The sequence below is a fragment of the Microvirga sp. P4_A5 genome (assembly GCF_056402495.1).
In genome coordinates, this window is sequence record NZ_JBFUHH010000004.1 from 57,252 (window position 1) to 103,023 (window position 45,772).

The window sequence follows — 45,772 nt, forward strand, 5'->3', positions numbered from 1 at the left end:
TCCGACCGGCCATCGCCGAGGCTTGGAGAGCATACTGACGAAATATTGAACGATCCCGCCTGGATGGGCTAAGCCGCCCTATTGGGCGATGCCTCTTTCGAGAAGCCGCGTGATGGAAGATGCGATCTGTTCGCGGTCGTCCTCGGAGAACGGGCTCAAATCGTGCATCTCGAAGCTGTTCAAGCCCTCGACGGCGAGCCACGCGATCAGGCAGGCGTCCAGATCGTCGGCAGTCGCCTTCATGTCCTCGAGGTTTTTCTGAATCACCTGGCGAACCGGCTCCAGGAGTGCCGGATTTTCCGACGAGGCGGCCAGCATTCCGTTGGCGACGTCCTTCATCTTGCCGGCTCGCATCTTCAGCAGCGCCGTGGTGCAGAGCCTGGCTTCCAGGTTTCTGCCTGCGGGCACATGCCCCCGAAGCGCCTCTTTCTCCGCCGACACTTCCTCGATCATGCGCTGGATCATGCCCTGCAGCAGAGCTTCCTTGTTGGGGAAATTGTAGAGCAATCCGCCTTTGCTCAGTCCTGCCCGTTCGGCCACGGCCTCGAGCGTAAGCCTGCCGGAGCCGATCGAGCCGACTAATTCGGCAGCGGCGTCGAGAATCTTCTCGCGGGAGCTTTTGCGCCCACGGACACAATTGAACATTCGCACCTCATATACACTCTTGCGCTGAACCGTCCAGACGGTATATAAAACGATCTCGTTGCCTTGGCGTCAAGTGAAACTTGAGGTATGGCAGCGCCTCCAGAACATTCAATCGTCGGCTGCAATCCGACGTCGGAACACGGATAAGCTCCCTATGAAACGGCGCATCGTAGTCACTCTCGTATTTGTCCTCGCGATCGGACTTTGCGCCGGACTGATCTGGTTCAACTTCTTCAAGGAGCGGATGATCAAGGACTTTTTTGCCAACATGAAGCCGCCCGCTCAGGTGGTCTCTTCGGCCAAGGTCGAGGCGAAAACATGGAATCCCGGGATCAGCGCCATCGGCACCGCACGCGCCGCCAACGGCGTCGAACTGGCGTTCGAAACCGCCGGCATCGTCAAGGAAATCAAGTTCAAGGCGAACCAGAACATCGCCAAGGGTGAGGTGCTGGTTCAGCTCGACGACACGGTGGAACGTGCCGACCTGCAGGACGTGCAGGCCAATGTCAAAACCGCCGAGAGCAATTTCGAGCGCGCCAAGACGCTTTCCACGCGTGGCTACGGCACGGAGGCGAATTTCGATCAGGCGAGCGCGCTTCTCGCGGCCGCTCGCTCCCGCCTCGCGCGCTTGCAGGCCACCATCGAGCAGAAAGCGCTGAAGGCGCCGTTCTCAGGAACGATCGGCATTCCGCGGATCGACGTCGGCCAGTACCTCCAGCCCGGTACCGTCATCGCCAGCTTCCAGGATCTCGATTCGATGAAGGTCGATTTCACGGTTCCGGAGCAGGTCGCGGCGGAGGTCAAGCTTGGTCGCGAAATTCGCGTCGGGGTGAGCGAGACAAAACTTCCCTTTACCGGAAAGGTGACGGGTAGGGACCCGCGCGTCGACCCCAAGACCCGGCTCGTTTCCGTGCAGGCGCTCGTGGAGGAAAACAAGGACGGAACGGTTCTGCCGGGCCAGTTCCTGCACGTCGAAGTCGTGCTGCCACCTGAGCCGAATGTCGTCACCGTGCCGCAGACCGCCGTCATCGCATCCCTGTATGGCGACTATGTCTTCACGATCGACGAAGAAGAGAAGGCCGGCGAAAAGGTGCTGGTCACCAAGCAGGTCTTCGTGAAAACCGGCCGCCGCCGGGGCGGCGTCATCGAGGTGGTGTCGGGCGTGAGCCCAGGCCAGCTCGTGGTCGCATCGGGACAGAACAAACTTCAGGCCGGTTCCACGGTCAAGATCAACAACAGCATCGATGTCACCAAGATCGATGCCACCAAACTTGCCAACGGGCAGTAGGCACACGTCATGAGTTTCACAGAACTCTTTATCCGCCGCCCCGTCTTGTCGATGGTGGTGAGCCTTCTCATTCTTCTGCTTGGCGCGCAGGGATTGATGAGCCTTCAGGTCCGTCAGTACCCGGAGGTCGAAGAAACCACCATCACCATCACCACGACCTATGTGGGCGCCAGCGCGGATCTGATGCAGGGCTTCATCAGCACGCCCATCGCCAAATCCGTGTCGAGCGCCGAAGGCGTCGATTACGTGACCTCGCAGAGCCGTCTCGGCGTCAGCACGGTCTCGGTCCGCATGCGTCTCAACACTGACCCGAACGCGGCGCTCACGGAAGTCACGTCAAAGGTTCAACAGGTGAGGGCGCAATTGCCGGCCGACGCCGAAGATCCCGTCATCATGAAGGGTACCGGCCAAACTTTCGCGCTGATGTACCTGACATTCGCCAGTTCGGAGATGAATTCCGAGCAGGTTTCGGAATTTCTAACCCGCGTGATCCAGCCTCGGTTCGCGACGCTTGAAGGTGTCGGCGGTGCCGAGATACTCGGTGGTCGCGAATTCTCGATGCGAATCTGGATGGATCCGCAGCGTCTTGCCGCGCGCGGCGTGACCGCGAGCGACGTGGTCACGGCCATCCGCGCGAGCAACTTCCTCGCGGCTCCCGGAAAGACCAAGAACGAGTTCGTCGCCTATGCGATCGAGATGCAGACGACGTTCCAGACGCCCGAGACCTTTGCCACGCTGCCGATTCGTTCGGACGGCGATCAACTGGTGCGCCTGCGCGACGTGGCCGACGTTGAGCTGGGCCCGAAGAGCACGGACACGAAGGTCAGCTTCAACGGCAAGGAAGGCACCTTCATCGGCATCACGCCGACACCGGCGGCCAATCCCTTGAGTGTCGCTGCCGAGGTGACAAAGGCCATCGACGACATCAGGCCGACCCTGCCAAAGGGCATGACGGTGCAGATCGTCTATGACGCCTCGAACTTCATTTCCGCGTCCATCGAAGAGGTGTTCAAGACAATCGGCGAGGCCGCACTGATCGTCATCGTGGTGATCCTGCTGTTCCTGGGCTCGTTCCGCTCGGTGCTGATCCCCATCGTGACAATCCCGCTCTCGCTCGTCGGTGTCTGCTTTGTGCTGTTCGTTCTCGGATACTCGATCAACCTGCTGACCCTGCTGGCCATGGTTCTCGCCATTGGTCTGGTGGTCGACGACGCCATCGTGGTGCTGGAGAACATTCACCGGCATATCGAGGAAGGGTTGAAACCCATCGACGCGGCCATTGTGGGCATGAAGGAGATCTTCGGCCCCATCGTGTCGATGACCATCACGCTGGCTGCCGTCTATGCGCCCATCGGTTTCACCCAGGGCCTGACCGGGACGCTGTTCCGCGAATTCGCCTTCACGCTCGCGGGCGCGGTGGTGATTTCAGGAATCATCGCCGTGACGTTGTCTCCGATGATGTCCGCCATGTTGCTGAAACCTCATGGCCACGGCGGCCAGAAGGGCTTCGCGGGCTTTGTGGATCGGACATTCTCCAAACTGGAGAACTGGTACGCTCGGCGCCTCTCGGGTTCGCTTGATTTCCGGCCCATCACGCTTCTCATCGTCGCGGCGCTCCTTGGCACGACCGCCTTCCTCTTCATGAAGACGCCGTCCGAATTGGCTCCTGAGGAAGATCAGGGCGCCTATTTGGGCCTCGTCAACACGCCCCAATACGCGACGGTCGATTATACCCAGGCGTTCGCCGCCGGCTTCACACGAGCCGGGGAGAAGATCCCTGAGATCGACGATACGTTCCTGATCGCCGGCATCGACGGCGGCGGCAGCGGCTTCGTGGGATTCAAGCTGAAGGAGTGGTCGCAGCGTTCGAAGAAGGGTGCTCAGACGAAGCAGGAGATTCAAAATCTCCTGAACGAGAACGCGGGCGTCCAGGCGTTCGTCTTCTCGCCGCCGTCACTTCCGGGTGCCGGTGGCGGACTTCCGATCCAGTACGTTCTGCGCACCATCGGCGATCCTGCGCAGGCGTACGAAGTGAGTGAGGAGGTGAAGCGGAAAGCGACCGCGTCGGGCAAGTTCATCGTCGTTGCAAACTCCGTCTCGTATCAAACTCCTCGCGCGCGCATCATCGTGGACCGGGACAGAGCGGCATCGTTGGGTGTTCCGGTGAGCGAGATCGGGACGACCCTCGGCGCGCTGGTCGGCGGTGCGTCGATCTCCAAGTTCGACCGCGACAACCGCAGCTATGATGTGGTCAGCCAGGTCCGGCAGGCCGACCGTCTCAATCCCGAGCGCCTCAGCGAGTACTTCGTGCGTGCTGCCGACGGATCCATGGTGGCCCTCTCTGCCCTGGTGCGAATCGAAACCGATGCCGCTCCCGCGGCCATCGAGCAGTTCAACCAGTTGAACTCCGCGACCCTGTCGGCGCTTCCCCTGCCAGGCGTCACCACATCCGAGGGGCTGGCGACGCTCCGGCAAATCGCTCGGGAAGTGATGCCGCAGGGCTTCTACGAGGATTATGCCGGACAATCCCGGCTCGAGGTACAGGAAGGAAGTTCGATCGCGCTCGCGTTCGGCCTCGCCATCATCGTGATCTATCTGGTGCTGGCGGCGCAGTTCGAGAGTTTCAGGGACCCCTTCATCATCATGATGTCGGTGCCGCTCTCGATGTTCGGGGCGATGATCTTCCTTAATATGGGGCTTGCCACGCTGAACATCTACACGGAGGTGGGGCTCATAACCCTCGTGGGTCTGATCACCAAGCACGGCATTCTGATGGTGGAGTTCGCCAACGACTACAAGGAGAAACACGGCGTCGACAATCGCCGGGCCATCGAAGAGGCGGCTCGGGTTCGCCTGCGTCCGATTCTCATGACGACAGCCGCCATGGTGCTGGGCGTCGCCCCCTTGCTTTACGCGAGCGGCGCGGGCGCGGCGGCGCGTTTCTCCATGGGTCTGGTGATCGCGTCCGGCATGTCGATCGGGACGATCTTTACGCTCTTCGTGGTGCCGATGTTCTACACCTACATCGCCCGACAGCCGAAGGTCGTCGAGAAAGCCGTGAAAGAACCCCTCGCTCCACCGCGGGCTTGGGCCGCCGAATAAACAAAAAGGCCGGGCATTGCCCGGCCTTTTTTAAGGCGTGACTTCGGGGAGATCAGCGAGCGCTCTCGCCCTCGACCTCAATGAAAGCCGACAGAGACTTGAATCCCGCTTGCTCGGCCGCGTGCTTCACCGCCTCCGCGACCTCCGCCGAATGAACCTCGACGGTCTTGCCAGTCTTGGTGCAAACGAACATCACCTTCATGGCGTTCACTTCCGGCTGTCCATGAGACACGATGTAGGAATTCTGCGTCGCGAGGCGGTGTACGAGACCGGCATCCCGAAGGAAGTCCAGCGCCCGGTAGATGGTCACCGGCGCAAGACGCTTCTTGTCGCTGCTGAGCCTGTCTACGAGATCATAGGCCCCCACCGGACCGCCGGTCTGGACCAGCTCGCGATAAACGCGCTCGCGAATCGGAGTGAGCCGGAGGTTGTTGGCTCTGCAGAGATCGTCGGCGCGCTGGAGGAGGGTCTCTTCTTCGTCTTTCCTAATGGCCCGGGCGTTCATGAAAATGGCTCCTGTAATAACAAATCCTATCCATTTATATAGGTAAAGGATCGACGGCACAATGTGGTATCGTTGCAATTTATGCTTGCATTATTGCCAATTGCAAAACTGACGGTGACATTTTTTGCAAGATCTCTACGCGCCTTCGGGGATGAAGCAGCCACCCCGATAATTTCAGCAATCGACTCCGCTCGCAACGCCAGCGCACGATTCGCAAAGGCCTCGCACCTCGATCGTGACCTTTTTCGGCGCGAATGCATTTGAGTCGCTCCAGCGCTCGAGCCGCTCGCCGATATGCGGGTCTGTAAACTCCGTCACCGCGCCGCACGCATCGCAGATGGCAAACGCCGCCATCTCGTGGTGATGCGAATGCCCGTGCTGGCAGGCCACATAGGCATTGAGGCTTTCCAGCCTGTGCGCGAGCCCCTTTTCGATCAGCTTGTCGAGCGAACGATAGATCGTCGGCGGCGTGACCGCGCCCTTAGAGCGCATTTTGTCGAGCACATCATAGGCCGAGAGAGGATTGCGCGCGGCTGTGAGAATGCGATGCACACGCTTCTGTGTGTCATTCAATTCCTCGATCGCATGGCTGTGCTGTTTCGAACTCATCAGATCCTGTCCGCGAAGCGTTTCCCACACAGAGAACGTGTCGGAATTGCGCTTTTCCATTCAATGACCTAGCGGGTCGCCAATCTCCTGTCACGCCCCGTCGACGCACCGGGACAATTGGGTCCCTCACGCTATTTTTTAACCTCTCCCCCGTCCGAGACGATCTGGCTCGCACGTGGCACCCGCGTGACCTTCGGCGGGTCGCTGGCGGGAAACGTGTCCTACAATTCCCGATCCAGTTCCCGGTCGAGATCCTCCGCTGTCCGCTCGTCAGGGTGAGGTTTGCGCGGCTCTTTGGGCATCGGACCTCTCCTTGGTTCGCGTCCGGCTTGACCGCCAGGTGTCAAAGGATGCCGTCACACCGAAGGCTCGTCAGCTTACGCCCTCAATGTAGCGACGATTTCAGCAGAGCCAAGGTTACCGACTGCCGACCGGCCCCCCGCCTTATGTTTGGGCACGCGCTTCATTTGTGAGCGGTCGCGCCCTCGCTCGCCGAGATGCCCCGGCGAGCGCCCCTCGGGAGCTTTCATGACGGCCAGTTGGCACGGTTGTTGCTTATCCATTCAAGGCTGCTCGGGGGCAGCGGGACAAGGAGACACCGATGTCGATTGCGAAGTGGACGAGAAGCAAACGGATCATGGCCGCGGCGCTGGCCGTATCGGCTGGCCTGATCAGCACAGCCGATGCGCAGGAGACGATCAAGGTCGGCGTGTTGCATTCCCTGTCGGGGACAATGGCGATCAGCGAGACGACGCTGAAGGACGCCATGCTTATGYTCATCGACGAGCAGAACAAGAAAGGCGGGGTGCTGGGCAAAAAACTCGAAGCGGTCGTGGTCGATCCTGCGTCGAACTGGCCGCTCTTCGCCGAGAAGGCGCGCGAACTCATCGCGAAGGACAAGGTCGCGGCGGTGTTCGGCTGCTGGACCTCCGTGTCGCGCAAATCCGTGCTGCCGGTGTTCAAGGAACTCAACAGCGTCTTGTTCTATCCCGTTCAGTACGAGGGAGAGGAAAGCGAGCGCAACGTCTTCTATACCGGCGCTGCGCCCAACCAGCAGGCGATCCCGGCCGTCGATTATCTGGCGAAGGAAGAGAAAGTCGATCGCTGGGTCCTGGCCGGCACCGATTACGTCTATCCCCGCACCACCAACAAGATCCTCGAAGCTTATCTGAAGTCGAAAGGCGTCAAATCCGAAGACATCATGATCAGCTACACGCCGTTCGGGCACGCGGACTGGCAGACCATCGTCGCGGATATCAAGAAATTCGGATCCGCCGGCAAGAAGACCGCTGTGGTGTCCACCATCAACGGTGATGCCAACGTACCGTTCTATAAAGAGCTCGCCAACCAGGGCGTGAAGGCGACCGATATTCCGGTCGTGGCCTTCTCGGTCGGCGAAGAAGAACTCGCCGGCATCGACACCAAGCCGCTGGTTGGACACCTGGCTGCGTGGAATTACTTCGAGTCCATCGACACCCCCGAGAACAAGGCCTTCATCGAAAAGTGGAAGGCGTTCACCAAGAACGAAAAGCGCGTCACCAACGATCCGATGGAAGCCCATGTGGTCGGCTTCAACATGTGGATCAAGGCCGTCGAGAAAGCCGGCAGCACGGAGGCCGACAAGGTGATCCCGGCCATCGTCGGCGTCCAAGTGCCCAACCTGACGGGTGGTATCTCCGAGATGCTTCCGAACCACCACATCTCGAAACCCGTCTTCATCGGCGAGATCAAGGACGACGGTCAGTTCGACGTCGTGTGGAAGACGGAGGGCCTCGTCCCTGGCGATGCCTGGTCGAAGCATCTCGATGGTTCGAAAGACCTGATCGCAGATTGGAAATCGCTCAATTGCGGCAACTACAACACCGTCACGAAAAAGTGCGGCGCCTGAGCATTCGACGAGGGGCGGCCAAGCGCCGCCCCTCCGTGTCATTCTACTCCGAGGCTCCGGCATGGTGAATCTCCGTAGCGGATTAGTGGCGCTGTTCGCGGTTCTCCTGATGGCTTTGCCAACGGCGACCCGGGCCGGGCAGTTGGACGACGCGTTGCTGAAATTCACCCACGACACCTACTCGGATACCGAGGCGGCCGTTGCGGGCGTCGCGGAAAGCGGGCAGCCCCGCGCCGAAGCGATCATCGGGGCATTGCAGGCCGGCCTTTTGTTCGCCGGGAACGGGAAGGTCGTCATTCGCGACCCATCGGGCGCCTTCTTCGATGCGGCGAGTGGTGAGGCTATGCGCGCCACCTCGTTCAAGCCGGTACGCGTCAACAATCGCGTGCGGCGCGCCATCGAGGCGGCCCTTGGCGGATTGACCCTCCTGAATCCCGATCCCCGCAAACGGATGGATGCTTCAGCGGCCGTCTTTCGCGCCCGCGACAGCGCCGTATTGCCTTTGCTCGACAAGGCTCTGGCGCAAGAGAGCGACCAGCGCGTGAAGGTGGCGATGATCGAGGCGCGCGCAGCGATCATCCTCAACCAGCCCGATTCATCTCCCGCCGATCGCCTTGCGGCGGTTGCGACGCTTCGCAATCTTGGAAACCAGAACGCACTCGCTCTTCTGACGACGATGCCCGTCGGTGCCACGCCGGAATTGAATGAGGCGGCGCGAACGGCGGCTGAGGCGATCTCGGCAAACCTGACACTCTGGAGCGCCGCGCAGAACGTCTGGTACGGACTGTCCCTCGGTTCCGTCCTGTTGCTCGCGGCGATCGGGCTGTCGATTACCTTCGGCACCATGGGTATCATCAACATGGCGCATGGCGAAATGGTGATGATCGGCGCCTACACGACTTTCGTGGTTCAGGAGTTGATCCGAACTCACGCACCCGGCCTATTCGGCGCTTCGCTGTTCATCGCCCTGCCGTTGGCTTTCCTGATTGCCGGATTGATCGGCGTTGCCATCGAACGGTTGGTCATCCGGTTTCTCTATGGCAGGCCGCTGGAGACTCTGCTTGCCACCTGGGGTCTGTCACTCATGCTGCAGCAGGCTGTCAGGACCATCTTTGGGCCCAGCAACCGGGAGGTGGGTACACCCGATTGGATGAGCGGCGCCGCGCAGATCGGCGGGCTCAGCCTGACCTATAACCGGATCGCCATCGTGATCTTCGCGTTCGCTGTCTTTGCGGCGCTGCTCCTGGTCCTGCGCTTCACGACGCTCGGTCTCCATATGCGCGCGGTGACGCAGAACCGGCGCATGGCGGGATCCGTGGGCATTCGCACGAATCGCGTCGACGCGCTGGCGTTCGGTCTCGGCTCGGGAGTCGCCGGCATAGCCGGCGTAGCGCTTTCCCAGATCGACAATGTCAGCCCAAACCTTGGTCAAGGCTATATCATCGACAGCTTTCTGGTGGTGGTTTTCGGAGGTGTGGGGAATCTTTGGGGTACGTTGGTCGGCGCGATGACGCTGGGCGTCGCCAATAAGCTGCTGGAGCCTTATGCCGGCGCGGTGCTGGGCAAGATCCTGCTGCTGGCGGCCATCATTCTCTTCATCCAGCGGCGCCCGCGCGGATTGTTTGCCCTCAAAGGGAGGGCCGCGGAAGCATGAATGCCGGGCCCTTGTTCAACCGTCAGGCCAGAATCGTTCTCTCACTGCTGGCACTCGCCGCCATCCTCGTTCCAATATTCAATCTCGTGCCGGGGCCGGGCTCCGCATGGCATTTGTCGGATCACCTGATTCCGTTGTTCGGCAAATATCTATGCTTTGCGCTGCTGGCTCTCTCGGTCGATCTGGTTTGGGGTTTCTGCGGCATTCTCTCGCTTGGCCACGGTGCATTTTTTGCACTCGGCGGATATGCGATGGGAATGTATCTCATGCGACAGGTCGGCTCGCGCGGGGTCTATGCCAATCCCACCTTGCCTGACTTCATGGTATTCCTGAACTGGACCGAGCTTCCGTGGTTCTGGCAGGGCTTCAATCACTTTCCGTACGCAGCTCTCATGATGCTGGCCGTGCCAGGCATCATCGCGCTGGTTTTCGGATGGTTCGCCTTCCGCTCCCGTGTCACCGGCGTCTACCTTTCGATCATGACGCAGGCCATGACCTTCGCGCTGATGCTCGCCTTCTTTCGAAACGACATGGGCTTTGGCGGCAATAACGGCCTCACCGATTTCAAGGAAATTCTCGGGTTTTCCGTTCAGGAGAGATCGACGCGCGTTGCGCTCTTCGTTCTGTCCGCATGCGCGCTTGCGTCGGGCTATGTGATCTGCAGGTGGGTCGTGGTCTCCAAATTCGGCAAGGTTCTGGTGGCTGTGCGCGACGCGGAGAGCCGGACACGGTTTCTCGGGTACCATGTGGAGCAATACAAACTCGCGGCCTTCACCCTCTCGGCCATGCTGGCCGGTCTCGCCGGTGCGCTCTATGTGCCCCAGGTCGGCATCATCAATCCTGGCGAGTTCGCGCCTGCCAATTCCATCGAGGCGGTGATCTGGGTCGCGGTCGGCGGTCGCGGCACGCTTGCGGGCGCAATCCTGGGCGCTCTGGCTGTCAACGCGGGCAAGACATGGTTCACGGGAGCCCTGCCCGAATACTGGCTCTTCGCGCTCGGCGGATTGTTCGTTTTCGTCACGCTCTTCATGCCCAAGGGATTGCTCGGCGTCGTCGGTGACGTTCGGCGGCGAACGCGATCCAGCGACGCAGTCGTGCCGGCAGAAGTCGCATCCCAGGCGGCGGAATAGTCATGGCCGCACCGACAACTCCCACGCTGCTCTACCTCGACAATGTCACGGTCTCGTTTGACGGCTTCCGCGCATTGAATGCCCTGTCTCTCGCCATCGATCATCGGGAGATGCGCGCCATCATCGGCCCGAATGGCGCCGGCAAGACCACGATGATGGATGTCATTACCGGCAAGACCAGGCCCGACGATGGCCAAGCGGTCTTCGACGGGTCGCATGACCTGACGCGCCTCGATGAGGCGACAATCGCCGAGCTGGGAATCGGCCGCAAATTTCAGACGCCGACGGTCTTCGAACATCACAGCGTCGAGGATAACATCCTCCTGGCGCTGAAGTCGGATCGCAGGCCGTTCGCCGCATTGCTGTCGAACCGAAACTCGGCCGAGATCGAGCGGATCGACGCCCTCCTGGATCGCGTACGTCTCAGCGCCCACCGTCGGCGCCCGGCAGCCGAGCTGTCACATGGCCAGAAGCAGTGGCTCGAGATTGGAATGCTGTTGGCCCAGGAGCCAAAGCTCTTGCTGGTGGACGAGCCCGCTGCCGGCATGACCGACCAGGAAACGGCCGATACCGCCGATCTGTTGCGGGAAATCGCCGAGACCCGAGCGGTTGTCGTGGTTGAGCACGACATGACCTTCGTTCGGGATCTCGGCGTGAAGGTGACCTGCCTGCACGAGGGATCGGTCCTGGCTGAAGGGCCGCTCGACGTGGTCAGCGCGAACGAGCGCGTTATCGAAGTCTATCTGGGACGATGAGCATGCTGACGATTGATAATCTTTCGCTAAGATATGGCGCTTCCCAGGCTCTGCGAAACGTGTCGCTTTCGGCCCCGATGGGAGAAGTCACATGCGTTCTGGGGCGAAATGGCGTGGGCAAGACGTCGCTCTTGCGGGCCGTGTCGGGACAGAAGCCTATTTCGGCGGGAACCATCAGAGTTGACGGTCATGACATTTCGAGACTTCGGACGTTCGAACGCGCAGCCATGGGAATTGCCTACGTGCCTCAGGGCCGCGAGATCTTTCCGTTCTTGACCGTCAAGGAGAATCTGGAGACCGCCTTCGCGCCCGTGAGACACGCTTCTCATACAATTCCCGACGAGGTCTTCGAGCTCTTCCCGATCCTCGCTTCCATGCTTGGCCGCCGGGGAGGCGACCTGTCGGGCGGCCAACAGCAGCAGCTCGCAATCGGCAGAGCCCTCGTCATGCGGCCTCGTGTCCTGCTGCTCGACGAGCCGACAGAAGGGATCCAGCCGTCCATCATCAAGGATATCGGGCGCGCGATTGCCTTCCTGCGGGCGCGCGGCAACATGGCGATCCTGCTCGTGGAGCAGTACTTTGACTTTGCGCGCGAGTTGGCCGACCGTTTCGTCATCATGGAGCGCGGCGCCATTGTTCATCAGGGCGATCGGGCGGCTCTCGCGGGGAACGATGTTCGTCAACGTCTTGCCATCTGACGATCTGCCTGTCGTTCGCGCTGCCTCGCGCCAGCGGGCTTTTGGAAAGGTCGCGTTCTCTGCGGAAAAGATCGACGGTCTCACGCGGCCCCTCCGCATCGCCGAAAGCGGTTCCCTGCGCATCCGCCTCCCTCGCCGCAGAGATCGCCAGATCGAAGCGGTTCTGGTCAACACCGCCGGAGGGATCGCCTGCGGTGACAGGTTCGAAGTCGATATCGCTGCGAGCGCGGGGGCCTTCGTCACCGCAGCCACACCCGCGGCTGAGAAGGTCTACCGATCCGATGGTCCCGTCGCCACGATGAGCGTCAAGCTCGAAGTGGGAGAGAATGCGCGGATCGATTGGCTGCCTCAGGAAACCATTCTGTTCGATCGGGCACGCCTTGATCGAAGCCTGGAGGCAAACATGGCAGAGAATGCGAGCCTCAGCATGTTCGAGGCTGTCGTATTCGGCCGCGCAGCCCGGCAGGAGAACGTCACAGAGGGTTATTTCTCGGATCGATGGCGCATCCGGCGTGGCGGCAAGCTTGTCTACGCCGACAATTTCAAGCTTGACGGCCCCATCGACGCGCTCTTGCGGAAGCGTTCCGTCGCAAACGGCCACCGTGCCATTGCGACCTTCGTCCATGTGGCGCCCGACGCAGTTTCGCGCCTCGAGGCCGCGCGCGCGTTGCTTGAGCACGCCTTCGATTGCGAGATGGCTGCCAGTGCGTGGAACGGTCTCTTGGCAGTCCGGTTCTGTGCCGTCACAATCGACGCGCTCCGCAGGGCCGCGAGCCCCTTTCTCATCGGCTTTCGTGGCGCCCCTCTGCCGCGTGTCTGGTTAAGCTGAGGACGGATCATGAATCTGACACCGCGTGAAAAAGACAAGCTTCTTGTGGCGATGGCAGCCTTGGTGGCGCGTCGGCGTCTCGAGCGAGGGGTGAAACTCAATCACCCAGAAGCGATCGCCCTGATTACCGACACGGTGGTGGAGGGCGCCCGCGATGGACGGACGGTGGCCGACCTCATGGAGGCCGGTGCGCACGTGATCGCCGCCCATCAGGTGATGGAGGGCGTCGCCGAGATGATCCACGACATCCAGGTCGAAGCGACATTTCCCGATGGAACGAAGCTCGTCACGGTTCATCATCCCATTCGCGGCGCTGCCGCCGCTCGTGCACCCGGCGAGGTCATGACGCCCGAGGGCGAGATCATTTTCAACGAGGGCGCCGAGCGCGTCATGATGGTCGTGGCGAATACGGGCGATCGACCTATCCAGGTCGGGAGTCACTACCACTTCTTCGAGACCAATCCGGCCTTGTCGTTCGACAGGGATTCTGCGCGCGGGATGCGGCTCGACATAGCGCCCGGCACGGCAATCCGTTTCGAACCGGGAGCGACCCGTGAAGTCGCGCTTGTGCCGTTTTCGGGCCGGCGCGAGGTGCATGGCTTTCGTGGTGATGTCATGGGAAGCCTGTCATGAGCAACACGCGGAAACCTGCCTCGCTCGCGCGCGATGCCTATGCGCACATGTTCGGACCCACGAAAGGCGATCGCATACGCCTCGCCGACACGGCACTCTACATCGAAGTGGAGAGAGACCTCACCACCTATGGCGAGGAGGTGAAGTTTGGCGGCGGCAAGGTGATCCGCGATGGAATGGGGCAGAGCCAGGCGACGCGACGCGCCGGCGCGGTCGACACGGTCATCACGAACGCGGTCATTCTGGACCATTGGGGGATTGTCAAAGCCGATATCGGATTGCGCGACGGGCGCATTGCGAAGATCGGCAAAGCCGGAAATCCGGACGTGCAGCCCAATGTCGATATCGTCATCGGCCCGGGCACCGAAATCATCGCGGCCGAGGGAAAGATCGTTACAGCCGGCGGGTTCGATTCTCACATTCATTTCATCTGCCCGCAGCAGATCGACGAAGCGCTGATGTCGGGCATCACGACGATGCTGGGTGGCGGCACCGGTCCCGCAACCGGGACTTTCGCCACCACATGTACGCCCGGTCCGTGGCACCTCGCACGCATGATCGAAGCCGCCGATGCGTTTCCGATGAATCTCGCCTTCACGGGAAAGGGCAATGCCTCGAAACCAGGGGCGCTGGAGGAGATGATTCTTGGCGGCGCATGTGCGCTGAAGCTTCACGAAGATTGGGGAACGACACCCGCCGCCATCGATTGCTGCCTATCCGTTGCCGATGCCTTCGACGTTCAGGTGATGATCCACACCGACACGTTGAATGAGTCCGGATTTGTCGAGGATACGATCGCGGCCTTCAAAGGCCGCACGATCCACGCTTTTCACACGGAAGGCGCCGGCGGCGGACATGCGCCAGACATTATCAAAGTCGCGGGATTGCCGAACGTGCTTCCTTCGTCCACCAACCCGACCCGCCCCTATACGATCAACACCATCGACGAACATCTCGACATGCTGATGGTGTGCCATCATCTCGATCCCAGCATTCCTGAGGATCTGGCTTTTGCCGAAAGCCGCATCCGAAAAGAGACGATCGCGGCCGAGGACATTCTGCACGACCTCGGAGCGCTCTCGATGATGTCGTCAGACAGCCAAGCCATGGGCCGCGTCGGCGAGGTGATCATCCGCACGTGGCAGACAGCGCACAAGATGAAGATGCAGCGGGGCGCGCTGCCGGGGGATAGCAGCGGCAACGACAATCTGCGTGCGCGGCGCTACATCGCCAAATACACCATCAACCCGGCCATAGCACACGGCGTCTCGAAACATGTGGGATCGGTCGAGGCCGGGAAACTCGCGGATCTCGTGATCTGGACGCCGGCTTTCTTCGGCGTGAAGCCTGATCTGATTGTCAAGGGCGGGGCGATCGCAGCCGCCGCGATGGGCGATCCCAATGCCTCGATCCCGACACCGCAGCCGGTGCACTACCGCCCCATGTTCGGGGCGTTCGGGCGAGCCGTGACGACCACATCGCTCACCTTTGTATCCAAGGCGTCGATCGAGGCTGGGCTCGGCGAACGCCTCGGAGTCAGCAAGCAGCTCGTGGCTGTCGAGAACGTCCGAGGCGGTATCGGCAAGAAGGATATGATCCTGAACGACGCCACTCCGTTCATCGAAGTCGATCCCGAAACCTATGACGTCCACGCGGATGGCGAGTTGCTGGTTTGTGAGCCGGCAGCCATTCTGCCCATGGCGCAACGCTACTTCCTGTTCTGACATGATCCGCGCGTCCCAAATCATCCGCCGCGAGCACGTCTCTTCGGACCGCGTCGTCGACGTGATTACGCTCGATCACGGCGATCGGCATCGGAGGCGCGTCGCTCTGCGCGCAGATGGAGGCACTGATTTCTTGCTCGATCTCGAGAAGGCGAATGTACTCTGTGACGGGGACGCGATTGAACTCGAGACGGGATGGCTCGTGGAGGTGCGCGCGGCTGTCGAGCGTCTCGTGGAAATCCGGGCGTCGACAGGCCTTGATCTGCTCACGCTCGCCTGGCACATCGGCAACCGCCACGTGCCGGCCGAGATCACGGCGGACGCGCTCTACATTCTGTACGATCACGTACTGGTGGACATGCTGAATGCGCAAGGTGCTTCCACGACGATCGTCGAGCGCCCGTTCAGCCCCGCCAGAGGCGCTTATCACCATCACGGCACGCACGGGGCCATGCATCATGGCCATTCTCATGGTTGAGGAACGAGAAGCGTCGCTCCTTCCACTTTTTGCCTGGCTGTCGCCCGCCTACCCGGTCGGCTCCTATGCCTATTCCCATGGGCTCGAATGGGCAGTCGAAGCCGGGGACGTGTCGGATGAGGCATCCCTCGTCGTGTGGCTGCGGGACCTTCTGCATCTGGGGATAGGCGCGAGTGACGCCATCCTGCTTTCCCATGCTTACCAAGCCATCGAGGCGCAGGACATCGCGGCCTTCGACAGCGTGAACGCGCTCGCGCTGGCGCTCGCTCCTTCGGCCGAGTTCTATCTTGAAACGTCCCAGCAAGGCCGAAGTTTTTTGGACGCGACGCAATCCGCGTGGCCGGCACGGCATTTGCCGCACGTTGAAGGTGTCATTGCCTATCCGATCGCGGTCGGAGCCGCCGCAGCAGCCCACGGGATTGCGCTGGCGCTGACGCTCGACGCGTTTCTGTTTGCATTCGTCCAGAACATGGTCTCAGCCGCGATCCGGCTCGCGCCGATCGGCCAAACGTCGGGCACCAGGGTCTGCGCGGCCTTGCGGAGCGACGTTGGCGGCGTGGCGCGCATATCGGAAGCGGCCGCGCTTGATGACATCTCCGCCGCAACCTTTCGTTCCGATCTCGGCTCCTTCCATCACGAAACCCAGTATACGAGGATATTTCGGTCATGACCTCTTCGACTGGACCTCTTCGCGTCGGTATCGGCGGACCCGTAGGCTCCGGCAAGACCGCGCTCATGGAGACGCTCTGCGGAGCGTTTCGAACACGCTACGATATTTGCGCCATCACAAACGACATCTACACCAAAGAGGATGCGCGCCTCTTGACGGTGGCCGGCGCGCTTCCCGAAGAGCGCATCATGGGTGTGGAGACGGGTGGTTGCCCGCACACCGCGATCCGCGAAGATGCGTCGATCAACCTGGCGGCGATCGCCACGATGCGAAGTCGGTTTCCCGATCTTGATATAGTGCTGGTGGAATCGGGAGGCGACAACCTGTCGGCAACATTCTCTCCCGAACTCGCGGATCTCACGATCTACGTCATCGATGTCGCCGGAGGTGAGAAGATCCCGCGGAAAGGCGGACCCGGAATCACCCGTTCGGATCTTCTCGTCGTCAACAAGATCGATCTTGCGCCTTATGTGGGGGCCGACCTGGCGGTGATGGAAGACGATACCAAGCGGATGCGTGGCCATCGCCCTTACGTCTTCGGCTCGATCCGTCATGGCGTCGGCGTGGACCTGATCGCGCAGTTCATCGAGCAGGCGGGCGGCCTCTCTCAATCAAAGGTGAGATAACAGTATGATTTTTCATCGCAGCATTCCGGCGCTTGTCGGTGCGTTCGTCTCCGGCCCCGCGCTGGCTCATGCTGGCGACGGTTCGCCATCCGCCTTCGCGGCGGGTTTCCTTCACCCCTTCGGTGGAATCGACCATCTCCTGGTGATGATGGCTGTCGGATTATTGGCGACGCTGCTTGGCGGTCGCGCTCGATGGGCGCTGCCGGCTTCGTTCCTCGCCATGATGCTGGCGGGCGGCGTTCTGGGGCTATCGGGAATCGATCTCCCCGGCGCGGAGTTCGGTATCACCCTCTCGGTGATCGTCCTCGGGCTCCTTGTCCTGTGCGAGGGACGGTTATCCGGAAGAACCCTGCCGGTCGGCGCAGTCATCGGTTTGGTGGGCGCCTTCGCGATCTTTCACGGCTATACGCATGGTGCCGAAATGCCGATGCCGGGCGGGGCCGTCGCTTACTCGCTGGGGTTCCTGATCGCCACAGGAGTGTTGCATGGCGCCGGAATCGTGGCGGGATCGATCGCCGCCTCGTCTCCGGTAAGCAGGTTCGTAGGAGCAACCGTGGCGTTCGCGGGCCTTGCGTCGACGTTAACGTGTGCAATACTAAATAGTATTAATGTTAAATCGACAAATAGTTGGTAGTGCAGCCGGCAAAGTAAAAAAGTATATTCCAATGAATATCTAGTTTATAACAATTCTAATCTCTGTTTGTAGCCGTTCTAATTCCGGTAACATCTTTGCTCTTCCTGCGGATTTTGCGGGGGCGGGGATTGCGAACGTTTGAGCGATGGTGCAGTAGCGCTCGGGTCGGCAACGGAGCCGGCTGCTCAAGAGTTCGACGGAGATTGACCGATGAAGCCGACCATCTCGCTGCGCCGCGGCATCCATATCGCTATGCTTGCCGGTGCGCTGGCATTGCCGTCCGGAGTGGCTTTCGCGCAGGAGATCAATCTCTACACGACACGGGAGCCCGGCCTCATCAAGACACTGATCGAATCCTTCGCGAAGGCGAAGGGCGTGAAGGTCAACACGATTTTCGTGAAGGACGGATTGGCCGAGCGTGTCGAAGCCGAGGGCGACAAGTCGCCGGCGGACGTGCTCATGACGGTCGATATCGGAAACTTGATCGACCTGGTCGACAAGAAGCTGACGCAGCCGGTGAAGTCGCCAACCCTCGACGCTGCGATTCCGGCCAATCTTCGCGGCTCCAGCGGCGAATGGTTCTCGCTCTCCATGCGCGCCCGGGTTCTTTATGCGGCGAAGGATCTGGACCTGTCGAGCTTCACATACGAGAACCTGGCCGATCCGAAGTGGAAAGGCAAAGTCTGCATAAGGTCTGGTCAGCACCCTTATAACACGGCGATGATCGCCGCTTATATTGCCCATCACGGCGCGGAGAAAACCGAGGAATGGCTGAAGGGACTGAAGGCGAACCTTGCCCGCAAGGCTGGCGGTGGCGACCGCGAGGTGGCGCGCGACATTCTCGGTGGCATCTGTGAAATCGGCATCGGCAATTCCTACTATGTCGGTCTGATGCGCAGCGGCGCGGGCGGGCCGGACCAGCGGACATGGGGCGAGGCCATCAAGGTTGTGCTCCCGACCTTCGAGGGCGGCGGAACGCAGGTCAACGTGTCGGGTGCGGCGATTGCCAAGAACGCTCCCAACAAGGCAGCGGCGATCAGCTTCCTCGAATATCTGGTGTCGGACGAAGCACAGAAGATTTACGCGGAAGCGAACTACGAGTATCCGGTGAAGGCTGGCGTTGCGGCCGATCCGCTGATTGCGGCCCTGGGTACGCTGAAAGTGGACAACATCAACCTCGTCGAAATCGCCAAGAGCCGCAAAGACGCGAGCGTGCTTGCGGAGAAGGTGGGCTTCGACAACTGACGTGCTTCGAGGGCGGTCCCGGCCGCCCTTTCAGCCTACGTCCGGCAGAGACCGATTGACCCTGTGTACCTCGTGAAGCCCAAGGGGCGCCCGCTCAGGAAACGGCCGTGGCTCATCGCCGCCGTCGCGGTCGGCTGCTTTGTCGTGTCGCCGATCATGGTTCTGGCGTTCCTGGCAGCGCAGGGCTCCGAAGGGCTCTGGACGCATCTCGCCGCCAATGTGCTGCCTGTCGCCCTTCATGACACGCTGATCCTCATGTTGGGAGTAGGCGTTCTCGTCAGCATCATCGGCACCGGCACCGCATGGCTCGTGACCGCGTACGATTTTCCTGCACGCCGCGCCTTGTCCTGGGCGCTGCTGCTTCCACTGTCGGTGCCGACCTACATCATCGCCTACGCATATCTGGACATCCTTCATCCCATCGGGCCGGTGCAGACCGTCTTGCGCATGGCGCTCGGGATTGCCAGTCCGCGGGATTTCCGCCTGCCCGATATACGCTCGATGGCGGGCTGCATCCTGTTGCTGGGATTCGTCCTCTATCCCTATGTGTATCTGACCACGCGCGCGATGTTTCAGACACAGGCCGCCGGCTTGATAGAGGCAGCGCGGGTTCTCGGAACGCGCAAGGCCTCATTATTTTTCCGCGTGGCGCTGCCGCTGGCGCATCCGGCCATCGCCATCGGCGTGAGTCTTGCCCTGATGGAAGCTCTCAACGATATCGGCGCTTCGGAATTTCTGGGCGTCCGAACCCTTTCCGTGTCAATCTATACCAGTTGGGTCACGCGATCGGATCTGCCGGGCGCCGCTCAGATCGCCCTTGTGATGCTCCTGGTCATCGTATCCCTGGTCATGGCCGAAAGATGGGCGCGGCGGCATCGCCGATATGCAGCCTCGTCGAAGCGTCCGCATCCCCTCAAGCGCGTTCCCTTGAAGGGGGGCGTCGCGGCGGCGGCCTTTGTCCTGTGTGCCACGCCCATTCTGGTCGGTTTTGTCGCGCCCRCCCTTTACCTCGTGGCCGAGAGCATCAAGCGCATCCGTTTCGGGGGCATCTCGACCGCCATCATCCGTGAACTGGTCAACACCATTTCGGTGTCCCTCGCGGCGACATTCGCCGTCATCGGACTCGGATTGGTTGTCGCCTACGCGGCCCGGCTGGGTCGCGGCGGGTTTCTTGCGACCGCCGCCGTGCGCCTGGCGTCTCTGGGTTACGCCATTCCCGGAACCGTTCTCGCCATCGGCATCCTTCCGCTGATCACGGGCGTTGACGCAATTCTGGATGACGCGCTGCAATCCGTTGCCGACATGCCGGCGCGCCTCTGGATATTGGGATCGGGCCTGGGCCTCGTGATCGCCTACACGGCACGTTTCCTCGCCATCTCGGTCGGGGGCATCGAGGCCGGGTTCACGCGCGTGTCGTCGTCTCTCGACGACGCGTCGCGCACGCTCGGCAAATCGGCCGGTTCGACCCTCTGGCGGGTTCATCTTCCGCTGATACGGCCTGCTGTGTCGGCCGCAGCCCTGCTGGTATTCGTGGACGTGATGAAGGAGCTTCCCATCACTCTCCTGCTCCRTCCGTTGAACTTTGAGACTCTCGCAACCCACCTTTACGGCGAGGCGGCGCGGGGCACCTATGAGGAGGCCGCGATCGCCGCGTTGGTCATCGTCGCGGCGGGGATCATTCCGGTCATCGTCCTCGGCCGTGCTGACCGCACGAGCTGAAAAGACCCGCCTCGGCCCTCAACGCTTCTCGTCCTCCGCCATGGATTGGGCGATGAGCCGTTCGATCTCAGCGCGGTCGGTGATGCCGGATGGGTTCGCGCGAGACGGCAAGAACTTGCGGTAATGGAGAAAGCGGTCCCGGCTCACCGCTTCGAGGCGGGTCAGTTCCGCCAGCGGGTCCGTATGATCGTCGACACGAATATCCAGCAGCGGATATTCCTCGGAATCGTGAATGAGAATAGCGGCCGATTGCTTTCCCCGCTTGTCGCCACCCGCTGCCTCCCCGGCTCGCAGGGCGGCAAGCAGCCGGCGGGACATCGGCTGGTCGCTTGTGGCCTCGAACACCCGCGCGGTCTCGGCGATGACCTGCTCGCCCGCCAGCATGTTACCCGCCACCGAGAAGGTGTCGCGGATGAGATGTCCGCACCACGGCACGCATTCGGAGCCCGTATAAGCCGCGAAGCTGCCCTTTCCATCGACCAAATGAACCTGTCTCTGCGAGCGTCCGTCATCCGCTACCGTCAACTCGTTCAAGACTTGCGTCGCTGCGATTCCTTTTCGAAGGAGTTCCAGCCCGCGATACCCATAGAATGGATTGACAAATGCCTGGGAGGCGATGGCGCCGACGCCGGTTTCTATGAAGGGCACCCGTGCGCCAACTGCGAACGCGCAGGTCGAAACCGCGATCGCGAGAACGCCCGTCGCTTCGTCACGGGCTACGATGGACCAAGTCATCTGTCTGCCTTCCGATCAGTGTCGGAGCGCATTCGAACCGGTGGGTCGGCGAAATGCAACATCGAAGTCCGAGGCTCCTTCGAGCGCGGCGTCCTGGGTAAAAACGGGCGCGGCCGTGAGCGACTCGGTTGCGAGGGGACGATATTCCTGCTCGGACGATCTCAGGCAGCACGATGCTTGCGCCCGCCCTGATGGCTCGGTCGCATCCGGGGAAAAGCCGGTAAAAGCTGCCTGACCAGGCCAAAAGTTCCGAAGGTCGCCCAGTTTGCACCCGCCGAAGATGCTTATCCGAAAAAACCGTTGCTCACAGCGCCCCTTCTTAACTGTCGGTTAACCATAAAACGACGAGATCAAAGCATAACAGGAATCTGACCGCTCGTGACCATCGCCGTGCGCCCCCGACCCTCCCTTCGCTTCCGTGGAAGATCGTTCATGGCGCTTGTTCTTGCGCCCACGGATCCCCTCGATGCGTGGTTCTCGGACCTCGATGAAGTCGCACGTCGCTCTCCGGGTTTTTTCGGCGGGCGGGCCATCATTGTGGATCTCTCGGCGATCAAACTTTCAAAGGGTGAACTGAAGAAGTTCATGGCCTCCCTTCACGAGAGGGAAATTCGCGTGATGGGGATCGAAGGCGTCGATCCGTCGATGCTTGATGTTGGAATGCCCCCCAGCGTCAATGGTGGACGCGCGGCCGGCGCGGTCGAAGTCCCAAACGTCGCCACCAGCGTCCCTCTGCCGGCTGTCGCGCCAGCAAAGACACTTCTCGTCGAAACGTCGGTCCGCTCCGGCCAATCCATTCTCCATGCCGACGGCGATGTGACGATCCTTGGCTCGGTCGCATCCGGCGCGGAGGTCGTTGCAGGTGGTTCGATCCATATCTACGGAGCGCTGAGAGGGCGAGCGATCGCCGGCTGTACCGGTGATGCGCGCGCGAGAATTTTTTGTAGCAAGTTCGAGGCCGAGCTCATCAGCATCGATGGGCTCTACAAAACCGCTGACGATCTTGGCCCCGCGTTCCGGGGCCTTGCCGTCCAGGTCAACCTGGATGGCGATTCAATAATCCTGAAAACTTTCGACTGATTTAAACAGAAAGAGGGACATTATGGCCAAAGTCTTGGTCGTGACATCTGGAAAAGGCGGGGTTGGCAAGACCACCTCGACGGCGGCGCTCGGGGCCGCGCTCGCGCGGACCGGCGACAAGGTCGTGGTGGTCGATTTCGACGTCGGCCTTCGCAACCTCGACCTCGTCATGGGGGCCGAGCGACGCGTCGTTTTTGATCTCATCAACGTCGTGCAGGGAGACGCGAAACTCGCGCAGGCGCTCATCCGCGACAAGCGCCTGGAAAATCTCTCGATCCTGCCGGCATCCCAGACCCGGGACAAGGATGCCCTGACCGATGAGGGCGTTGCCCGCGTGCTGGCGGAGCTCCGCGAGAAGTTCGACTGGGTGATTTGCGACAGCCCGGCAGGCATCGAACGCGGTGCAACACTTGCCATGCGTCACGCCGACCTTGCCGTCGTCGTCACGAACCCCGAGGTTTCGTCGGTTCGCGATTCCGACCGCATCATCGGATTGCTGGATTCGAAAACCGAAAGGGCTGAGCGCGGAGAGCGGATGGAGAAGCATTTGCTCCTCACACGCTACGATCCCAGCCGCGCCGAGCGCGGCGAGATGCTCAAGACCGACGACATTCTCGAGATCCTCTCGATTCCGCTCCTCGGCATCATTCCCGAAAGCGAAGAGGTCCTGCGCGCGTCCAACGTCGGCACGCCCGTCACCTTGAACAATCCCGATAGCGCGCCCGGACGCGCCTATTTCGACGCCGCCCGCAGACTTAAGGGCGAAATCGTCGAGATGAGCATCCCCAGCGATCGGAAGAGCTTGCTGGGCAAGATTTTCGGAAGGAGGGCCGCATGAATCTCCTGAACTTCTTCAACCGCCGGAGCTCGGCTCCCGTCGCGCGCGAGCGCCTTCAGATTCTCCTGGCCCACGAACGCGGAATGGTGGGCGGCGAAAGCGATCTCGTCTCGCTCCTGCGAGAAGAAATCGTCGCCCTCGTTCGCCGGCATGTCAGCGTCGAGCGCGACAGCATCCAGGTCAAGATGAATCGAGGCGGCGACGTGTCGACGCTGGAAATCGAAGTCGAGATCCCCTCGGCGACGCCAGAGCCGATCGCCGCCCGCGCCTGACATGAGAACCAAACCCATCTCGCACCCGTTATAGGGTGCGAGACGGGCTTCGCGATCAGCGATCACAATGTAGGATCGTAAGGAAGAGCGCCGACTTCATGTCTTTCGAAGGGTGAGCCGCTCTTGCGGGTTACGCCTTCCTCGCCGTCGACAATTTGCCGTGGCTGCCTCATGAAAAGAGTCCTTGTGAGTATGCGCAGCCATGGACTTTGATTATCCCGATATGCCTTTTCCGATCGACAGGTGCTCGAAGCGGGTCGCCAACGCGCTGCTTCGGGAATTCGACGGACGCGTCCCCACTCTGGCGGAGGTCATGGCGTACCGCGACAACGATTGGCTTGGAACGCCCGGTTTTGGCCGCAAGGCGCTGGACGAGATCAAGGAAATCAAAACGACTCTCGATCCGTCTCCGACGATTGTGTATCGCCCGAAGATTTCCGACGCGGAACTTCTCACCTACCTCAACGGGCTGCTGCAGGACATGGAAGCGATCATCGGCAAGATCAGCCAGCGCAACAGCAATACTTCGGGAAATCAAGGCGGGGTCTAGCGCCGCCAATCTCCGCACCACGGAGTGGCGTGGTGTTCAGTTTCGCCACTGATCCCAGCCCGCATTGCCCCGTGTCGCGCACGAAACGGAACTCTGCGCCTGCGCATGCTGAATCAGAGGCTGCGGTGTCAAACCAGCGATCTCCCGAACGATCTTGGTTCTGATGGCATCGGGAAATTGCGCCCGTTCTCGCACCGGGACGATGAAAGCGCCGCGGCCGCCAATGACGCAATCACGATAATAGAGATCAAGATTTTCCATGTCGCCAAAGCCCGACGGGCGCTTGAGCATGATCGGAAGACCGTTGATCGTTACATCCCGAGCGACCGCTTCGTCGCGGGCGAGCGTCACGGCTCGGCCGCTGCTGTTCGGGCCATCGCCGGAGATGTCGATCACCTTACGGATCGGTTCGACCTCAACCTCTCCGAGCAGCCGCAGGCCGAAGTCGATCGCGCCGGAAATGGAGGTCCGGCGCATGCGTCCCAGCGAGCCTCCGGCAAGCCTGTCGGCGAATTGGTTGGCGCTCCCGGCGTCGTCGATCACGGTCCAGGGGACCACGACGTTCTGTTCGGATTCTCCCGACCATTCGACATACGTGATGACGATTCGACCGATGGTGCCAGACCGGATCGCGTTATGAACCAGCGGGGACCGAAGAGCCTCCACAAATCCCTGTCGTTGCAGTTCCTGCTCTTCCGGGTCCATGGAACGCGACACGTCCACCGCGAGAACGAGCGCGAGGTCGACTTCCGGCCGCTCGACCGCCGACAGCGCGGCGGGCGAGACTGCCAACGCCGCGGCGAACCCGACTGATATCCGGCACTTCCGTCCGATCATCGACCACCTTGCTGTCTCGGCCAAGAATGAGGGCTCAGAAGACATCAAGCAAGTCACTTGCCCTCTCCGGCGAAACGACGACTGATCAAAACAAAACGCTTTGCCCTCCCACACTAGACGACTAGCATACCAGTCAAGAACGCTGCATCCCAGGCCATGCCGGCCGAAGTGCAAGAATGTTTCAGGGAGAGGGACGAATGACGATCAAGATGACACGTCGTGAACTCATGGGAAGCGCCTCCGGAGCTCTGGCGTTATACAGTACCGGCGCACTCGGACAGGCGGCAAAACTACCCGCCAATCCCGTTGCGCTCAACATCATCGACGTTGCGGGCAATCTCCAACTGACCCAGGCCTCCATCGAGCGCTTTGCGCGGGAGAATCCGAAAATCGTGTCCCGCGTCTCGTTTTCGCGTGCGCCCTCGCCCGAACTTCCCTCGAAACTGAAGGCTCAACAGCAGGCAGACAAAGTCGACATAGACCTCGTTCTCACGGGGCCGGGCGCTCTGTCGGACGGCATTCAACAGGGTTTGTGGATCGACGTGGTCAAGGACCACGCGGCGGGGCTGCCGAAACTCGAGGACGTTTATCATGAGCAAGCGCTCATGATGCAGAAGAACTTCGGTCAGGATCAGGGCGTCGCCGTCGTCTATTCGCCCTCCGGACCTTTGTTCGAATATGCGCCCGACCGGGTAAAGACCGTGCCGAAAACCGCCGCCGAATTGTTGGCTTGGGTGAAAGCCAATCCGAAGCGTTTCACGTATGCGCGCCCGGTGAATTCGGGGCCCGGCTGGACCTTCCTGATGGGCATTCCCTACATCCTCGGCGACAAGGACCCGAAGGACCCCCTCAACGGCTGGGACAAGACCTGGGCTTATCTGAAAGAGCTTGGAACCGGCATCGATTACTATCCGGCCGGCACCGGCGCGACCATGAAGGAACTCGGCGAAGGAACGCGGGACATCATCGTCACCACCTGCGGATGGGACATCAACCCGCGCGCGCTCGGAATCGTCCCGAAGGAAGCCGGCGTTTTCGCGCTCGAAGGGACGCATTGGGTGCCGGATACGCAATTCATGTGTATTCCCAAAGGTGTCTCGCAGGAGAAGATCGGCGCCGTGCTGGCGCTCATGTCCTACATGCTGAAGCCCGAACAGCAGGCGGCCACCTACGACAAGGGATATTTCTATCCCGGTCCCGCGGTGAAGGGCGTGACACTTGCAATGGCGCCCGAGGAAAGCCAGGCGGTCATCAAGGAATTCGGCCGACCGACCTATGACGAGTTGATCGCCAAATTGCCCACCGTCGTTCCGTTGACGCCCGAAAAACTGGTTGCGGCTTTCAGGCGTTGGGACCAGGAGATCGGCAGCGCGGCGAAGTAGATGCGCTTCGCCGTCATCGGCCTCGATCATCGCCATGTCTACCACATGGTCGATGGTCTTCTGGCAGCCGGCGCAATCTGCGCCGGCTATGATCCCGCCACGAGCGACCCTCGGGTTCTCGCAGGATTGGAAGAACGCTTTCCCCAACTGCCTAAAACGAACGATCCGCGTCGTTTTCTTGAGGATCCGACGATCGACGTGATCGTCTGCGCTGCCATTCCCCGCGATCGGGCGACTATAGCGATCAACGCCATGTCTCATGGCAAGGACGTGATGGTCGACAAGCCGGGCGTCACCTCGTTCGATCAACTGGCGGCTGTCGAGCAGGCGGTGGGCCAAACGGGGCGCATCTTCTCGATCTGTTTCTCCGAGCGTTTCGTGGTGCCCGCGACCATCGTGGCGGAAAAACTCGTCGCAGACGGCGCGATCGGCCGTGTCATTCATACGACGGGGCTGGGGCCACATCGGCTGAACCGTGCCATTCGACCAAACTGGTTTTTCGACACCGACGCGTCTGGCGGCATTCTGACGGATATCGCCTCCCACCAGATCGACCAGTTCCTTCATTTTACGGGCTCTACCCGAGCCGAGATCGTCGCATCGTCAATCGGCCATTTCGGCGACGATTCCGCGCCGGACTTTCAGGATTTCGGCGACATCCTCTTGAGAAGCGAAACGGCGAGCGGCTATGTGCGCGTCGATTGGTTCACGGCGGACGGCTTGTCAACCTGGGGCGATGGACGCCTCACAATCCTCGGCACGGAAGGCACCATCGAGCTGCGGAAATATGTCGATCTGGCGGGTCGCAACGGCACGGATCACGTCTTTCTGGTCGATCGCGCCGGCACCCGATACATCCATGCGCAGGATCAGCCGCTGATTTATTTCGACCGCTTCGTCGCGGATGTCCGCCACCGGACCCAAACCGCCATGAGTCAGCAACACGTCTTCACGGTCTGCCGGCTCTCGCTCCAGGCGCAGGCTCGCGCGGTGATGCTGCCTCTTCCTCACGCCACGCAACAGCGGGAGCATTCATGACACGCAAGATCGGTGTTGCGATCGTGGGCCTGGGCCCTGCCTCGCAACCACATTCCAAGAGCCTCACCGACCTTTCCGATCGCGTTGACGTGCGCTGGGCGGTGAGTCGATCGGCGGAACGGACAAAGGCCTATTCGGGCCAGTTTCCCTTCCCTACGACAAACGATATGGACGCTGCCATCAGCGACCCGACGGTCGAGGCGGTGATCGTGCTCACGCCGCCCAGCAGTCATCTGGAGGTAGCCGAGAAATGCCTCGCAGCCGGAAAACACGTGCTGGTCGAGAAGCCGCTGGAGCTCACATTGGCCCGTGCGGAGAGACTGGTCGCCATCGCCAATGCGTCCGGATTGCGCTTGGGTGTGGTGCTGCAGCACCGTTTCCGACCCTCGAGCATTCGGCTCAAACGCGCACTTGAGCTTGGAGAACTCGGCAGCGTGGAGGCCGGGTTTTTGACGGTGCCGTGGTGGCGGCCGCAAAGCTATTACGACGAGTCGGGACGCGGCACGCTCGGGCGGGATGGCGGCGGTGTCCTGCTGACCCAGGCAATCCATTCGCTGGACCTCTTCCGCTCCTTGGTGGGCGTGGCGGAGGTGATCTGCTCGGATGTCCGCACCACCAACCTCCACCGGATGGAGACCGAGGACCTCGTGACAGCGATCCTGAGGTTGAGTAATGGCGCCGTCGGAACCCTGATGGCGACCACGGCCGCGTATCCGGGCTATCCCGAACGAATTGAAATCATCGGCACCAAAGGGTTCGCGTCGCTGATCGGCGGGACGTTACGACTGTCCTTCCTGAGCGGCGAGGAGGAAAGCGTCGAGGCGGAGGGAAGAACCGGGAGCGGGGCCAACATCATGGATTTCCCGCACGATGCTCACCGCGCCGTCATTGCGGATTTTCTCGACGCGATAGCGGAAAACCGACAGCCGCTCGTCTCGGGTGACGAGGCGCTCGCCAGCCAACGCCTCGTAGGGGATATCCTGTCCGCCGGCAAGCGCTGAGCGGCGTCCGGCTCCGGTGCCAAAGGCCGGATGGGCAGCTCCCGCATGCGCTGGTTGGAAAATTCTAACGCAGGCCCTATTTAGCCGAGGCTGTGGATACCTTCCAGCAAACTCACCTTCGCAAGGACCAATTAATGCGACCCGAGCCTCATCCCGATGCAGCCCCGATTCCGTCTGGTGTACCCGGTCTGGACGATATTCTGACCGGGGGCTACGCGTCCAATCGCGCTCATCTGATCGAGGGCCGCCCGGGCTGTGGCAAGACGACCCTCGGATTGCAATTTTTGCTGGACGGCGTCCAGAAGGGCGTGCGCTGTCTCTACGTGACCCTGTCCGAGAGCAAGCGTGAGCTTCTCTCCGTTGCAGAGCGGCACGGCTGGTCGCTCGACGGCATCGAAATCTACGAACTCGTGCCACCCGAGCTCAGCCTCGATCCGCGCCAGCAGCAGAGCCTCGTTCATTCGTCCGACCTCGAGCTCGGGGAAACGGTTCAAATGGCGCTCGCGGAAGTCGAGCGGGTGAAGCCCGCCCGGGTTGTTTTCGACAGTCTGTCGGAGATCCGCCTTCTATCTCAAGGCTCCCTTCGGTATCGCCGGCAGGTTCTGGCGCTCAAGAGTTTCTTTCTCCTCCACGATATAACGGTTCTCATGCTGGACGATCTCACGTCGGAGCAGGACGACCTCAATCTGCACAGCATCAGCCATGCGGTGGTTCGCCTCGAGCAACTGGCCCCGGAATATGGCAAGGAGCGCCGCCGCCTGCGCGTCATCAAGATGCGCGGTTCCGACTTCCGCGGAGGGTTCCATGATTTCGTGATCCGGAAAGGCGGTGTGCAGGTCTATCCGCGCCTTGTCGCGGCGGAACATCACAGGGAATTCGAGTCGGAGCCGATTACGAGCGGCGTGACCGAACTTGATAATCTGTTGGGTGGTGGCCTCGATCGCGGAACAAGCACGCTCTTGATCGGCCCTTCCGGCGCGGGCAAGTCTTCGCTTGCCGTGAGCTATGTGCATGCCGCCCTGGCGCGCGGCGAACGAGCCCTGATGGTCAGTTTCGACGAAACCACGAAGATCCTGCGCGAGAGAACGGCAGGGATCGGGATGGATCTCGATCCTTTTCTGGAATCCGGGCTTCTCAAGGTTGCGCAGATCGACCCGGCCAACATGTCGCCGGGCGAGTTGTCGGGGCGCGTGCGTGAAGCCGTGGAGCAGGACAACGCTCGCGTGGTCGTGATCGACAGCCTGACCGGCTACCTCAACGCGATGCCCGAGGAGCAGTTTATCGTGCTGCAGATGCACGAGATCCTCACTTACCTGAATCAACAGGGTGTGGTGACGATCCTGGTTCTGGCTCAGCACGGGATGGTGGGGCAGATGGCCTCACCCATCGACCTGACCTACCTGAGCGATTGCGTCGTGCTACTGCGGTTTTTCGAGGCGAAGGGGCGCGTGCGCCGCGCTTTGTCGGTTCTCAAGAAACGGACCGGACCTCATGAGGATACGATTCGCGAGTTCCGGATCGATGAAGAGGGTTTGCTCGTTGGTTCACCGTTGAGCGATTTCCGAGGCGTCCTGACCGGCGTCCCGACGTTTGACGGGGCGAGTGCCCAACTCATGAAGGATCGCGCAGGCGATGGTGCAGAGTAATGCGTACGTCCTGATCCTGGCTCCGGTCGGCCGGGACGGGGCGGTGGCTGAAAAGATCCTCGCCGAAGTGGGCTTACATTCCCTTGTCTGCTGCACGCTCGAGGCTGTGCTGAGCAACCTGGACAAGGCGGGATGCGCGGTGGTGACCGAGGAAGCGTTGCTGTCGTCCGACCGGCGCCCGCTTGCCGAATGGGCGAGCCGGCAACCACCCTGGTCGGACTTTCCCTTCATCGTGCTCACGACGCGGGGCCGCTCGCCCGATCTTCACCTGCCGGAAATGCTGGGAAACGTTACCGTCCTCGAACGACCTTTCCATCCTGCCGTCCTTGCAAACGCAACGCAATCCGCCTTGCGGGCGCGTCGGCGTCAGCGGGAAGTCGAAGCGCACCTGCAGGAGAGGCAGCGGACACATGAGCGACAGGCTCTTCTGATCCGGGAGCTTCACCATCGGGTGAAAAACACGCTTTCGACGGTCCAGGGGCTGCTAGGAGGCACCAGGCGATCCAGCCATTCGATGGATCAGTTCTACCATTCTTTCTCTGACAGGATCGTGGCGCTCGCCAAGACGCATACGCTTCTGACGGAAGATTACTGGMAGATGGGATCGCTGCAGGAAATGCTCACGGCTGAGCTCTCCCCCTACAACAACCATTCGACCCACCGAATCGTCCTCGAAGGTCCACCCGTCGAGCTCTCCGCAGATCTCGCGGTGCCGACCGGCATGGCCATACACGAACTCACCACAAACGCGGCGAAATACGGCGCGCTTTCGGTTCCGGATGGCCGCGTTCACGTGTCGTGGATTTTGATGGAGGACGGCGAGGACAAGAAGCTCTGTCTCGAATGGACCGAACGCGGCGGACCCGAGGTCGAGACCCCAAAGCGCAGGGGTTTCGGGTCCACGCTTCTTCAGCGGGTGCTCACGACCCAATGCAACGCAGAAGTGAATTTCGATTTTGCGCGCGAAGGCCTGCGCTTCCGCATGCAAGCCCCGTTGAGCAACGATCGCCTTGTGCCGAAATATTGATTCCGACCGGATTCACGGCGTCCGGGCGAGAAAGCACTCCCTTCAGAAGTGATCCGGTGAGGCCTGCGCTTCGTACTTGAACGCAGGCCCCCCGATGGGGTCGGTCAGGGGAGAGCGAGCGCGTGAAGAATTATCTGGTGGCCTACGGGGTGACGGCGGTCGTGTTTCTCGCCGTCGATGCAATCTGGTTGAGCACGATGACGGGGATGCTCTATCGCCCGATCATGGGGGATGCGCTGGCAGCCCAGCCCCGTTTCGTCCCGGCGACCGCGTTCTACCTGCTCTATGTTGTCGGCATCGTCTATTTCGCCATCGCACCGGCGTTGACGTCCGGCAACTGGTCCACCGCGGCGATCAACGGTGCGATCTTCGGCTTCATGGCCTATGCAACCTACGACCTTACCAATCAGGCTACGTTGAAGAACTGGACGACGCTCCTCACGCTTGCGGACCTCACCTGGGGCACGGTGTTGACGTGCGTTTCGGCGACGGTGGGCTATTTCCTGACGACATTGATTCTCCGCCAGTGAAAATGGCCGGTTGTCGGCCTGCGCCACCTACGCTCTGCGCGGCCCGGGAAAGAACGCATTGACCCGCGCCTTGTACGCCCGGAACGCATCCCCGCGCGATCGCTCCATATGCGCTTCGAGGTGAGGAATGCCCGATACGTGCACGAGCAGCCAGTACATCATGACCGGCGCCGCAAGCGCCAGCCACCCCCACGGATAGGCGAGGCTCACATCGATGGCGAAGAGCGGGTAGGCGCACCAGCCCAGCCATTCGAAAAAATAGTTGGGATGGCGCGAATACGCCCAAAGACCCGTCTCGCAGATGCGGCCTTTATTGGCTGCGTTCCGCTTGAACCGACGAAGCTGGGAGTCGGCGACCGCTTCCCCGATAATCGCGATCACAAGAACCACGATCGCAATCCCATCCCAGAAGCGCAGGCCCGGCACGGGGTTCTGCGCCGCCACGAAGACGGATATTGCGAGGATGATGGCCGCGACCGCCTGAATCTGGAGAAACCAGAAAAGCCGTTTGGGAAAGTCATCGCCCCATTCACGCTCGAGTTCGGCATAGCGCGGATCATCGCCACCGTTCCCTGTGCGCCGCGCGATAGAGATGCCCAGCCTCAGGCCCCACAGCAAGACAAGCGTGGCGACCGCGAGCTGCCGTGCGGTGAAGTGATCCGATGCCTGAACCGGCGCCAGAGCCAGGATGGATCCCGCAACACCGGCGGACAGTGACCAGATGGTGTCGATCCAACCGGATTGTCCCGTCCGGCGCTGGATCACCCAAGCGACCGCCATGGCGCCCGATACAGCCATGGCGACGACGAGCACGAGAATGGCGGTTTGCAAAGCCGTCACCGGCGAGTCCTCATGCGCCGGTCAACGGCTGGAGCAGCCGGCCGAGGAATCCGCCCAGGCGGAGCCGCCCCTCTACGGCTGCAAGGCAGATGCACTCACCGTCGGCGTCCACCACGGGCTGATGCTCGGTTTCGGCATCCGCCTCGACAAGGTCGCCGGGACGATAATGCCCCGTCTCGTCGGAGAAGGACCCTTTCAGCACGAGAGTGAATTCCGTCCCCGTATGGCCGTGATGAGGCATCTTCCGCCCGGCTCCGATCCGCAAGAGCTTGACATCCGCCCTCTCGTCGCCCGGCAATCCGACGCGGCTCCACCGGACTCCGGGTCCACCCCAGCGCCACCGTCCAATGTCGCACTGACGAAGCGCTCGTGGGAGCGACAGCCCCTCGATCGGTTCGAGCACCTGAACAGGGCGGCGTATCGCGGCGGTAGCGACTCCTGTGGGCATCTCGATGCGCGCAAAGGCCCGTGACAATGCATGGGGCTCCATGGCGACGGGTGGGAGATCCTCGAGGAAGGCGCCCCCGATCATTTCGAAATCCGACACGCGCTCCCTGCACGCGCCGCATGCCTCAAGATGCGCCGCGATGACGAGCGCCGGTCCTCGCTCGAGGGTCCCTGCCGCATAACGCGCGAGCGAGAAATCGGTCGGGTGATGATGAAAGATGCTCATGTCAGGTCGATCAGAAGGCTGCGCAGGCGCGTCATAGCCAGACGGATCCTTGATTTGACGGTACCCAGCGGCAGCCCGAGCTCTCGGGCGATGATCGCGTGGGGCTTTTCATGAAAGAACGACATTTCGACGATTTTCGCCTGCTCCTCCGAGAGCGCCTCGAGGGCCTCCCGGACGCGCGCCTCGCGTTCCTCGGCCATCAGCAGGCTGTCGCTTCGCTCGGGTGGCTCGGGCTCGTCGCTGGGATCGGGCTCGAGGTTTCGAGACTTCATTTCGCGACGTTGCTGATCAATCCGCAGATTGCGGGCGATGGTGAAGATCCAGACACTCGCTCCGGCACGCTCCGGGTCGTACGAGGACGCCTTTTGCCAGACGATGAACAACGTCTCCTGCGCGAGTTCCTCGGCGGCATTCGCCGCCGTGCCGAAGCGCATGAGGTAACTCTTAACCCGGGGCGCGAAATGGCTGAAGAGGGCCGCGAAAGCATCCCGATCTCGATCTGTCGCAATGGCGGCGATCAAGCGGCGGAATTCCCGGGCCTGCGCGTCATCCTGGGACGTCGCGCGCTTCATCGCTCCCAATCCCGGTGGGGGAAAGGATCCGACAAGGCGACCGGCTGAGGAAAATCCGCGGGCATTCATACTCCCTGTTACGAAGCGGTCGAGGTTTTGGATCATCCCTGGCGAACGGAGTGATCCAACGACCTGACGTACCCGTATTATGGTCAGGACACCAAACTGAAAGGAAGCCCGTTGAGTGTGACACAGCTCCCTCCGCGCTCCGGCCATTCCCCACAACCGCTGGAAATCGCGGTTGTGGGGTCCGGCATTTCGGGTCTATCGGCCGCTTGGCTGCTCAGCCAGCGCCATCGCGTGACCTTGTTCGAAGCCGAGCCGCGCCTTGGCGGGCATTCCCATACGGTGACGGTCCCCTACAAGGGCGGGCTCCTCCCGGTCGATACCGGCTTCATCGTCTACAACACGGCAAGCTACCCGAATCTGACGGCGCTGTTCGCCCATCTGGACGTCCCCACCCGGGCGACCGACATGTCGTTTGCCGTGTCACTCGATGGCGGCGCGCTTGAGTATAGCGGCACGAATCTCGCCGGGCTCTTCGCCCAGAAATCCAATCTCGCGCGGCCCCGCTTCTGGTCCATGCTGTCGGATCTCTACCGCTTCTACAAGAATGCACCGGGCGACATCGCGCAGCTCGATCTTACGACCCTTGGCGAATATCTCGACGCCAACAATTATGGTTCGGCCTTTCGGCAAGATCATCTTTTTCCCATGGCGGCAGCCATATGGTCGACGCCCGCCAATCGCGTGCAGGATTACCCCGCCGCGGCATTCATCCGATTTTGTGAGAATCACGGCCTCCTGAAATTGACCGGACGGCCGGTCTGGCGAACGGTGGAAGGCGGAAGCCGGGTTTATGTCGACCGGCTGCGGGATTCGATCTCCGACCGCGTCAGGTCGTCGGAACCGGTGCGAACGGTGAAACGCGATGCCAGAGGCGTCACCGTCGAGACCGCTCGCGGCGCGAGYGAGCGCTTCGACCACGTGGTCCTCGCCACCCATGCGGATCAGGCGCTGCGGCTTCTGGCCGAGCCGACCCGCCAGGAGCGCGAGATCCTCGGAGCCTTCCGCTACAGCTGCAACGAGACGATCCTGCACGGAGACGATCGACTCATGCCGCAACGCCGAGGCGTGTGGGCGAGCTGGAATTATCTCGCCGAGAGAGGCCGGGAGCGTGCCGACCCGTCGGTGACCTATTGGATGAACCTGCTGCAAGGGCAGCCACGGGATGTGCCGCTCTTCGTTTCACTCAACCCGGCCATCGCGCCGCGCGAGGCGCGGGTTTACTGGCGCGGGACCTACGAGCATCCTTTGTTCGATCAAGCGGCGATCCGCGCGCAGGATGACCTCTGGTCGCTGCAAGGCGAGCAGAAGACCTGGTTCTGCGGCGCGTATTTCGGTTCCGGCTTCCATGAAGACGGCCTGCAGGCGGGCCTCGCGGTCGCAGAAGAACTGGGCGGCGTCAGGCGGCCTTGGGAGGTCGCCGACGAATCGGCCCGGATCAGGATTGCACGGAAGCAACCGGCTGGTATGCGGATTGGAATGGCATCGTGACAATTTCGTCGGCCCTCTATGTCGGGACGGTTTTCCATCGGCGCTTCAAGCCGAAGGAGCACAAACTGCGGTACGGGGTCTATTGGCTCCTCATCGACCTCGACGAGCTGCCGACGCTTGCCCGCTCGCTTCGACTGCTCTCTCGCGACCGATTCAATCTGTTCAGTTTCCACGAGCGCGATTACGGCGCGCGCGACGGGACGCCTTTGCGCGAGCATGTGGAACGAGCGATGGCGGAAGCGGGCCTGACGCCCGACGGAGGCGCCATTCGTCTCCTCACCATGCCGCGTATTCTCGGATATGCCTTCAACCCCCTCAGCGTGTATTTCTGCTACGGCCAGGACAATGCGCTCCGGGCGACCCTCTACGAAGTGTCGAACACTTTCGGTCAGAGACACAGCTACCTTGTGCCGACGGAGGATCTGGAATCGGTGTCGCAATCGGCTCCGAAGCGATTCTATGTGTCGCCCTTCCTCGACATGGATCTCACCTATGCTTTCCGCGTCCGGCCGCCTGCGGACAGGGTGTCGGTTTCGATCCACTGCGATGACCTCTCCGGCACTGTGTTGGCGGCCGCACTCACAGGCCGCCGTCGTGCGATCAGCGACGCGGCGCTCGCGAGGGTCTTTCTCACCCACCCCCTGCTCACATTGAAGGTCATGGGGGGCATCCATTGGGAGGCGCTTCGGCTGTGGCTCAAAGGTGTCGGGCTTCGCAACCGTCCTCCGCCGCCGGAACGACCGATCACGATCGTGGCGCCGCATTCGCAAATCTAAGGAACATCACCATGCCTTCCCAGAGTTCGGGCGGAACCCTCGCGCAGCGCGTACCTCACAAACGCGGTCGGTTCGGCTTCGGTTTGGCCCCCGCGCTGCTGCGTAGACTGCTGTCCTGCATCGCCTTCGGCAGCCTCATCGTCGAGACGCCGACGGGCGAGCGCGTTCGGGCGGTCTCCCGCCACGAAGGCCCGGAAGCGACGCTCATCCTGCATCGATGGCGCGCTCTGCGCAGACTGGCGACGAAGGGCGATATCGGTTTCGCCGAAGGCTATATCGACGGCGATTGGTCGAGCCCCGACCTGACTGCGCTCATTCAACTTGCATCCGTCAACACGCCGGCGCTCAAGCGTTTGATGCGGGGATCCGCCATGCTGCGCGCGGTTCACCGCCTGTCGCATGTCTTGCGATCCAACACCCGCGGAGGAAGCCGTCGCAACATCGCGTTCCATTACGATCTCGGGAACGATTTCTATTCCCTCTGGCTCGACCGCAGCATGACATATTCGTCCGCGCTTTACGCACGCGACGGGCTGACGCTGGAGGCCGCTCAGGAAGAGAAGTTCAACCGGATCGTCTCGATGCTCGATATCCAGGACGGCGAGAGGGTTCTTGAGATCGGTTGCGGCTGGGGCGCGCTGGCGGCGAGGCTTGCGGGCATCGGGAAGACCGAGGTCGTCGCTCTCACCCTGTCGAAGGAACAGCGCGAATTTGCGGTCGCGGCGCATCGGCGCGATGGGGTTGCGAGCCTGATCGACGTGCGCCTTCAGGATTATCGCGACGTCCGGGGTGAGTTCGACCGCATCGTGTCGATTGAGATGCTCGAGGCGGTCGGCGAGCGGTTTTGGCCGGTTTATTTCGACACGGTGAGGGCTCGGTTGAAGAACGATGGCCGCGCGGTGCTCCAGGTCATCACGATCGATGAGGCCCGCTTCGAGGATTACCGGGAGGGTGCGGACTTCATCCAGCGTCATGTTTTTCCGGGCGGAATGCTGCCCTCCAAGACGGCGTTGCGCCGCGAGATCGAGAACGCCGGCCTGCAGCTGACAGCCGCGGAGACGTTCGGCCAGAGCTATGCGGAAACGCTCGCCGAATGGCGCATTCGTTTTCATCGATCGTGGCCCGATATCGAGAGAATCGGGTTCGGCGAACGCTTCCGTCGACTCTGGGACTATTACCTCTGTTACTGCGAGGCAGGTTTCAGGACCGGCGCAATCGACGTAGGGCTCTATTGCGTCACGCATGCCGAAAAGGATCCGGCCTCATGATGGATCGTCGCGCCTTTCTCCTTGGCGCGGGTGCGCTGACATTGACGTCGGGAGACGGGCTTGCGGCCTTGCCGGTGCCGGCTGGGGGCAGGCTCACCTTCAAGGTCGTGCGCAAGGGCGAAACGATCGGCTACCACCAGGTGACGTTCAGCAAGGCGGGCGATACGCTCGTAGTGCGCGTCTCCGTTGACCTGACGGTAAAACTCGGCCCCGTTCCACTTTACCGCTACTCGCATCGCGTAACGGAGACCTGGCGTGGCGACAATGTCGTGGCGCTCGATGCCGACACCAACGACAACGGCACCCGGCTTCGCGTGTCCGGCGAACGGAAAGGCGAAGGGCTCTCCATCGTCTCCACCAAATCCGGGTCCTACGAGGCGCCTTCCAACGCGCTTCCCGCGACCCATTGGAATCGGCGGATGCTGGACGGCCCCTTCATCAACACCCAGACGGGCGAATTGATGCGGCCCGCGGTTGCCTTCAAGGGTGCGGAGCGAATTGAGACTGCGTCGGGACAGGCGCTGACCGCCCGCCGTTTTGCCCTGACCGGACCTGTCCGACTCGACACATGGTATGACGACACGCCCACATGGCAGGCCCTGGTTTTTACCGCCGAAGACGGGTCGCAGATCGCGTATCAAAAAGCATGAGACCGCGTTCAGACAACGCGATGCGCGGCACCCACGTCGCCTCGCCGCGCGCGCGGACGCTGCCGCAACCCGGATGAGTCTCCCCCAACGACTCAACGGCTACATGGCAAGCGCAGACCCGCATGTTGCGGCGGCCAACAAGATCGCGCTGCTCGTCGCCGGGAACCAGCCTTTCTACCCGCTTTATCTGTTCGCGCTCGTCGGCCACGACGCCTGGCCCTCCCTGCTCACCTTTGTGTCCACTCCCTTCTTCATCGCCGTCCCCGCTCTGGCGCGGTGCAGTTCGCTCGGCGGACGGGTCATGCTGTTGCTCGCCGGGCTCGGCAACACCGTCCTGTGCGCCAGGATCTTCGGAACGGCGTCGGGGGTGGAGTGGTTTTATGTGCCCTGCGCCATCATCGCCCTCATGATATTTCGGCGCACCGAGGCATGGGCGCGGCTCTCGCTGACGATCCTGCCGGCGTTGCTTTTCGTCGGGCTGAGCGGCCGCTACGGCGCACCGCTTCAGGAATTCACTGGCGAACAATACAGCGCCATCGCACGGATCAACCTGTTCAGCGCCCTGGGGCTGACGGCGTTTCTGCTGCTGCTCATCATCCGGAAATCCCTGACCCGAGTATCCCGATCCTGAGCGGTTTGCCAGCAGGAGGGCGGCTCATGCCGCGCTCCGCGAGTAGACGCCCTAACGACACTCAACCGGCAAGTAGTGGCAAGCCCGGGTCTCGCGGATGATATATTGTTTCAATTCTTTCTTCGCCCCGCTGAATGCGGCGGCAGTTGGGGCAGGAACCATGACCGTCAAAATCGGGAAATTCATCTGGGATATTACCTACGCGTGCCCGCTGAGATGCAGGCATTGCTATTCGGAATCGGGCCGGCGGCCCGCCCGAACCCTGGACCGGGATAACGCCATGCGCGTGGTCGACTTCATTCTCGCGGCACGAGCCGAAAAGGTCTCGATCAGCGGCGGCGAACCGCTATCGGTCCGTTGGGCCGTCGAGGCGATGAAACGTCTGTGGGACGCGGGCGTCGCCGTGACGGTGTTCACGAGCGGCTGGTCCATGCAGGAGAAGACCGCCATTGCGCTTGCGGATGCGGCCTCGAGCGTGGCGTTGAGCATCGATGGCGCCGACGCCGCGATCCATGACGCCATCCGCGCGCGCGCCGGCGCATTCGAGCGCGGGATGAAAGCGCTCGATGTCCTGCACCGGGTGAGAGACGAGCGCCGGTCGGCCGGAGAGACATGCTTTACGTTCGGGATCGGCTACACGCTGACCCGCTCGGGCGCAAAGGAAGCGGATCTGGAGCGGTTTGTCGAGGCGACGATCAAACGATTCCCGAGGCTCGATTTCATCCGCTTCGGCGCTGTCATTCCATCGGGTCTGGCCGCCGAGCGGGCGTTCGAGGCAAGCGAGCTTCTCTCTCTCCAGGAACTGATCGATCTGATCGAAGTCGGGCGGCGCCTTGCTGCCCGCGCAGGCAACGCTCTCGACATTTCCACGACCGATGTCAGGTATTTCCTGCCTCGCCCCGGAGTGAGCGTGGTCGATCTGGACATTCTGCAGATCGAACCCGATGGAGCGCTCCGCGCTTATCCGATCTACGAAGCGAAGGTCGGAAACGTACTTCACGAGTCCCTCGACATTCTCTGGCCGCGCGTAAGGGCATGGCGTTCCGACCCTTTCGTCGCGAGGCACATGAAGACGGTCCAGTCCATGGCCGACTGGGCCAACACCACCCGGATACTCGACCGGCGCTATGGCTCCCCCGACGATCAAGAACGGATCGGGCGGCGCGGTCCGCTGGAACTGGCTCAAGCCTAGCGCGGACCATTCGCGCCGAAGCGGCCATGCGGCCTCCCATCCGTCAGGCGATACCGGGAGCGATACTTTTGTCGGCGGAACATTTAACCTGCACGCCTTCAAGGAGGTCGGCATGGCGCAGCGCGTTCTGATCACGGCGGGGGCTTCCGGCATCGGGCGGGAGATGGCACGGGCCTTCGTGGCCAATGGCGCCAAGGTGTTCGTCTGCGACATCGATAGGGCCGGCCTCGCCGAACTGGCACGCGAACTTCCAGGCCTCGTCACCGGTCTTTGCGATGTCTCCGAGCGCGAGCAGATCGAGCGCATGGTGACCGACGCGGCGCAGGCGTTGGGCGGCATCGACGTCCTGATCAACAATGCCGGCATCGCCGGTCCGACCGCGCCGGTTGCCGAGTTGGACCCCGAAGCTTGGGAGAAGGTCCTGCAGGTCAACCTGACCGGCACCTTCAATGTCACCCGTCTGGTCATTCCCCACCTCATTCGCGCGGGAGGAGGGGCCATCATCAACATGTCGTCGGCAGCGGGACGGTTCGGCTACCCGAACCGCGGCGCTTACGCGACGAGCAAATGGGGCCTGATTGGCTTCACCAAGACCTTGTCGATCGAGTTGGGCGACCACGGCATCAGGGTCAATGCCATCCTGCCGGGCCCAGTGGACGGACCCCGAATCCAGAAGGTGTTCGAAGGTCGCGCACAGGTGAGCGGACGAACGATCGAGGAGGTGACGCAGGAGTCGATGGCCAATCAGTCGATCAAAGCGCTGGTCGACCCCAGGGACATCGCGGCTCTGGCGTTTTTTCTCGCGTCGGACGCGGGCAAGTCGCTCTCAGGGCAACTCCTGCCGATCGACAACGACATGCAGCGGCTCTGAGGAGATCTCTTATGGCCCAGAGACTTCGCGCGGCCGGCGGAGTGGCGGGCGACCCGAAAGCCGGCTCGCTCACTTCGCCGCCGAAAGCTTGTCGAAGAATCTCGGCGTCGTCAGGGCCTCAAAGCGAGGACCGTGACCGTTCCCAGCTTGATCCGTCGCAAGCTCTCAGGCGTCCCGGGGCAGCGCGGTGTAGACCCTGATGATGAATTGGTGGAACTCAGCCATGTAGTTCTTCAGGAACTCGGCCGTGGACTCGTTGGTGATCTCGCCCTCATCGGTAATGAGACCGGGCGTGAACTGGATATAGGCCTCCGGGGCGTTCATCTGAGGCGAGTTGCAGAAACTGAGGACGCTGCGCAACTGCTGCTGCGCCACGGCGGTGCCGATGGCGCCCGGCGAAGTGCCGATCACGGCCGATGGCTTGCGCGTGAACGCATTTTTCCCGTAGGGCCTGCTGGCCCAGTCGATGGCATTCTTCAGCCCGCCGGGAATTGAACGGTTATATTCCGGGGTCACGAACAGAACCGCGTCCACGGCCTTGATGGCATCCTTGAAGGACGTGGCGACCGCCGGATAATCGGCATCGTAATCGTAGCTGTAGAGCGGCAGGTCCTTGATCGGAATCTCCGTGAATTCAAGGTGCTCCGGAGCCACCTTGGTCAGGGCCAGGGCGAGCTTCCGGTTGATCGATTCCCTGGCAATGCTGCCAATCAAGTAGCCGACTTTGAATGTGGTCATGAGAGCCTCCTGTGCGCGGGCTCGGTGGCGAAGTCGCAGGGTCAGATAGGATAGCGCATTTCAGGCGGATTGTTCCGCCAGGCACCCCTGAAACCTGACGCGCCGGACGCCCATCCGCTTCGCAGCGACCGTCGCCGCCTCGGCAACCTCGAAGTTTGATCAATCGGACGCTCGGCCGCCCTGGATTGTCACGTTCACGGATGCCAGGTGCCCCCAAGCTCAATCGAAAGGGACCCATTTTCCGCCAAAACCGACGTGGCGCCTGAGCGGATCAGCTTAGGTGACCGGCGGGCTACACGGCGCGATGCAGACACTTACAGACTGTCATGTGCGCACGTCGGATAGACGAAAAGCTGATTATTTCAGCGATCGTCATTGAGCGATAAGGGGGATGGCGGTGGAGGCAGTCTTCTGCGAACCTGTCTCGGTCACCTCGAGGAGAAACACGGAATTTACAGAGAAGTGCTCGTAAATGATGACTTTGGCGCTCCCCCTTGCGCCAATTCAGCTCCTTTTTTCAGGAGCTTCGGGCAGATTCCCTGTTCTCCGGAACAGGGAATCCATCCACTTAAACAGTGAAGTTGCGGGATGGGATCAGGGAGACTGTGCGCCGCAGCGAAGGCCTTGCCGACGTTCTGCGGGAGCAGCCGCGCAACGTTTCCATTAGCAGTCGCAGTCTATGAGTGCTAGGAAACGCGCTTAGGCGCCTCCGAGCGCCTCCCGTTCTTCAGTAAAACAGGATATCCGCCATGACGTTTCGTCCATTGCATGACCGTGTCGTCGTGCGTCGCATCGATGCCGAAGACAAGAGCAAAGGCGGGATCATCATCCCCGACACCGCCAAGGAGAAGCCGCAAGAGGGCGAAATCGTTGCCGCCGGTCCTGGCGCCCGCGATGAGAGCGGAACGCTTGTGGCTCTCGACGTCAAGACGGGCGATCGCGTCCTCTTCAGCAAGTGGTCAGGCACCGAAGTGAAGATCGATGGTCAGGACCTCCTGATCATGAAGGAATCCGACATCATGGGTGTGATCGAGAACGCTGTTTCAAAGGCGAAGGCGGCTTAAAGTCGGATCCCTTTCCGTTTTATTGATCATTGGAGATTTCAAATCATGGCTGCCAAAGACGTTAAATTTTCCTCAGACGCGCGTGACAAGATGATCCGCGGCGTCGACATCCTCGCCAACGCCGTGAAGGTCACGCTSGGYCCCAAGGGCCGKAACGTRGTSCTCGAYAAGKCCTAYGGCGCKCCGCGCATCACCAAGGACGGCGTSACCGTCGCCAAGGARATCGAGCTCGCCGACAAGTTCGAGAACATGGGCGCMCAGATGGTGCGCGAGGTCGCCTCGAAAGCCAGCGACGTCGCCGGCGACGGCACCACCACCGCGACGGTTCTCGCGCAGTCGATCGTSCGCGAGGGCGCCAAGGCGGTGGCGGCCGGCATGAACCCGATGGACCTCAAGCGCGGTGTCGATCTCGCGGTGGCTGAAGCGGTCAAGGACRTCCAGGCCCGCGCCAAGAAAGTCGCCTCATCGGAGGAGATCGCCCAGGTTGGCACGATTTCSGCCAACGGCGATGCGTCCATCGGCGAGATGATTGCAAAAGCYATGCAGCGCGTCGGCAATGAGGGCGTCATCACGGTMGAGGARGCCAAGACCGCCGAGACCGAACTCGACGTCGTCGAAGGCATGCAGTTCGACCGTGGCTACCTCTCGCCGTACTTCATCACCAACGCCGAGAAGATGGTGGCCGAGCTCGAGGATCCCTACATCCTCATCCACGAGAAGAAGCTCTCGACGCTGCAGAGCCTGCTGCCGATCCTCGAAGCCGTCGTGCAGACCGACAAGCCGCTCCTCATCATCGCCGAGGACATCGAGGGCGAGGCGCTCGCGACCCTCGTCGTCAACAAGCTCCGTGGCGGCCTGAAGATCGCCGCCGTCAAGGCTCCGGGCTTCGGCGACCGCCGCAAGGCCATGCTCGAGGACATCGCCGTTCTCACCGCCGGCCAGGTCATCTCGGAAGACCTCGGCATCAAGCTCGAGACCGTCACCCTCGACATGCTCGGCCGCGCCAAGCGCGTCCGCATCGAGAAGGAAAACACCACAATCATCGACGGCGCCGGTCAGAAGAAGGACATCGAAGCCCGCGTGGCGCAAATCAAGGCGCAGGTCGAGGAGACCACCTCGGACTACGACCGTGAGAAGCTGCAGGAGCGCCTCGCCAAGCTCGCAGGCGGCGTCGCGATCATCCGCGTCGGCGGTTCGACCGAGATCGAGGTCAAGGAGAAGAAGGATCGCGTCGACGATGCCATGCACGCCACCAAGGCGGCGGTCGAGGAAGGCATTGTCGCCGGCGGCGGCACCGCCCTGCTGCGCGCCAAGGCGGCCGTCGCCAAGCTCACGTCCGACAACGCCGACGTCCGCGCCGGCATCGCCATCGTGCTGCGCGCGCTTGAGGCCCCCATCCGGCAGATTGTCGAGAATGCCGGCGTCGAAGGCTCCATCGTGGTCGGCAAGATCCTCGCGAATGCGTCGGAAACGTACGGCTTCAACGCCCAGACCGAAGAGTTCGGCGACATGCTGAAAGCCGGCATCGTCGACCCGGCGAAGGTCGTTCGTTCGGCGCTTCAGGGTGCGGCGTCCGTTGCGGGCCTGCTGATCACCACCGAGGCCATGGTGGCCGAGGCACCGAGCAAGGAAGCGGCCCCCGCCATGCCAGGCGGTGGCGGCGGCATGGGTGGCATGGGCGGCATGGGCTTCTAACGTCCGAACTCATCCAAGCCACAAATTAAAACCAAGGCCCCGGAGCATTCCGGGGCTTTTTGTTGCGGCAGTCGTTTCGGGAGTCTTCCTCGACGTCGGACGGCGAACCGACAACAGGGGGAAGGGAGTTTCCTGCATGGCCGGTGGACAGGCTTTCACGACAATATGTCGACAGCCAGCGGGGATCGGTTCTAACGCGCAGCCGGTTTGCGCGGCCCCGACACGACACTTCGTCCCACTTGACGATGCTGGCGTCGCGGCACCCTCGGTGGCGCCGCGCATCACCGGTCTGATGCGGTCGAGGGGCCTATCGGAGGATCGCCGGCAAGCGGCGCTTCCACTTCTCGGCGCGCGACAGCGCAAGTGCAATCCTGTCGGTGCGGCACATCCGACGGATCGGAGAGGGCGTCATGGCAGGCTCTGCGCGATCTGATGGACCCGTGGCCTTTTCAGCCGGGCGATCGACGGGCGGCTGGGGCGCGGGAACGGCCTCGTCGATTGACGCGGAGGCAGCAACCGGCGGCAGGGGTTTGTCTGCATCGCGTCGCGCCCGTCGCGTGGTCGCCAGAGGAGCGTCGGGTACGGTGTCGGCTCGCGGCAGCGCCGGCAGGATCCGTCGGGGCGTCGGCGCGTCAGACGGAAGTCCGGCGGCGGCGGGGCTCTTGCTCACCTCACGCAACACCGGCGGGCTCTCGGCGGCTGCAACCGCCGTTTTCCAGTCGAAGGCACCGGATTTGCGGCGCCCTTTGATCTCGACGGTGAAGGCGCGGTTCTGGCGAGGCATGTGATTCCTTGGTGGTGCGACCGGGCCGATCATGGCCGGTCAAGTCGATGTCGGTTGAGCGGCCCGGACCAGCGTTTCCGAACTGAGAAGACAATCCGGGCCCACGGGCTCGGCAGGTTTGGGGGTGGCCTGATCGCCGCGGGCGGGGGAGGTGACGGTGCCCCAGCGACTCAAGCTGCGTGTAAGTAACTCCGATTGGTCCGCCGTCGCAAGGGCGCAGGATGGTCTCAACACCGGTGGGCTGACGGCCTCATGCACCCCGGCGCTTCGCGTCTCGTCGCTGGCGTTCCATTCCCTCCGCGCGATCCTCGACTGTCGCCGCACGACGATCCCCGGAGCAAGGCGGACCCGGTTGACGATCGCCGGTGACAGCAGCGCTCGCTGCAATCGCGCCGGCGCCATCTACTTGGGCTTCAGGAGCGCGCGCGCCCCCCGCAGCAACGCGTTCACGGCCTTCCGCTGCGACAGCGTCTCCCGCGTGAACAGGCCATGCTTGAGCGCGCTGCGATTGTTGATCGGCGCCCCCGACCCGGCCGCCCCGCCGTGCATCCGGCAGCGCCTCTTGCCGGAGACGGCGGGCGCCTGGCACGGCGCCCCGGATCGGGTTTTGGCGCCGCACCGGCGACTGTTCCGCATCGGGCCCGTGTTGCGCCGATGGCCACACATGAAATTGCCCTATTCCCGGTCCGGCGG

The 45,772-nt window shown here is 61.9% G+C and carries 47 protein-coding genes (1 of these 47 running past the window's edge); 37 read left to right on the forward strand and 10 right to left on the reverse strand.

Going from position 1 to position 45,772, the window contains the following annotated elements:
- On the forward strand, positions 1-72 hold the final stretch of the coding sequence (locus tag AC1DVM_RS02725; RefSeq protein ID WP_477251831.1) for a CaiB/BaiF CoA transferase family protein. The gene continues 1,104 nt to the left of window position 1, outside the view; 72 of the gene's 1,176 nt are visible here — the last part of the coding sequence; its start codon lies beyond the left edge, outside the window; it ends in the stop codon at positions 70-72.
- Between the two features lie 6 nt (positions 73-78).
- On the opposite strand, the gene AC1DVM_RS02730 is transcribed toward AC1DVM_RS02725, so the two are convergent.
- Entirely contained in the window at positions 79-645 is a 567-nt protein-coding gene (locus AC1DVM_RS02730; protein WP_477251832.1) for a TetR/AcrR family transcriptional regulator, read from the reverse strand.
- Between the two features lie 154 nt (positions 646-799).
- On the opposite strand from AC1DVM_RS02730, the gene AC1DVM_RS02735 reads away from it, so the two are divergent.
- Together AC1DVM_RS02735 and AC1DVM_RS02740 are read left to right on the forward strand one after the other, a co-directional pair.
- Positions 800-1,933, forward strand: coding sequence for an efflux RND transporter periplasmic adaptor subunit (locus AC1DVM_RS02735; protein ID WP_477251834.1), 1,134 nt, complete (start codon positions 800-802; stop codon positions 1,931-1,933).
- Between the two features lie 9 nt (positions 1,934-1,942).
- Positions 1,943-5,035 (forward strand): efflux RND transporter permease subunit, encoded by a 3,093-nt coding sequence (locus AC1DVM_RS02740; RefSeq protein WP_477251835.1) that lies wholly within the window; start codon positions 1,943-1,945, stop codon positions 5,033-5,035.
- Between the two features lie 52 nt (positions 5,036-5,087).
- Here AC1DVM_RS02740 and AC1DVM_RS02745 read toward each other — a convergent pair whose 3' ends face one another.
- Together AC1DVM_RS02745 and AC1DVM_RS02750 are read right to left on the reverse strand one after the other, a co-directional pair.
- The gene (locus AC1DVM_RS02745) at positions 5,088-5,540 is read right to left on the reverse strand and encodes a Fur family transcriptional regulator (RefSeq protein ID WP_477251837.1); all 453 of its coding nucleotides are present in this window, start codon (positions 5,538-5,540) and stop codon (positions 5,088-5,090) included.
- 174 nt (positions 5,541-5,714) lie between these two features.
- Complete coding sequence (locus AC1DVM_RS02750) at positions 5,715-6,209, reverse strand: Fur family transcriptional regulator (RefSeq protein ID WP_477251839.1); 495 nt, start codon at positions 6,207-6,209, stop codon at positions 5,715-5,717.
- Positions 6,210-6,786: 577 nt separating this feature from the next.
- Here AC1DVM_RS02750 and urtA point away from each other — a divergent pair.
- The 14 genes from urtA (at position 6,787) to AC1DVM_RS02820 (ending at position 20,832) form a co-directional block, all read left to right on the forward strand.
- Positions 6,787-8,037 carry an urea ABC transporter substrate-binding protein gene (urtA, locus tag AC1DVM_RS02755; protein WP_477251905.1) on the forward strand — a complete coding sequence of 417 codons (1,251 nt, stop codon included), beginning with the start codon at positions 6,787-6,789 and terminating at the stop codon, positions 8,035-8,037.
- A 61-nt stretch (positions 8,038-8,098) separates the two neighbouring features.
- Positions 8,099-9,691 (forward strand): urea ABC transporter permease subunit UrtB, encoded by a 1,593-nt coding sequence (urtB, locus tag AC1DVM_RS02760; protein ID WP_477251841.1) that lies wholly within the window; start codon positions 8,099-8,101, stop codon positions 9,689-9,691.
- Positions 9,688-10,821: an urea ABC transporter permease subunit UrtC gene (gene urtC / locus AC1DVM_RS02765; RefSeq protein ID WP_477251842.1), complete on the forward strand. Its 1,134-nt coding sequence runs from the start codon at positions 9,688-9,690 to the stop codon at positions 10,819-10,821. Before urtB ends, urtC begins: the two co-directional genes overlap by 4 nt.
- Before the next feature lie 2 nt (positions 10,822-10,823).
- The gene (urtD, locus tag AC1DVM_RS02770; protein WP_477251844.1) at positions 10,824-11,576 is read left to right on the forward strand and encodes an urea ABC transporter ATP-binding protein UrtD; all 753 of its coding nucleotides are present in this window, start codon (positions 10,824-10,826) and stop codon (positions 11,574-11,576) included.
- Positions 11,577-11,578: 2 nt separating this feature from the next.
- On the forward strand, positions 11,579-12,274 hold the full coding sequence (gene urtE, locus AC1DVM_RS02775; protein ID WP_477251845.1) for an urea ABC transporter ATP-binding subunit UrtE: 696 nt from the start codon (positions 11,579-11,581) through the stop codon (positions 12,272-12,274).
- Positions 12,249-13,103 carry an urease accessory protein UreD gene (locus AC1DVM_RS02780; protein WP_477251846.1) on the forward strand — a complete coding sequence of 285 codons (855 nt, stop codon included), beginning with the start codon at positions 12,249-12,251 and terminating at the stop codon, positions 13,101-13,103. Before urtE ends, AC1DVM_RS02780 begins: the two co-directional genes overlap by 26 nt.
- Positions 13,104-13,112: 9 nt before the next feature.
- Positions 13,113-13,736, forward strand: coding sequence for an urease subunit gamma (locus AC1DVM_RS02785; RefSeq protein WP_477251847.1), 624 nt, complete (start codon positions 13,113-13,115; stop codon positions 13,734-13,736).
- Positions 13,733-15,460, forward strand: a complete 1,728-nt coding sequence (ureC, locus tag AC1DVM_RS02790; protein ID WP_477251848.1) for an urease subunit alpha — start codon at positions 13,733-13,735, stop codon at positions 15,458-15,460. The genes AC1DVM_RS02785 and ureC overlap by 4 nt, the downstream gene beginning before the upstream one ends.
- Position 15,461: 1 nt before the next feature.
- On the forward strand, positions 15,462-15,938 hold the full coding sequence (locus AC1DVM_RS02795; protein ID WP_477251849.1) for an urease accessory protein UreE: 477 nt from the start codon (positions 15,462-15,464) through the stop codon (positions 15,936-15,938).
- A complete protein-coding gene (locus AC1DVM_RS02800; protein ID WP_477251851.1) occupies positions 15,919-16,608 on the forward strand; it encodes an urease accessory protein UreF in 690 nt (229 codons plus the stop codon). The genes AC1DVM_RS02795 and AC1DVM_RS02800 overlap by 20 nt, the downstream gene beginning before the upstream one ends.
- Entirely contained in the window at positions 16,605-17,234 is a 630-nt protein-coding gene (gene ureG / locus AC1DVM_RS02805; protein ID WP_477251853.1) for an urease accessory protein UreG, read from the forward strand. The genes AC1DVM_RS02800 and ureG overlap by 4 nt, the downstream gene beginning before the upstream one ends.
- A 4-nt stretch (positions 17,235-17,238) precedes the next feature.
- Positions 17,239-17,868: a HupE/UreJ family protein gene (locus AC1DVM_RS02810; protein ID WP_477251855.1), complete on the forward strand. Its 630-nt coding sequence runs from the start codon at positions 17,239-17,241 to the stop codon at positions 17,866-17,868.
- Between the two features lie 210 nt (positions 17,869-18,078).
- Positions 18,079-19,113, forward strand: a complete 1,035-nt coding sequence (locus tag AC1DVM_RS02815) for an extracellular solute-binding protein (protein WP_477251857.1) — start codon at positions 18,079-18,081, stop codon at positions 19,111-19,113.
- Between the two features lie 156 nt (positions 19,114-19,269).
- A complete protein-coding gene (locus AC1DVM_RS02820) occupies positions 19,270-20,832 on the forward strand; it encodes an ABC transporter permease (RefSeq protein ID WP_477251906.1) in 1,563 nt (520 codons plus the stop codon).
- 18 nt (positions 20,833-20,850) lie between these two features.
- Here AC1DVM_RS02820 and AC1DVM_RS02825 read toward each other — a convergent pair whose 3' ends face one another.
- Positions 20,851-21,567: a DUF1028 domain-containing protein gene (locus AC1DVM_RS02825; RefSeq protein WP_477251859.1), complete on the reverse strand. Its 717-nt coding sequence runs from the start codon at positions 21,565-21,567 to the stop codon at positions 20,851-20,853.
- A gap of 432 nt (positions 21,568-21,999) precedes the next feature.
- Between AC1DVM_RS02825 and minC the strand changes: the two genes are divergently transcribed.
- The 4 genes from minC to AC1DVM_RS02845 all read left to right on the forward strand — a co-directional run bounded on the left by minC (position 22,000) and on the right by AC1DVM_RS02845 (position 24,307).
- Positions 22,000-22,647: a septum site-determining protein MinC gene (gene minC, locus AC1DVM_RS02830; RefSeq protein ID WP_477251861.1), complete on the forward strand. Its 648-nt coding sequence runs from the start codon at positions 22,000-22,002 to the stop codon at positions 22,645-22,647.
- A gap of 22 nt (positions 22,648-22,669) precedes the next feature.
- Positions 22,670-23,485 carry a septum site-determining protein MinD gene (gene minD, locus AC1DVM_RS02835; protein ID WP_477251862.1) on the forward strand — a complete coding sequence of 272 codons (816 nt, stop codon included), beginning with the start codon at positions 22,670-22,672 and terminating at the stop codon, positions 23,483-23,485.
- Positions 23,482-23,757, forward strand: coding sequence for a cell division topological specificity factor MinE (gene minE / locus AC1DVM_RS02840; protein WP_477251864.1), 276 nt, complete (start codon positions 23,482-23,484; stop codon positions 23,755-23,757). The genes minD and minE overlap by 4 nt, the downstream gene beginning before the upstream one ends.
- Positions 23,758-23,959: 202 nt before the next feature.
- Positions 23,960-24,307: a DNA-directed RNA polymerase subunit alpha C-terminal domain-containing protein gene (locus tag AC1DVM_RS02845; RefSeq protein WP_477251866.1), complete on the forward strand. Its 348-nt coding sequence runs from the start codon at positions 23,960-23,962 to the stop codon at positions 24,305-24,307.
- A gap of 36 nt (positions 24,308-24,343) precedes the next feature.
- Here the strand turns inward: AC1DVM_RS02845 and AC1DVM_RS02850 are convergent, their stop codons facing one another.
- Positions 24,344-25,144 carry a DUF1194 domain-containing protein gene (locus tag AC1DVM_RS02850; RefSeq protein WP_477251868.1) on the reverse strand — a complete coding sequence of 267 codons (801 nt, stop codon included), beginning with the start codon at positions 25,142-25,144 and terminating at the stop codon, positions 24,344-24,346.
- A gap of 203 nt (positions 25,145-25,347) precedes the next feature.
- Here AC1DVM_RS02850 and AC1DVM_RS02855 point away from each other — a divergent pair, with 203 nt between their 5' ends.
- From AC1DVM_RS02855 to AC1DVM_RS02880, 6 genes are all read left to right on the forward strand, one after another.
- Positions 25,348-26,526 carry an ABC transporter substrate-binding protein gene (locus AC1DVM_RS02855; RefSeq protein WP_477251907.1) on the forward strand — a complete coding sequence of 393 codons (1,179 nt, stop codon included), beginning with the start codon at positions 25,348-25,350 and terminating at the stop codon, positions 26,524-26,526.
- Complete coding sequence (locus AC1DVM_RS02860) at positions 26,527-27,564, forward strand: Gfo/Idh/MocA family protein (RefSeq protein WP_477251870.1); 1,038 nt, start codon at positions 26,527-26,529, stop codon at positions 27,562-27,564.
- On the forward strand, positions 27,561-28,565 hold the full coding sequence (locus tag AC1DVM_RS02865; RefSeq protein WP_477251872.1) for a Gfo/Idh/MocA family protein: 1,005 nt from the start codon (positions 27,561-27,563) through the stop codon (positions 28,563-28,565). Before AC1DVM_RS02860 ends, AC1DVM_RS02865 begins: the two co-directional genes overlap by 4 nt.
- A 134-nt stretch (positions 28,566-28,699) precedes the next feature.
- A complete protein-coding gene (locus tag AC1DVM_RS02870; protein ID WP_477251874.1) occupies positions 28,700-30,211 on the forward strand; it encodes an ATPase domain-containing protein in 1,512 nt (503 codons plus the stop codon).
- Positions 30,198-31,238, forward strand: coding sequence for a sensor histidine kinase (locus AC1DVM_RS02875; protein WP_477251876.1), 1,041 nt, complete (start codon positions 30,198-30,200; stop codon positions 31,236-31,238). The genes AC1DVM_RS02870 and AC1DVM_RS02875 overlap by 14 nt, the downstream gene beginning before the upstream one ends.
- Positions 31,239-31,360: 122 nt before the next feature.
- The gene (locus AC1DVM_RS02880; RefSeq protein ID WP_477251878.1) at positions 31,361-31,768 is read left to right on the forward strand and encodes a DUF2177 family protein; all 408 of its coding nucleotides are present in this window, start codon (positions 31,361-31,363) and stop codon (positions 31,766-31,768) included.
- 27 nt (positions 31,769-31,795) lie between these two features.
- Here the strand turns inward: AC1DVM_RS02880 and AC1DVM_RS02885 are convergent, their stop codons facing one another.
- The 3 genes from AC1DVM_RS02885 to AC1DVM_RS02895 are packed head-to-tail and all read right to left on the reverse strand — an operon-like array spanning position 31,796 to position 33,853.
- Entirely contained in the window at positions 31,796-32,599 is an 804-nt protein-coding gene (locus AC1DVM_RS02885; protein WP_477251908.1) for a DUF1295 domain-containing protein, read from the reverse strand.
- Positions 32,600-32,618: 19 nt separating this feature from the next.
- Positions 32,619-33,281, reverse strand: coding sequence for a ChrR family anti-sigma-E factor (locus AC1DVM_RS02890; protein ID WP_477251880.1), 663 nt, complete (start codon positions 33,279-33,281; stop codon positions 32,619-32,621).
- Positions 33,278-33,853 carry a sigma-70 family RNA polymerase sigma factor gene (locus AC1DVM_RS02895; protein WP_477251882.1) on the reverse strand — a complete coding sequence of 192 codons (576 nt, stop codon included), beginning with the start codon at positions 33,851-33,853 and terminating at the stop codon, positions 33,278-33,280. Before AC1DVM_RS02895 ends, AC1DVM_RS02890 begins: the two co-directional genes overlap by 4 nt.
- A 186-nt stretch (positions 33,854-34,039) precedes the next feature.
- Between AC1DVM_RS02895 and AC1DVM_RS02900 the strand changes: the two genes are divergently transcribed.
- The 7 genes from AC1DVM_RS02900 (at position 34,040) to AC1DVM_RS02930 (ending at position 40,798) form a co-directional block, all read left to right on the forward strand.
- On the forward strand, positions 34,040-35,410 hold the full coding sequence (locus AC1DVM_RS02900; RefSeq protein WP_477251884.1) for an NAD(P)/FAD-dependent oxidoreductase: 1,371 nt from the start codon (positions 34,040-34,042) through the stop codon (positions 35,408-35,410).
- The gene (locus AC1DVM_RS02905) at positions 35,407-36,186 is read left to right on the forward strand and encodes a DUF1365 domain-containing protein (protein WP_477251886.1); all 780 of its coding nucleotides are present in this window, start codon (positions 35,407-35,409) and stop codon (positions 36,184-36,186) included. The genes AC1DVM_RS02900 and AC1DVM_RS02905 overlap by 4 nt, the downstream gene beginning before the upstream one ends.
- A gap of 11 nt (positions 36,187-36,197) precedes the next feature.
- The gene (locus AC1DVM_RS02910) at positions 36,198-37,454 is read left to right on the forward strand and encodes a class I SAM-dependent methyltransferase (RefSeq protein ID WP_477251888.1); all 1,257 of its coding nucleotides are present in this window, start codon (positions 36,198-36,200) and stop codon (positions 37,452-37,454) included.
- Entirely contained in the window at positions 37,451-38,104 is a 654-nt protein-coding gene (locus AC1DVM_RS02915) for a DUF6134 family protein (RefSeq protein ID WP_477251889.1), read from the forward strand. Before AC1DVM_RS02910 ends, AC1DVM_RS02915 begins: the two co-directional genes overlap by 4 nt.
- A 73-nt stretch (positions 38,105-38,177) precedes the next feature.
- Positions 38,178-38,735 (forward strand): hypothetical protein, encoded by a 558-nt coding sequence (locus tag AC1DVM_RS02920; protein WP_477251891.1) that lies wholly within the window; start codon positions 38,178-38,180, stop codon positions 38,733-38,735.
- Positions 38,736-38,895: 160 nt separating this feature from the next.
- A complete protein-coding gene (locus AC1DVM_RS02925; protein WP_477251893.1) occupies positions 38,896-39,927 on the forward strand; it encodes a radical SAM protein in 1,032 nt (343 codons plus the stop codon).
- Positions 39,863-40,798: an SDR family oxidoreductase gene (locus tag AC1DVM_RS02930; protein ID WP_477251895.1), complete on the forward strand. Its 936-nt coding sequence runs from the start codon at positions 39,863-39,865 to the stop codon at positions 40,796-40,798. The genes AC1DVM_RS02925 and AC1DVM_RS02930 overlap by 65 nt, the downstream gene beginning before the upstream one ends.
- 165 nt (positions 40,799-40,963) lie before the next feature.
- Here AC1DVM_RS02930 and AC1DVM_RS02935 read toward each other — a convergent pair whose 3' ends face one another.
- Positions 40,964-41,536 carry an NADPH-dependent FMN reductase gene (locus AC1DVM_RS02935; protein ID WP_477251897.1) on the reverse strand — a complete coding sequence of 191 codons (573 nt, stop codon included), beginning with the start codon at positions 41,534-41,536 and terminating at the stop codon, positions 40,964-40,966.
- A 749-nt stretch (positions 41,537-42,285) separates the two neighbouring features.
- Here AC1DVM_RS02935 and groES point away from each other — a divergent pair.
- Both groES and groL read left to right on the forward strand, forming a co-directional pair.
- Entirely contained in the window at positions 42,286-42,600 is a 315-nt protein-coding gene (gene groES, locus AC1DVM_RS02940; protein WP_477251899.1) for a co-chaperone GroES, read from the forward strand.
- Between the two features lie 45 nt (positions 42,601-42,645).
- Positions 42,646-44,295, forward strand: a complete 1,650-nt coding sequence (gene groL / locus AC1DVM_RS02945; protein ID WP_477251901.1) for a chaperonin GroEL — start codon at positions 42,646-42,648, stop codon at positions 44,293-44,295.
- Between the two features lie 307 nt (positions 44,296-44,602).
- Here the strand turns inward: groL and AC1DVM_RS02950 are convergent, their stop codons facing one another.
- Positions 44,603-45,079, reverse strand: a complete 477-nt coding sequence (locus AC1DVM_RS02950) for a hypothetical protein (protein ID WP_477251902.1) — start codon at positions 45,077-45,079, stop codon at positions 44,603-44,605.
- 157 nt (positions 45,080-45,236) lie between these two features.
- Between AC1DVM_RS02950 and AC1DVM_RS02955 the strand changes: the two genes are divergently transcribed.
- Positions 45,237-45,772 (forward strand): hypothetical protein (locus AC1DVM_RS02955; protein ID WP_477251903.1); only part of this gene is annotated, 536 nt, incomplete at its 3' end.

Excerpts from the sequence above, each read along its gene's own strand:
- AC1DVM_RS02915 (WP_477251889.1), top strand. The coding sequence starts at position 37,451 with ATGATGGATCGTCGCGCCTTTCTCCTTGGCGCGGGTGCGCTGACATTG.
- AC1DVM_RS02845 (WP_477251866.1), top strand. The coding sequence starts at position 23,960 with ATGGACTTTGATTATCCCGATATGCCTTTTCCGATCGACAGGTGCTCG.
- AC1DVM_RS02785 (WP_477251847.1), top strand. The coding sequence starts at position 13,113 with ATGAATCTGACACCGCGTGAAAAAGACAAGCTTCTTGTGGCGATGGCA.
- AC1DVM_RS02890 (WP_477251880.1), bottom strand. The coding sequence starts at position 33,281 with ATGAGCATCTTTCATCATCACCCGACCGATTTCTCGCTCGCGCGTTAT.
- AC1DVM_RS02950 (WP_477251902.1), bottom strand. The coding sequence starts at position 45,079 with ATGCCTCGCCAGAACCGCGCCTTCACCGTCGAGATCAAAGGGCGCCGC.
- urtB (WP_477251841.1), top strand. The coding sequence starts at position 8,099 with ATGGTGAATCTCCGTAGCGGATTAGTGGCGCTGTTCGCGGTTCTCCTG.
- AC1DVM_RS02740 (WP_477251835.1), top strand. The coding sequence starts at position 1,943 with ATGAGTTTCACAGAACTCTTTATCCGCCGCCCCGTCTTGTCGATGGTG.
- AC1DVM_RS02910 (WP_477251888.1), top strand. The coding sequence starts at position 36,198 with ATGCCTTCCCAGAGTTCGGGCGGAACCCTCGCGCAGCGCGTACCTCAC.
- minE (WP_477251864.1), top strand. The coding sequence starts at position 23,482 with ATGAATCTCCTGAACTTCTTCAACCGCCGGAGCTCGGCTCCCGTCGCG.
- AC1DVM_RS02870 (WP_477251874.1), top strand. The coding sequence starts at position 28,700 with ATGCGACCCGAGCCTCATCCCGATGCAGCCCCGATTCCGTCTGGTGTA.
- minC (WP_477251861.1), top strand. The coding sequence starts at position 22,000 with ATGGCGCTTGTTCTTGCGCCCACGGATCCCCTCGATGCGTGGTTCTCG.
- AC1DVM_RS02795 (WP_477251849.1), top strand. The coding sequence starts at position 15,462 with ATGATCCGCGCGTCCCAAATCATCCGCCGCGAGCACGTCTCTTCGGAC.
- AC1DVM_RS02800 (WP_477251851.1), top strand. The coding sequence starts at position 15,919 with ATGGCCATTCTCATGGTTGAGGAACGAGAAGCGTCGCTCCTTCCACTT.
- AC1DVM_RS02895 (WP_477251882.1), bottom strand. The coding sequence starts at position 33,853 with ATGAAGCGCGCGACGTCCCAGGATGACGCGCAGGCCCGGGAATTCCGC.
- minD (WP_477251862.1), top strand. The coding sequence starts at position 22,670 with ATGGCCAAAGTCTTGGTCGTGACATCTGGAAAAGGCGGGGTTGGCAAG.
- ureG (WP_477251853.1), top strand. The coding sequence starts at position 16,605 with ATGACCTCTTCGACTGGACCTCTTCGCGTCGGTATCGGCGGACCCGTA.
- ureC (WP_477251848.1), top strand. The coding sequence starts at position 13,733 with ATGAGCAACACGCGGAAACCTGCCTCGCTCGCGCGCGATGCCTATGCG.
- AC1DVM_RS02750 (WP_477251839.1), bottom strand. The coding sequence starts at position 6,209 with ATGGAAAAGCGCAATTCCGACACGTTCTCTGTGTGGGAAACGCTTCGC.
- AC1DVM_RS02860 (WP_477251870.1), top strand. The coding sequence starts at position 26,527 with ATGCGCTTCGCCGTCATCGGCCTCGATCATCGCCATGTCTACCACATG.
- groES (WP_477251899.1), top strand. The coding sequence starts at position 42,286 with ATGACGTTTCGTCCATTGCATGACCGTGTCGTCGTGCGTCGCATCGAT.
- AC1DVM_RS02865 (WP_477251872.1), top strand. The coding sequence starts at position 27,561 with ATGACACGCAAGATCGGTGTTGCGATCGTGGGCCTGGGCCCTGCCTCG.
- AC1DVM_RS02730 (WP_477251832.1), bottom strand. The coding sequence starts at position 645 with ATGTTCAATTGTGTCCGTGGGCGCAAAAGCTCCCGCGAGAAGATTCTC.
- AC1DVM_RS02745 (WP_477251837.1), bottom strand. The coding sequence starts at position 5,540 with ATGAACGCCCGGGCCATTAGGAAAGACGAAGAAGAGACCCTCCTCCAG.
- urtD (WP_477251844.1), top strand. The coding sequence starts at position 10,824 with ATGGCCGCACCGACAACTCCCACGCTGCTCTACCTCGACAATGTCACG.
- AC1DVM_RS02935 (WP_477251897.1), bottom strand. The coding sequence starts at position 41,536 with ATGACCACATTCAAAGTCGGCTACTTGATTGGCAGCATTGCCAGGGAA.
- AC1DVM_RS02850 (WP_477251868.1), bottom strand. The coding sequence starts at position 25,144 with ATGATCGGACGGAAGTGCCGGATATCAGTCGGGTTCGCCGCGGCGTTG.
- AC1DVM_RS02815 (WP_477251857.1), top strand. The coding sequence starts at position 18,079 with ATGAAGCCGACCATCTCGCTGCGCCGCGGCATCCATATCGCTATGCTT.
- AC1DVM_RS02735 (WP_477251834.1), top strand. The coding sequence starts at position 800 with ATGAAACGGCGCATCGTAGTCACTCTCGTATTTGTCCTCGCGATCGGA.
- AC1DVM_RS02810 (WP_477251855.1), top strand. The coding sequence starts at position 17,239 with ATGATTTTTCATCGCAGCATTCCGGCGCTTGTCGGTGCGTTCGTCTCC.
- AC1DVM_RS02780 (WP_477251846.1), top strand. The coding sequence starts at position 12,249 with ATGTTCGTCAACGTCTTGCCATCTGACGATCTGCCTGTCGTTCGCGCT.
- urtC (WP_477251842.1), top strand. The coding sequence starts at position 9,688 with ATGAATGCCGGGCCCTTGTTCAACCGTCAGGCCAGAATCGTTCTCTCA.
- AC1DVM_RS02920 (WP_477251891.1), top strand. The coding sequence starts at position 38,178 with ATGAGTCTCCCCCAACGACTCAACGGCTACATGGCAAGCGCAGACCCG.
- AC1DVM_RS02930 (WP_477251895.1), top strand. The coding sequence starts at position 39,863 with ATGGCTCCCCCGACGATCAAGAACGGATCGGGCGGCGCGGTCCGCTGG.
- AC1DVM_RS02925 (WP_477251893.1), top strand. The coding sequence starts at position 38,896 with ATGACCGTCAAAATCGGGAAATTCATCTGGGATATTACCTACGCGTGC.
- urtE (WP_477251845.1), top strand. The coding sequence starts at position 11,579 with ATGCTGACGATTGATAATCTTTCGCTAAGATATGGCGCTTCCCAGGCT.
- AC1DVM_RS02825 (WP_477251859.1), bottom strand. The coding sequence starts at position 21,567 with ATGACTTGGTCCATCGTAGCCCGTGACGAAGCGACGGGCGTTCTCGCG.